The organism is Stenotrophomonas sp. WHRI 8082 (genome assembly GCF_040223995.2).
Taxonomy (GTDB): domain Bacteria; phylum Pseudomonadota; class Gammaproteobacteria; order Xanthomonadales; family Xanthomonadaceae; genus Stenotrophomonas.
In genome coordinates this window covers 567,911-624,004 of record NZ_CP167826.1, presented here as the reverse complement: position 1 = coordinate 624,004, position 56,094 = coordinate 567,911, and the positions used below count along the sequence as shown (strand labels likewise).

52 protein-coding genes and 2 tRNA genes (2 of these 54 only partly in view) are annotated in these 56,094 nt (G+C 65.5%); 38 read left to right on the top strand and 16 right to left on the bottom strand.

The features are described 5' to 3' along the window. The 7 genes from ABRP17_RS02820 to ABRP17_RS02790 all read left to right on the top strand — a co-directional run. Positions 1-940 carry the 3' portion of an HlyD family secretion protein gene (locus ABRP17_RS02820; protein ID WP_188324505.1) on the top strand. The gene continues 236 nt to the left of window position 1, outside the view, so the window shows 940 of its 1,176 coding nt (coding positions 237-1,176); its start codon lies off the left edge, out of view; its stop codon occupies positions 938-940. Next, positions 937-2,499, top strand: coding sequence for a DHA2 family efflux MFS transporter permease subunit (locus ABRP17_RS02815; RefSeq protein WP_349984803.1), 1,563 nt, complete (start codon positions 937-939; stop codon positions 2,497-2,499). The genes ABRP17_RS02820 and ABRP17_RS02815 overlap by 4 nt, the downstream gene beginning before the upstream one ends. 35 nt (positions 2,500-2,534) lie before the next feature. Continuing rightward, positions 2,535-4,046 carry an efflux transporter outer membrane subunit gene (locus ABRP17_RS02810; protein WP_349984802.1) on the top strand — a complete coding sequence of 504 codons (1,512 nt, stop codon included), beginning with the start codon at positions 2,535-2,537 and terminating at the stop codon, positions 4,044-4,046. Between the two features lie 174 nt (positions 4,047-4,220). Continuing rightward, positions 4,221-5,357, top strand: coding sequence for an ABC transporter ATP-binding protein (locus ABRP17_RS02805; protein ID WP_188324502.1), 1,137 nt, complete (start codon positions 4,221-4,223; stop codon positions 5,355-5,357). After that, entirely contained in the window at positions 5,354-6,265 is a 912-nt protein-coding gene (locus ABRP17_RS02800) for an ABC transporter permease subunit (protein WP_188324501.1), read from the top strand. The genes ABRP17_RS02805 and ABRP17_RS02800 overlap by 4 nt, the downstream gene beginning before the upstream one ends. Next, positions 6,262-7,107, top strand: a complete 846-nt coding sequence (locus ABRP17_RS02795; RefSeq protein ID WP_188324500.1) for an ABC transporter permease subunit — start codon at positions 6,262-6,264, stop codon at positions 7,105-7,107. The genes ABRP17_RS02800 and ABRP17_RS02795 overlap by 4 nt, the downstream gene beginning before the upstream one ends. 142 nt (positions 7,108-7,249) lie before the next feature. Further along, positions 7,250-8,614: an NAD-dependent succinate-semialdehyde dehydrogenase gene (locus ABRP17_RS02790; RefSeq protein ID WP_349984801.1), complete on the top strand. Its 1,365-nt coding sequence runs from the start codon at positions 7,250-7,252 to the stop codon at positions 8,612-8,614. Between the two features lie 71 nt (positions 8,615-8,685). Here ABRP17_RS02790 and ABRP17_RS02785 read toward each other — a convergent pair whose 3' ends face one another. From ABRP17_RS02785 to ABRP17_RS02745, 9 genes are all read right to left on the bottom strand, one after another. Beyond that, complete coding sequence (locus ABRP17_RS02785) at positions 8,686-9,702, bottom strand: magnesium and cobalt transport protein CorA (protein WP_192080452.1); 1,017 nt, start codon at positions 9,700-9,702, stop codon at positions 8,686-8,688. A gap of 15 nt (positions 9,703-9,717) precedes the next feature. Continuing rightward, the gene (locus ABRP17_RS02780) at positions 9,718-10,959 is read right to left on the bottom strand and encodes a DUF4105 domain-containing protein (RefSeq protein ID WP_372486946.1); all 1,242 of its coding nucleotides are present in this window, start codon (positions 10,957-10,959) and stop codon (positions 9,718-9,720) included. 17 nt (positions 10,960-10,976) lie between these two features. Further along, positions 10,977-11,858, bottom strand: a complete 882-nt coding sequence (locus ABRP17_RS02775; RefSeq protein ID WP_188324496.1) for an HlyC/CorC family transporter — start codon at positions 11,856-11,858, stop codon at positions 10,977-10,979. A 108-nt stretch (positions 11,859-11,966) separates the two neighbouring features. Next, positions 11,967-12,527, bottom strand: a complete 561-nt coding sequence (locus tag ABRP17_RS02770; protein WP_349984799.1) for a hypothetical protein — start codon at positions 12,525-12,527, stop codon at positions 11,967-11,969. A gap of 115 nt (positions 12,528-12,642) precedes the next feature. Further along, a complete protein-coding gene (locus ABRP17_RS02765; RefSeq protein ID WP_192093839.1) occupies positions 12,643-12,828 on the bottom strand; it encodes a hypothetical protein in 186 nt (61 codons plus the stop codon). 90 nt (positions 12,829-12,918) lie between these two features. Continuing rightward, positions 12,919-13,404 carry an rRNA maturation RNase YbeY gene (gene ybeY / locus ABRP17_RS02760; protein ID WP_349984798.1) on the bottom strand — a complete coding sequence of 162 codons (486 nt, stop codon included), beginning with the start codon at positions 13,402-13,404 and terminating at the stop codon, positions 12,919-12,921. Continuing rightward, positions 13,401-14,387 carry a PhoH family protein gene (locus tag ABRP17_RS02755; protein ID WP_349984797.1) on the bottom strand — a complete coding sequence of 329 codons (987 nt, stop codon included), beginning with the start codon at positions 14,385-14,387 and terminating at the stop codon, positions 13,401-13,403. Before ABRP17_RS02755 ends, ybeY begins: the two co-directional genes overlap by 4 nt. A 125-nt stretch (positions 14,388-14,512) precedes the next feature. After that, positions 14,513-15,931 (bottom strand): tRNA (N6-isopentenyl adenosine(37)-C2)-methylthiotransferase MiaB, encoded by a 1,419-nt coding sequence (gene miaB / locus ABRP17_RS02750; protein WP_349984796.1) that lies wholly within the window; start codon positions 15,929-15,931, stop codon positions 14,513-14,515. A 223-nt stretch (positions 15,932-16,154) separates the two neighbouring features. Next, on the bottom strand, positions 16,155-16,772 hold the full coding sequence (locus tag ABRP17_RS02745; protein WP_349984795.1) for a glutathione S-transferase: 618 nt from the start codon (positions 16,770-16,772) through the stop codon (positions 16,155-16,157). A gap of 74 nt (positions 16,773-16,846) precedes the next feature. On the opposite strand from ABRP17_RS02745, the gene ABRP17_RS02740 reads away from it, so the two are divergent. The 7 genes from ABRP17_RS02740 to ABRP17_RS02710 all read left to right on the top strand — a co-directional run bounded on the left by ABRP17_RS02740 (position 16,847) and on the right by ABRP17_RS02710 (position 23,668). Beyond that, the gene (locus ABRP17_RS02740; RefSeq protein ID WP_349984794.1) at positions 16,847-17,875 is read left to right on the top strand and encodes a WYL domain-containing protein; all 1,029 of its coding nucleotides are present in this window, start codon (positions 16,847-16,849) and stop codon (positions 17,873-17,875) included. A 79-nt stretch (positions 17,876-17,954) separates the two neighbouring features. Beyond that, a complete protein-coding gene (locus tag ABRP17_RS02735) occupies positions 17,955-18,914 on the top strand; it encodes a lytic transglycosylase domain-containing protein (RefSeq protein ID WP_349984793.1) in 960 nt (319 codons plus the stop codon). 110 nt (positions 18,915-19,024) lie between these two features. Continuing rightward, positions 19,025-19,645, top strand: coding sequence for a ubiquinol-cytochrome c reductase iron-sulfur subunit (petA, locus tag ABRP17_RS02730; protein WP_188324487.1), 621 nt, complete (start codon positions 19,025-19,027; stop codon positions 19,643-19,645). Further along, positions 19,645-20,904 carry a cytochrome bc complex cytochrome b subunit gene (locus tag ABRP17_RS02725; RefSeq protein ID WP_188324486.1) on the top strand — a complete coding sequence of 420 codons (1,260 nt, stop codon included), beginning with the start codon at positions 19,645-19,647 and terminating at the stop codon, positions 20,902-20,904. Before petA ends, ABRP17_RS02725 begins: the two co-directional genes overlap by 1 nt. After that, positions 20,897-21,646, top strand: coding sequence for a cytochrome c1 (locus tag ABRP17_RS02720; protein ID WP_192080464.1), 750 nt, complete (start codon positions 20,897-20,899; stop codon positions 21,644-21,646). Before ABRP17_RS02725 ends, ABRP17_RS02720 begins: the two co-directional genes overlap by 8 nt. A 164-nt stretch (positions 21,647-21,810) precedes the next feature. Then, on the top strand, positions 21,811-22,446 hold the full coding sequence (locus tag ABRP17_RS02715; protein WP_188324484.1) for a glutathione S-transferase N-terminal domain-containing protein: 636 nt from the start codon (positions 21,811-21,813) through the stop codon (positions 22,444-22,446). A 751-nt stretch (positions 22,447-23,197) separates the two neighbouring features. After that, positions 23,198-23,668 (top strand): ClpXP protease specificity-enhancing factor, encoded by a 471-nt coding sequence (locus ABRP17_RS02710; RefSeq protein WP_188324483.1) that lies wholly within the window; start codon positions 23,198-23,200, stop codon positions 23,666-23,668. Positions 23,669-23,709: 41 nt separating this feature from the next. Here ABRP17_RS02710 and ABRP17_RS02705 read toward each other — a convergent pair whose 3' ends face one another. From ABRP17_RS02705 to ABRP17_RS02690, 4 genes are all read right to left on the bottom strand, one after another. Then, positions 23,710-24,060: a DUF3301 domain-containing protein gene (locus tag ABRP17_RS02705; RefSeq protein WP_188324482.1), complete on the bottom strand. Its 351-nt coding sequence runs from the start codon at positions 24,058-24,060 to the stop codon at positions 23,710-23,712. 105 nt (positions 24,061-24,165) lie between these two features. Continuing rightward, entirely contained in the window at positions 24,166-25,068 is a 903-nt protein-coding gene (locus tag ABRP17_RS02700) for a DUF2272 domain-containing protein (RefSeq protein ID WP_192080467.1), read from the bottom strand. Positions 25,069-25,191: 123 nt separating this feature from the next. After that, positions 25,192-26,058, bottom strand: coding sequence for a carboxylating nicotinate-nucleotide diphosphorylase (gene nadC, locus ABRP17_RS02695; RefSeq protein WP_349984792.1), 867 nt, complete (start codon positions 26,056-26,058; stop codon positions 25,192-25,194). After that, entirely contained in the window at positions 26,055-26,324 is a 270-nt protein-coding gene (locus tag ABRP17_RS02690) for a Trm112 family protein (RefSeq protein ID WP_188324478.1), read from the bottom strand. Before ABRP17_RS02690 ends, nadC begins: the two co-directional genes overlap by 4 nt. Before the next feature lie 58 nt (positions 26,325-26,382). On the opposite strand from ABRP17_RS02690, the gene purE reads away from it, so the two are divergent. Beyond that, positions 26,383-26,886 carry a 5-(carboxyamino)imidazole ribonucleotide mutase gene (gene purE, locus ABRP17_RS02685; protein WP_188324477.1) on the top strand — a complete coding sequence of 168 codons (504 nt, stop codon included), beginning with the start codon at positions 26,383-26,385 and terminating at the stop codon, positions 26,884-26,886. Continuing rightward, entirely contained in the window at positions 26,883-28,031 is a 1,149-nt protein-coding gene (locus ABRP17_RS02680; RefSeq protein WP_349984791.1) for a 5-(carboxyamino)imidazole ribonucleotide synthase, read from the top strand. Before purE ends, ABRP17_RS02680 begins: the two co-directional genes overlap by 4 nt. 282 nt (positions 28,032-28,313) lie before the next feature. On the opposite strand, the gene ABRP17_RS02675 is transcribed toward ABRP17_RS02680, so the two are convergent. Further along, positions 28,314-28,895 (bottom strand): Fe-Mn family superoxide dismutase, encoded by a 582-nt coding sequence (locus ABRP17_RS02675; protein WP_349984790.1) that lies wholly within the window; start codon positions 28,893-28,895, stop codon positions 28,314-28,316. 121 nt (positions 28,896-29,016) lie between these two features. On the opposite strand from ABRP17_RS02675, the gene grxD reads away from it, so the two are divergent. From grxD to ABRP17_RS02620, 11 genes are all read left to right on the top strand, one after another. Next, a complete protein-coding gene (gene grxD / locus ABRP17_RS02670) occupies positions 29,017-29,337 on the top strand; it encodes a Grx4 family monothiol glutaredoxin (protein WP_188324474.1) in 321 nt (106 codons plus the stop codon). Further along, entirely contained in the window at positions 29,334-30,080 is a 747-nt protein-coding gene (locus tag ABRP17_RS02665; protein ID WP_349984789.1) for an SDR family NAD(P)-dependent oxidoreductase, read from the top strand. The genes grxD and ABRP17_RS02665 overlap by 4 nt, the downstream gene beginning before the upstream one ends. A gap of 245 nt (positions 30,081-30,325) precedes the next feature. After that, on the top strand, positions 30,326-33,541 hold the full coding sequence (locus ABRP17_RS02660; protein ID WP_349984788.1) for a TonB-dependent receptor: 3,216 nt from the start codon (positions 30,326-30,328) through the stop codon (positions 33,539-33,541). 245 nt (positions 33,542-33,786) lie between these two features. Next, positions 33,787-35,178: a nucleotide 5'-monophosphate nucleosidase PpnN gene (gene ppnN / locus ABRP17_RS02655; protein WP_372486869.1), complete on the top strand. Its 1,392-nt coding sequence runs from the start codon at positions 33,787-33,789 to the stop codon at positions 35,176-35,178. Positions 35,179-35,392: 214 nt separating this feature from the next. Next, on the top strand, positions 35,393-35,905 hold the full coding sequence (locus tag ABRP17_RS02650) for a GspH/FimT family pseudopilin (RefSeq protein ID WP_349984786.1): 513 nt from the start codon (positions 35,393-35,395) through the stop codon (positions 35,903-35,905). After that, the gene (pilV, locus tag ABRP17_RS02645) at positions 35,905-36,375 is read left to right on the top strand and encodes a type IV pilus modification protein PilV (RefSeq protein WP_349984785.1); all 471 of its coding nucleotides are present in this window, start codon (positions 35,905-35,907) and stop codon (positions 36,373-36,375) included. Before ABRP17_RS02650 ends, pilV begins: the two co-directional genes overlap by 1 nt. A gap of 56 nt (positions 36,376-36,431) precedes the next feature. Further along, positions 36,432-37,541 (top strand): PilW family protein, encoded by a 1,110-nt coding sequence (locus ABRP17_RS02640; RefSeq protein WP_372486945.1) that lies wholly within the window; start codon positions 36,432-36,434, stop codon positions 37,539-37,541. Between the two features lies 1 nt (position 37,542). Then, the gene (locus ABRP17_RS02635) at positions 37,543-38,061 is read left to right on the top strand and encodes a PilX N-terminal domain-containing pilus assembly protein (protein WP_349984784.1); all 519 of its coding nucleotides are present in this window, start codon (positions 37,543-37,545) and stop codon (positions 38,059-38,061) included. Between the two features lie 11 nt (positions 38,062-38,072). Further along, complete coding sequence (locus ABRP17_RS02630) at positions 38,073-41,873, top strand: PilC/PilY family type IV pilus protein (RefSeq protein ID WP_349984783.1); 3,801 nt, start codon at positions 38,073-38,075, stop codon at positions 41,871-41,873. 38 nt (positions 41,874-41,911) lie between these two features. Beyond that, positions 41,912-42,331 (top strand): type IV pilin protein, encoded by a 420-nt coding sequence (locus tag ABRP17_RS02625; RefSeq protein ID WP_349984782.1) that lies wholly within the window; start codon positions 41,912-41,914, stop codon positions 42,329-42,331. 88 nt (positions 42,332-42,419) lie between these two features. Next, a tRNA-Asn gene (locus ABRP17_RS02620) sits at positions 42,420-42,496 on the top strand. 36 nt (positions 42,497-42,532) lie between these two features. Here the strand turns inward: ABRP17_RS02620 and ABRP17_RS02615 are convergent. Then, on the bottom strand, positions 42,533-43,093 hold the full coding sequence (locus tag ABRP17_RS02615) for a GspH/FimT family pseudopilin (protein ID WP_349984781.1): 561 nt from the start codon (positions 43,091-43,093) through the stop codon (positions 42,533-42,535). Between the two features lie 155 nt (positions 43,094-43,248). On the opposite strand from ABRP17_RS02615, the gene uvrB reads away from it, so the two are divergent. Together uvrB and ABRP17_RS02605 are read left to right on the top strand one after the other, a co-directional pair. Then, positions 43,249-45,285, top strand: a complete 2,037-nt coding sequence (gene uvrB / locus ABRP17_RS02610) for an excinuclease ABC subunit UvrB (protein WP_188324467.1) — start codon at positions 43,249-43,251, stop codon at positions 45,283-45,285. Positions 45,286-45,448: 163 nt separating this feature from the next. After that, a tRNA-Val gene (locus ABRP17_RS02605) sits at positions 45,449-45,523 on the top strand. A gap of 225 nt (positions 45,524-45,748) precedes the next feature. Here the strand turns inward: ABRP17_RS02605 and ABRP17_RS02600 are convergent. Further along, positions 45,749-46,066 carry a hypothetical protein gene (locus tag ABRP17_RS02600; protein WP_349984780.1) on the bottom strand — a complete coding sequence of 106 codons (318 nt, stop codon included), beginning with the start codon at positions 46,064-46,066 and terminating at the stop codon, positions 45,749-45,751. A 123-nt stretch (positions 46,067-46,189) separates the two neighbouring features. On the opposite strand from ABRP17_RS02600, the gene ABRP17_RS02595 reads away from it, so the two are divergent. The 9 genes from ABRP17_RS02595 to ABRP17_RS02555 form a co-directional block, all read left to right on the top strand. Beyond that, positions 46,190-46,861 (top strand): response regulator transcription factor, encoded by a 672-nt coding sequence (locus ABRP17_RS02595; protein WP_192080481.1) that lies wholly within the window; start codon positions 46,190-46,192, stop codon positions 46,859-46,861. A gap of 2 nt (positions 46,862-46,863) precedes the next feature. Further along, on the top strand, positions 46,864-48,210 hold the full coding sequence (locus ABRP17_RS02590; RefSeq protein WP_349984779.1) for a HAMP domain-containing sensor histidine kinase: 1,347 nt from the start codon (positions 46,864-46,866) through the stop codon (positions 48,208-48,210). Positions 48,211-48,276: 66 nt separating this feature from the next. Further along, positions 48,277-50,718 carry a DNA internalization-related competence protein ComEC/Rec2 gene (locus ABRP17_RS02585; protein ID WP_349984778.1) on the top strand — a complete coding sequence of 814 codons (2,442 nt, stop codon included), beginning with the start codon at positions 48,277-48,279 and terminating at the stop codon, positions 50,716-50,718. Positions 50,719-50,721: 3 nt separating this feature from the next. Next, on the top strand, positions 50,722-51,399 hold the full coding sequence (locus ABRP17_RS02580) for a MotA/TolQ/ExbB proton channel family protein (protein WP_188324463.1): 678 nt from the start codon (positions 50,722-50,724) through the stop codon (positions 51,397-51,399). A 3-nt stretch (positions 51,400-51,402) separates the two neighbouring features. Next, positions 51,403-51,825, top strand: coding sequence for a biopolymer transporter ExbD (locus tag ABRP17_RS02575; protein ID WP_188324462.1), 423 nt, complete (start codon positions 51,403-51,405; stop codon positions 51,823-51,825). Beyond that, positions 51,822-53,570 carry a lipid A export permease/ATP-binding protein MsbA gene (msbA, locus tag ABRP17_RS02570; protein ID WP_192080489.1) on the top strand — a complete coding sequence of 583 codons (1,749 nt, stop codon included), beginning with the start codon at positions 51,822-51,824 and terminating at the stop codon, positions 53,568-53,570. Before ABRP17_RS02575 ends, msbA begins: the two co-directional genes overlap by 4 nt. Continuing rightward, positions 53,570-54,589, top strand: a complete 1,020-nt coding sequence (gene lpxK, locus ABRP17_RS02565; RefSeq protein WP_349984777.1) for a tetraacyldisaccharide 4'-kinase — start codon at positions 53,570-53,572, stop codon at positions 54,587-54,589. The genes msbA and lpxK overlap by 1 nt, the downstream gene beginning before the upstream one ends. 34 nt (positions 54,590-54,623) lie before the next feature. Continuing rightward, positions 54,624-55,394, top strand: a complete 771-nt coding sequence (gene kdsB, locus ABRP17_RS02560) for a 3-deoxy-manno-octulosonate cytidylyltransferase (RefSeq protein ID WP_349984776.1) — start codon at positions 54,624-54,626, stop codon at positions 55,392-55,394. Between the two features lie 64 nt (positions 55,395-55,458). Next, a protein-coding gene (locus ABRP17_RS02555; RefSeq protein WP_349984775.1) for a hypothetical protein crosses the window boundary here: on the top strand, positions 55,459-56,094 show its start. The gene runs 777 nt beyond the window's last position; the window shows 636 of its 1,413 coding nt (coding positions 1-636); its start codon is at positions 55,459-55,461; the stop codon falls past the right edge of the window.

Below are 56,094 nucleotides of genomic sequence, written 5' to 3'. Positions count from 1 at the left end.
GGCGCCGCGCATCAACGGGTATGTGACCGAAGTGCTGGTGCAGGACAACCAACAGGTGAAGGCCGGTGAGCCCCTGCTGCGCATCGACCCGCGTACCTATCGCGCCACGCTGGACCAGGCCGAAGCGGTCATCGCTGTGCGCCAGGCCGATATTGCGGCGGCGACCGCGGGTGTGCAGGGCCAGCAGGCCAGCTTGATACAGGCACGTACCCAGTCCGTCGCCGCCGCTGCCACGCTGCGTTTCGCCAAGGCCGAAGTGGCCCGGTTCGCGCCGTTGGCTGCCAGCGGTGCCGATACCCACGAACATGTGGAAAGCCTGCGCCATGACCTGCAGCGGGCGCAGGCGCAGTACGACGCGGCGCAGGCGCAGATCACCGGCGCGCAGAGCCAGATCCAGGCCAGTCAGGCGCAGCTGGAGCAGGCCCAGGCCGGGTTGAAGCAGGCGCAGGCCGATGCCGCGCAGGCCGCGGTCGCGTTTGAAGACACGGAGCTGCGCGCGCGCATCGACGGCCGCATCGGCAACAAGACGGTGCAGGTCGGCCAGTTCGTCGCCGCCGGCACCCGTACGATGACCGTGGTGCCGGTGGCATCGCTGTACATCGCGGCCAATTTCAAGGAAACCCAAGTGGGCCTGATGCGCCCCGGCCAGCCCGCGACCATCAAGGTCGACGCGCTGCCCGGCGTGGATCTGCACGGCACGGTGGAAAGCATCTCGCCGGGCACCGGATCGCAGTTCGCGCTGTTGCCACCGCAGAACGCGACCGGCAACTTCACCAAGGTGGTGCAGCGCGTGCCGGTGCGGATCAAAGTGGATGCAGGCACCGAGGCGCGCCAGGTGCTGGTGCCGGGCATGTCGGTGGATGTCACCGTGGATACGCGGGGCAACAAGGGCGCGCGTGAGCGCACCCGGGACGAAGCCGAGGCCGGCAAGGACCGATGAGCAGCAGCGCGGCCAGTGCAGGGCCGGCCGACGCGGCGCCGCAGAAGGCCGACGCGGGCGCGTGGCTGGCGGTGGCCGCTGGCACCATCGGCTCGTTCATGGCGACGTTGGACATTTCCATCGTCAACGCGGCGCTGCCGACCATCCAGGGCGAAGTCGGCGCCAGCGGCACCGAAGGCACGTGGATATCCACCGCCTTCCTGGTGTCGGAGATCGTGATGATCCCGCTGACCGGCTGGTTCGTGCGGACGCTGGGGCTGCGCACCTTCCTGCTGATCTGCGCCACCTTGTTCACCGCGTTTTCCGTGATGTGTGGCTTCGCCGATACCCTGCCCATGATGATCGTGGGCCGCATCGGCCAGGGCTTCGCCGGTGGTGCGCTGATCCCCACTGCGCTGACCATCGTCGGTACGCGCCTGCCTCCCAAACAGCAGCCGCTGGGCACCGCGTTGTTCGGCATGACGGTGATCCTCGGGCCGGTCATTGGTCCGCTGCTGGGCGGCTGGCTGACGGAAAACGTGAGTTGGCACTATGCCTTCTTCATCAACGTGCCGATCTGCGCCGGCCTGGTCGCGCTGCTGCTGCTTGGCCTGCCGCATGAAAAATCCAACTGGTGGGGCCTGCTGCGTGCCGACTGGCTGGGCATCATCGGGATGACGGCGGGGTTGTCCGCCTTGACGGTGGTACTGGAGGACGGGCAGCGCGAGCGGTGGTTCGAATCCACGCTGATCATCATCCTGAGCCTGGTTTCGCTGACCGGGTTCGCTTTGCTGGCGCTGTCCCAGTTCACCAGCAGAGAGCCGGTGATCCACCTGAAAATCCTGTTCACCCGCAGCTTCGGCGCGGTGTTCGTGATGGTGATGGCGGTGGGCATGATCCTGTTCGGGGTGATGTACATGATCCCGCAGTTCCTGGCGATCATTGCCGGCTACAACACCGAGCAGGCCGGCTACGTGCTGCTGTTGGCGGGCCTGCCGACCATCCTGCTGATGCCGCTGATGCCGAAGATGCTGGAGACGGTGGATGTACGGATCATGGTGTTCGGCGGCATGCTGTGCTTCGCCGCGGCGTGCTTCGTCAACCTGGGGCTGACGCCGGACAGCATCGGCCCGCACTTCGTACTGGGGCAGCTGCTGCAGGGCTGCGGCCTGGCGCTGGCCATGATGGCGCTCAACCAGGCGGCCATCACCTCGGTTCCCCGCGAGTTCACCAGCGATGCCTCCGGCCTGTTCAACGCCGCCCGCAACCTGGGCGGGTCGATCGGCCTGGCCATCATTTCGACGTTCCAGGACCGCCGGACCACCCTGCACGTGGATGCCATCGGCAGCAGTATCACGGCCAATTCGCAGGTAGCCCAGGATGCACTGGGTGCTTACGGCCAGCAGCTGGGTGACCCGATGCAGGGCATGGCCGTGCTGGCGCAGACCGTGCAGATGCAGGCGATGGTGATGGCCTACAACGACCTGTTCTGGATTTTTGGCCTGATCGTGGTGGCGACCCTGCCACTGGTCTTCCTGCTCAAGCCCTTGCCGAAGGGCGTTCCCTTGGCGATGCACTGATGACCCGATTGAACTCCTTCCCATCTGCTGCACGGATGCGCCCACTGTCTTTCGCGCTGCTGCCGTTGCTGCTCGCCGGCTGCATGTTGGGGCCGGATTACACGCGCCCGGACGTGGCCGGCACGGCGACCGCGCAGGCGGCGCTGCCGCGGGCCGACCAGGCTGGCGTGGTGGCGGCGGCCCCGCCCAGCCAGTGGTGGCGTGAGCTGCGCGATCCGTTGCTGGACGAACTGGTGGACGAGGCGTTGCGCAACAGCCCCAATCTGCGCGCGGCGCAGGCGAAGGTGGTGGCGTCGCGCGCGCTGCAGCGTCAGCGACGTGCCGAGCAGCTGCCGAGCGTGGGTGCTGCCGCTGGCTACGCGAACGTGCAGGCGCCGGATTCGCTGAACGACAGCGTGCGGGGCCTGGGCGAGAACGTGGCCCAGGTCGCCGAGGCCAACGGCCGGCCGCAGGAGGCCGCGCAGTTGCGCCAGCAGTTCGCCGATGTCGACCTGGACACCGAGCTGTACGTGGTCGGCTTCGATGCAAGCTGGGAGCTGGACCTGTTCGGCCGGCGCCGGCGCGCTGCCGAGCAGGCGGCCGCCGAGGCCGGCGCCGATGCGGCGGCGTTGGCCGATGCGCAGGTGCAGCTTGCCGCCGAACTTACCCAGGTCTATCTGAGCTACCGCAGCAGCCAGCAACGCATCGCGCTGGCGGAGGACAACCTGCGGGCAGCCGATGAGGCGTTGCAGCTGTCACGGCAACGGCGCGAGCGCGGCGCCGATTCCGACCTGCAGGTCGAGCGCGCGCAGGCGCAGCGCGAGCAGCAGCAGGCACGCATCCCGCCGTTGAGGGCGCAGGCCGATGAGGCCCGCGATGTGCTGGCCCTCATGGTGGGACGCGAGCCCGGCGCGCTGGACGGGCGGTTGGGGCAGGGCGCGGAACTGCCTGCGTTGCCTGCGCGGATTGCCGTGGACGATGCGGCGGCCCTGATCCGTCGGCGGCCGGACATCCGCAAGGCGGAGCGCGAGCTGGCCGCTTCGTCGGCGCAGATCGGCCAGGCGCTGACAGCGTATTTTCCGCAGGTGACCTTGCTGGGCACGGTCGGCGCCGGCGCGGGTTCGCTGTCCGATCTGGGCTCGGATTCGGCAGCCACGATCGTCGCCCCGTTCCTGCGCTGGTCTGTCTTCGATTTCGGCCGCAACAAGGCGCGTGTCGCGCAGGCGCGGGCAGGCAACGAGGCACGCATGGCGGCCTATGAAGGCACCGTGCTGGCCGCGCTGCAGGATGCCAACACCGCGCTGGCGCGATTCGGTGCTGCGCGCCAGCAGGTGCAGGCGACCACCCGTGCCGAAGCGTCGGCCACGCGTGCCGACCTGCTGATGCAGCAACGCAGGCAGGCCGGTGCCGCGTCGCAGATCGATCTGCTGGACGTGCAGCGGCAGCAGCTCGATGCGCAGGACGGGCTGGCCCAGGCGCAGCTGCAACTGCTGGTCCGCTACGTGGCGCTGCAGAAGAGCCTCGGATTGGGCTGGCAGGAAGCGCCGGAGGCGGCGGTGTCGCGATGAGCTGTGGCTGACGGCCTGCATCGCCCGCCGTACCGTGGCGCGGTGAACGCCCCCAGCACGCGCGACCGCAGTGCAGACGCGATCGGCGCAACGCGCCAGCTGCCGTCATGTCCCGTCGGCACCACCGCCGTTAGAATGGCGCCGCCATCCCCTTGACCGCCGTCGGAGCCCCCCATGTCCGTTGTTGCCCAGCCGGAAGCCGCCGCCGTCGATGCCCACGGTGAGCCCGGCTACCTGTCCGTCCGTGACCTGCGCAAGGAGTTCGACGGTTTCGTGGCCGTGGACGACGTCAACCTGGATGTGCGCAAGGGCGAAATCTTCGCGCTGCTCGGCGGGTCAGGCAGTGGCAAATCGACCCTGCTGCGCTGCCTGGGCGGCTTTGAAACCCCGACCAAGGGCAGCATCGTCGTCGATGGGCAGCGCCTGGACGCGCTGCCGCCGTACAAGCGGCCGGTCAACATGATGTTCCAGTCGTATGCGCTGTTTCCGCATATGAGCGTGGAGCAGAACATCGCCTTCGGCCTGAAGCAGGACGGCATGGCCAGCGATGCGATCCGCCGGCGGGTGGGCGAGATGCTGGAGCTGGTGCAGATGTCCCAGTTGGCCAAGCGCCGTCCCCATCAGTTGTCCGGTGGCCAGCAGCAGCGCGTTGCGTTGGCGCGGTCGTTGGCCAAGGGCCCGAAACTGCTGCTGCTGGACGAGCCGATGGGCGCGCTGGACAAGAAGCTGCGCTCGCAGATGCAGCTGGAGCTGGTGAACATCATCGAAACCTCCGGAGTGACCTGCGTGATGGTCACACATGATCAGGAAGAAGCCATGACCATGGCCACCCGCATTGCGGTCATGGATGCCGGCTGGATCCAGCAGGTGGGCAAGCCGGATGAGGTCTACGAACAGCCGGCCAATCGGTTCGTGGCCAGCTTCATCGGCTCGGTGAATTCGTTCGAAGGGGTGATCGACGAGGACCTGCCGGAACATGCCACCGTGCGCACCTCGGCGTTCCCGGCGCCGATCTACATTGGACACGGCATCACCGGTTACGAAGGCCAGTCCGTGGCCTACGCGGTGCGTCCAGAGAAAATCATGATCGGCAAGGAAGAGCCGGAGGGGCACGTCAACAAGGCGCAGGGCGTGATCGAAGATATTGCTTACTTCGGCAGCCACTCGGTCTATCACGTGCGCCTGCCGAGCGGCGCCACGGTCATGGCGAACTTCGCCAATTCGCAGCGCTGGGCCAGCGATGGCCTGACCTGGGGCGACGCCGTGTGGGTGCACTGGCGCGACAACGACGGCGTGGTGCTGAGCTCATGAGCGCGGCAGCCCCGAAGCGCTGGCTGCCCGGACTACGCAGTGCGGTGATCGGCGTGCCCTACCTGTGGCTGCTGCTGTTCTTCGCCGTGCCGTTCGCGCTGATCCTGATGATCTCCTTCGCCCACACGCAGGTCGGCTCGCCGCCCTACACGTGGTTGCTGCAGTACGTGGATGGCGCGTTCTCGCTCAAGCTCAACCTGGAAAACTACCTGCAACTGGTACGCGACCAGCAGTACGTGCTGGCCTATGCCAGCAGTTTCAAGATTGCGGCGATTTCCACGTTGCTGACGTTGATCATCGGCTATCCGATGGCCTACGCCATCGCACGTATGAAGCCCTCCACCCGCAACGTGATGATGATGCTGGTGGTGCTGCCCTCGTGGACGTCGTTCCTGATCCGCGTGTACGCCTGGATCGGCATCCTCGACCGCAATGGCCTGCTCAACCAGGTGCTGTTGAAGATCGGTCTGATCGACCAGCCGCTGCGCATCCTTTACACACCGGTGGCGGCTTACATCGGCATCGTTTACTGCTATCTGCCGTTCATGGTGCTGCCGCTGTATGCCAACCTGGTCAAGCACGACCAGCGTCTGCTGGAAGCGGCCTACGACCTGGGCGCCAAGCCGTGGCAGGCGTTCGTGCGCATCACCCTGCCGCTGTCCAAGGCAGGCATCATCGCCGGCTGCATGCTGGTGATGATCCCGGCGGTGGGCGAGTTCGTGATCCCGGAAATGCTGGGTGGGCCGGACACGCTGATGATCGGGCGGGTGCTGTGGGGTGAGTTCTTCAACAACCGTAACTGGCCGGTGGCTTCCTCGGTGGCGGTGGTGATGCTGTTGCTGCTGCTGGTGCCGATCTTCCTGTTCAACCGGTCCCAGCAGCGCGTGCTGGAAGGAAAGCAGGCATGAGCACGATGCGAGGTTACCGCTGGATGGGCTGGGGCGCGTTGGCGCTGGGGTTCGCCTTCCTGTACCTGCCGATCCTGTTGTTGATGGTGTTCTCCTTCAACAGCTCACGGCTGGCCACGGTGTGGGCGGGTTTCTCCACGCGCTGGTATGGCGAACTGTTCAACGACCGCGCGTTGATGGACGCGCTGTGGATGAGCCTGAAAGTGGCGTTCTGGACAGCCTGCGCCGCCACCGTGCTGGGGACCATGGCGGCGATGGTGATGACCCGTTTCCGACGCTTCCGTGGCAAGTCCGCGTTCAGTGCGCTGATCACCGCGCCGCTGGTGATGCCCGATGTCATCCTGGGCTTTTCGTTGATGACGCTGCTGGTGTCGATGGGCGGCATCCCGGGCTTCCCGGCCCGCGGCGCGATGACGATCTGGATCGCACACGTCACCTTTACCCTGTCCTTCGTCACCGTGGTGCTGTCCTCGCGCCTGCAGGAGCTGGACATCTCGTTGGAGGAAGCCGCGATGGACCTCGGTGCCAGCCGGCTCACCGTGTTCCTGAAGATCACCTTGCCGATCATCGCGCCGGCGCTGCTGGCGGGCTGGCTGCTGGCTTTCACCCTGTCACTGGATGATGTGGTGATCGCCAGCTTCGTCGCCGGGCCCAGTTCCACCACGCTGCCGATGAAGGTATTCGCCTCGGTGCGGATGGGCATCAGCCCGAAGATCAATGCACTGGCCACGTTGATGGTGTCGGCGGTGGCGGTGGCCGCGTTCATCGGTTGGTACTTCACCGCGCGGGCCGAGAAACGCCGCCAGCGTGACCTGCTGATGGCACGGCAGGACAACGGCTGACGGCCAGCGGGGCATCGCATCACCGCACCCGGTAACGGCGGGTGAAGGCCGCGACACTGTGTCGCGTGGGGTGGCCCGATCCGGCAACGTCTGGCTCACGGGGGCCGGCGCAGAATGGTCGCCTGATTCGAGGAGACCTGCGATGACTGTTGAAATCGTCAATCCCACCACCGGGCAGGTGGATTACCGCCATGAGCTGTTGGACAAGGCGGGTATCGAGCAGCGCCTGGCCGCGGCCGCTGCTGCGTTTCCAGAGTGGGCCGCACAATCGCTGGCGCAGCGCGCCGACGTGCTGCGGGCGATCGCCACGCAGCTGCGTACACGGCGCGATGAGATCCAGCAGGCGATGACGTCCGAGATGGGCAAGCTGAAAGGCGAAGCGCTGGCCGAGGTGGAAAAGTGCGCGCTGGCCTGCGAGTTCTATGCCGATCACGCGGGCGACTATCTGCAGCCGCAGCAGATCAAGACCGAAGCACAGCTCAGTTACGTGCGCTACGAGCCGATCGGCTGCGTGTTCGCGGTGATGCCGTGGAACTTCCCGATCTGGCAGGTGTTTCGTTTCCTGGCACCGGCGTTCATGGCCGGCAATGTGGCGCTGTTGAAGCACGCCAGCAACGTGCCGCAGTGCGCCGACCTGATCAATGCCGTGGTACGTGCCGGGGGCTTGCCGTCAGGCGTGTTCGACGTGCTGCACATCGACAACGACCAAGCCGCGGACGTACTGCGCGACCGCCGGGTGAGAGCAGTGACGCTGACCGGCAGTGAGCGTGCGGGACGATCCATCGCCGCCAACGCCGGCGATCAGCTGAAGAAGTGCGTGATGGAACTGGGCGGCAGCGATGCCTTCGTGGTGCTGGAAGACGCCGATCTTGAGACGACGGTGGATGCGGCGGTGAAGTCGCGCTTCGACAACAGCGGCCAGACCTGCATCGCGGCCAAGCGCTTCATCGTGGTCGATGCGGTGGCTGACGCCTTCACCGACCGTTTCGTGGCGGCGGCGGCCGAGCGTCGTTACGGTGATCCGTCCGACGAGAAAACGACATTGGCGCCGATGGCACGCGCGGACCTGCGTGATGAGCTGCACAAGCAGGTACAGGCCAGCGTGGCCAAGGGCGCACGCGTGTTGATCGGTGGCGAACCGGTAGCGGGCAGCCACGCGGGCTACGCCGCGACGGTGCTGGATGCGGTGGCGCCGGGCATGCCGGCCTATGACGAGGAGCTGTTCGGACCGGTGGCGGCGGTGATCCGGGTCAAGGACGAAGCCGAAGCGCTGCGTGTCGCCAATGACACTCGCTTTGGGCTGGGCGGCAGCGTGTGGACCACCGATGCGGCGCGCGGCGAAGCGTTTGCACAGCAGATGGAGTGCGGTGCGGCCTTCGTCAATTCCATCGTCAAGAGCGATGTGCGGCTGCCGTTCGGCGGCAGCAAGGAATCGGGTTTCGGCCGCGAACTGGCCGAACACGGCATCCATGAGTTCATGAACATCAAGACGATCTACGTGGCCTGAGCAGGCCCGACGGCGCCGAGCCGGGCTCGGCGCTGCGGGAGATCCGCCGAGCATGGCTCGGCGCTACCGCTTCACAGCCAGCGTGCGCGCTTGAACAGGCGGTACATCCCGACGCAGACCGCGGCGACCCCGATGATGATCGCCGGATAGGCCCATGGTTTGTCCAGCTCGGGCATGTGCGTGAAGTTCATGCCGTACCAGCTGGTGATCAGCGTAGGGGCTGCCAGCAGTGCGGCCCAGGCACCCAGCCGCTTTACCGTTTCACCTTGTGCGAGCGTCACCAGTGACAAATTCACACTGAGGGCGGTGCCCAGCATTTCGCGCAGGGTATCGATGACATCGCTGATGCGGACGGCATGGTCATGCACGTCGCGGATGTACAACTTCACCTCGTCGGGCACCAGGCCACTTTCGGCCGGATGCCGCTTCAGTGCCGACAGGACGTCCTGCAAAGGCGCCACCGCCATGCGCATCTTGTTGAGCTCGCGCTTCAACTCATACAGGCGCACGACGGTGCTGCGCTTGTAGTCGTCGGCGAAGATGTCTTTCTCCAGCAGTTCCAGCGTGTCGCGGAAGCGGTTGGTGATCGGCAGGTAGTTGTCGACCACGAAATCCAGCACGGCATACAGGCAGTAGGACGGACCCATCTTCAACAGGTGGGGCTCGCGCTCCACGCGCGCCCGCACCGGCGCGTAGGACAGGGAGGCGCCGTGGCGCACCGTCACCAGGAAGCGGGGGCCGACGAAGGCGTGGGTTTCACCGTACTGGATGCGCTCATCGACCATCTGCGCCGTGGTCACCACCGCGAACAGCGAGTTGCCATAGGTCTCCACCTTCGGACGCTGGTGGGCATTGCGCGCGTCTTCGATCGCCAGGTCGTGCAGGCCGAACTCTTCCTGCAGTTTAAGCAGGACGCTGTCCGCCGGGTCATACAGGCCTACCCAGACGAATCCGTTGCCACTGGCGATGACGTCGCTGATGGCATCCAGGGCGATGTCATGGCGCTTGCCATCATCATCGTAGTGAACGCAGTTGATGACGCAGGCAGGATTATGCGCTGCGGGGGCGGTGGTATCGGGCACGTGCATGCCGCTCATCCTGCGTCAGCGGGCGTGAAGCGGCCATCGCGATGCGCGACCGAGCACCCACGCCAGCGCGGCATGCAGCGGCAGCAGCAGCACGATCCACTGCACGTTGTACTGGGCCTGCAGGCTCAGCCAGTGCAGTACCAGTCCGGCCAGGGACAACCCGGCCACGGCCCACAGCACGATGCGGAACAGGCGACCCGGCCGGCGCCGGCGCAGCAGCGCGATGGCGCCGGGCAGCAGCAGCAGGCACAGCGGTGACAGCTGCAGCAGGTTGCGGTTGGCCCACGCGGCATGGTGGTCGCTGAAGCCCCACAGGAAGACCAGCAGGCTGCCGGCGATCGTGCTGACTATCCAGAACGGCAGCGCCAGCGCGGCCAGCAGACGGGGGCGGCGACGCAGTGCGAACACACCGGCAGCCAGCCCCAGCCCCACCACCAGCCATGGCCACCAGGCACGGGCCTGCTCGGTCGGTTCGGCGTCGATGCGGTGTGCGAGCAGCTGCTGTTCGGACTGCACCAGGGGCCGGCCTTCGCTGTTGCGCACCTGGCGCAGCGCATCGGCCAGGCGCATCGGCACGAAGGCTTCCTGCCAGCGCGACAGCGGCTGATCGGCGAACGGCCCCAGCCCCAGGTCGAAGCCCAGCCACATCCACGGTGCCGGCGAAGCCAGACGCACCGACTCGCTGCGGTAGGTGTTGCCCCGCGAACGGCCCGACAGCTGCGCATGCAGCCCGCCGCCCAACGCCTTGTCCAGCGTATCGCGAACCATCGTGGCGCAGTTCGCGGTGTAGTAATCGTAGCGGTAGCGCGCGTTCTCCGGCTTCGCGCGCTCGGCAAGGTCGGCGGCCAGCGCACGGGCCTGATCGGGTTGCAGATCCAGCCACTGGACGCTCGCGCCGCGACCGGATTCGTCGTAATACCCGAGATCCTGCTGCAAGGGCAGGGCGACCAGGTAATACATCATCTCGCCGCGGATGAAGCGGCTGATGAAGTCCGGCTCGCCCGGGTCGAAGTAGCCGAAGTTGTACGAGGTGGCGGCGCCGCTGAGCGGATCCACCACCACGATGGCATCGTGGCCGAAGCGCTCGAAAAAGATCGTGCCCGGCTGCATGGTGACCACGCCGATGCGCGGGACATCGGCCTGCGCGTCGCCAGAGGCGGCAGCATTGACGGCGGCAGGCGTCGACTGCGCCAGCACCGCCCCCGGCGCGACCAGCAACGCCGCCAGCATCAGCACGGCCAGCCAGCCGCTCAGCATGAGTCCGGCGGTACGCTTCAAGCGGATTCCTGTTCGTCCGTCGGCAGCACGGTCACGTGGAAGGCCTGCACGCGGCGCGCGTCGGCACGTGCCACGCGGAACATGAAGCGGTCCAGGGCCAGCTCATCACCGATTTCCGGCAAGTGTCCGATCGCTTCAGTGACCAGTCCGCCGATGGTGTCGTAGTCATCATCGGGGAAGTCGGCGCCGAAGCGTTCGTTGAAATCGCCGATGGCCGTCAGCGCATCCACGACATAGCGACCGTCGGCCTGGATGGCGATACCGGCCGCCGGGTCCTCGGCTTCGTCGTGCTCGTCGTCGATTTCGCCGACGATCTGCTCCAGCACGTCTTCGATGGTGACCAGTCCGGCGACACCGCCGTACTCGTCCACCACGATCGCCATGTGGTTGCGCGACAGGCGGAACTCCTTCAACAGTACGTTGAGCTTCTTCGCCTCGGGGATAAGCACCGCCGGACGCAGCAGTTCACGGATATTGGCGGGGCCATGGTCGGAAACCACGCCGCGCAGCAGATCCTTGGCCAACAGCACGCCCAGGATGTCGTCCTTGTTGTCGCCGTGCACCGGGAAGCGCGAATGGCCGGATTCGACCACCTGCTTCATCAGGTCGAGGAACGGCGCCTCCACCGGCAGCGATACCATCTGCGAACGCGAGATCATCACGTCGCCCACCGTCAGTTCGGCGACCGAAATGGCGCCTTCCATCATGCGTAGGGTATCGGCGGCGATCAGCCCGTCTTCCTGTGCGGTACGCAACAGGGCGATCAGCTGATCGCGGGTATGTGGTTCACCGGAAAACGCAGCACCCAGGCGTTCAAGCCAGCTGCGTCTTTTCTCACTGTGCTCCAGCGTGGAGCTGCTACTGTCGTCTTCAGACATCTCGGGAAAAAAGGCACCCGGCAGGCCGGGCGTTGGCTGCAGTCTAGCAGGATGTCAGGCCCTGTCGCGCGTCCCCGGCGCTTGCGTGGGGGGCGGCGGAAAGGCCGGTCAGCCCTTGTTGGCAGGCGGGGCCACCGCGGCGGGCGCCTCATCGTCAGCAGGCAGGTCCAAGCTGTAGGTGCAGCCGGCCAGGGTCTGGTCCGGATGGCTCTGGACCGTGGAAACACTGAGGATGATCGATTCGATCTGGGCTTCCCCCGTCACCGGATCGGTGACATCGCGGCTGACCAGCTCACGGCCGGCCATGAACTTCCCGTCGGCGTCGTAGGCGGTTTCCAGTTTCAGCTCCGTCGCCAGCGGCCGCGGATCCTCAAGGTCCAGGATCGCCATGATGCTGGCCCCGGCCAAGGCGATGCGGTCGGTGCGCTGGCCGAACACGGTCATCGGCGTAGCCAGACGGTATTCGGTCATGAATTGATTCTGCTGCGGTAGCGGCTGCAGTCCCTTCGCGACGGCCTGCAGCGGATCGGCCAGGGCGACTGCCAGCGCAGCGTGCGCGGCCACGCCTTGGCGGCATTCCACCAGGGCCGGCAGATCCAGCGGCTCGGCGGCGACGCTCGGCAGGGCGGAACACAGCAGCAGGGCGGCGATGCAGGCGGGCAGTTTCATCGGGGCGACGGGCAGGAGCTGGCGAAGGCGACGATGATAGCGTGCCAAGCCAAGGGTGTCGGGCCGTCGAGGGCGCGCGCGGTTGCCGGCTGAAGCCGGCACTACCGGATGCAGATCAACGGCGGGCGGCGAGGGTCCAGCGCCAGGCGGGGCCGGCGGCAAGTGCGGCGCCGACGATGCCCAGTGCGGTAATCACCATGCGGCCATTGGCCGCCATCGGCAGCCACGGCCCGGCAAGTACGCAGACCAGTCCGACCAGAAGCAGGACCGGAGCCATGAGGGTCGGGCGTTGTTCAAGCATGACGGCCATCCGTGGCAGATATGAGTGGCCGTATTGAAGCATGAAGCGCATCGGCTGCAACAGTGGGCGCGCGAGGATCCCGCACCGGTCTCAACGCTCGCCCGCGTACGGATCGGCGATGCCCAGCTCGGCCAGGATGTCACGCTCCAGCTGCTCCATTGCGTCGGCTTCCTTTTCGTCTTCGTGGTCCCAGCCCAGCAGGTGCAGCACGCCATGCACGGTCAAGTGCGCGTAGTGGGCGGTGAGCGGCTTGCCTTGTTCGTCGGCTTCGCGCGCCACGACCGGTGCGCAGATCACCAGATCGCCCAGCAGCGGGAACTTCACGCCCTTGGGCAGGCCCTCCGGCACATCGGCGGGAAAGCTCAGCACGTTTGTCGCGTAGTCCTTGCCGCGGTAATGGCGATTGAGCGACTGGCCTTCCTTGGCGTCGACCATGCGAATAGCCAGATCCGCTTCGCGGATGCGGCCTTTCAGCGCGGCGGCCACCCATTTGCGGAAGCTCACCGCAGCCGGCAGGCCGGCACGGGGCAGGGCATAGCTGACCGCGACATCCAAGCGGACGGGGCCGCGGGTCATGGGGTTTTCTCCGGCAGGGCCTGCTGCTGTTCACGACGGTCGTAGGCGTTGACGATGCGTGCCACCAGCGGATGGCGGACCACGTCGCGTGCCTCCAGGAAGGTGAAGCTCACGCCTTCCACGTCGTGCAGCACGTCCACGGCATCGCGCAGACCCGATTTCACATGCTTGGGCAGATCGGTCTGGGTGAGGTCGCCGGTCACCACGGCGGTCGAGCCGTAGCCCAGGCGGGTCAGGAACATCTTCATCTGCTCGATGGTGGTGTTCTGTGCCTCGTCGAGGATCACGAACGCATCATTGAGCGTGCGCCCGCGCATGTACGCCAGCGGCGCGATCTCGATGACGTTCTTTTCCAGCAGCTTGACCACCTTTTCCACGCCCAGCATTTCATACAGGGCGTCGTACAACGGGCGCAGATAGGGGTCGACCTTCTGGGTCAGGTCGCCAGGCAGGAAGCCGAGTTTTTCGCCGGCCTCCACCGCGGGGCGCACCAGGATCAGCCGCTGCACGCGTGACTCGTTCAAGGCTTCCACGGCGCTGGCAACGGCCAGGAAGGTCTTGCCGGTGCCGGCGGGACCGATACCGAAATTGATGTCATGGCTGGCGATCTGGTGCAGGTAGCGCGCCTGGTTGGCGCCGCGGCCCCGCACGGTGCCTCGCTTGACCTTGATCGCCACGTCCTGTGCCTCGTAGGAGCGCTCAGCGATGTGCTCGATGTTGGCTTCGTTCAACCGAAGGTGGATCGCCTGGCTGTCGAAAGTGACCTCGGCGGCTTCCTCGTACAGGGCTTCGATCAGCTTCTGCGCTTCGACGGCAGCCTCGGTTGGCCCACTGATGCGGAAGACGTGGCCGCGGTTGGCGATCTCCACACCCAGCTTCAGCTCGATCTGGCGCAGATGACCGTCGAAGGGCCCGCTCAGGTTGGCGAGTCGTGTGTTGTCTTCCGGCGACAGGGTGAAATCTCGGTGCTCGATATTCTTCATGGATCCAGAATTGGGTGCGGGTTCTTTCCACACAAGGTGTGGGTGGTCACGCGGTAAAGTTGTGGATAAGCCTTCTCAGCGCTTGTGCCACAAGCCGCATTATGAGGTGGTGAAAAACCTGCCAGTCAGGCGCCGCTGACCCGGCCACGCAGAGAATTGCTGTAGGCCTCGGTGATCAGTACATCCACGAACTGGCCGACCAGACGCGCAGGTGCGGCGAAGTTCACCGTCCGCATGTTCTCGGTCTTGCCGCTCAACTCGTTCGGATCACGACGCGACGGGCCTTCCACCAGGACGCGCTGCACTGTGCCGACCATGGCAGCGGAAATCTCGCCGGCGTGCTGGTTGATCCGTGCCTGGAGGCGCGACAGCCGTGCGTGCTTTTCGGCATCGGTGATGGTGTCTTCGAGGTCGGCGGCTGGGGTGCCGGGGCGACGCGAATAGATGAAGGAGAAACTCTGGTCGAACCCGATGTCTTCGATCAGCTTCATCGTCTTCTCAAAGTCGGCATCGGTTTCACCGGGGAAGCCGACGATGAAATCCGAGCTGATGGAGATGTCCGGACGTACCGCGCGCAGCTTGCGGATCTTCGACTTGAATTCCAGCGACGTGTAGCCCCGCTTCATCGCCGACAGGATGCGGTCGCTGCCCGCCTGGACCGGCAGATGCAGGAAGTTGGCCAGCTTCGGTACGTCGCGGAAGGCATCCACCAACGAGTCGCTGAACTCCAACGGGTGCGAGGTGGTGAAGCGGATGCGGCCGACCCCGTCGATTTCGGCGATGGTGCGGATCAGCAGGCCCAGGTCGGCATGCTCGCCCTCGCCATACAGTCCACGGTACGCATTGACGTTCTGGCCGAGCAGGTTGATCTCCCGCACGCCCTGAGCAGCCAGTTGCGCCACCTCCACCACGACGTCTTCGAACGGACGGCTGACTTCGGTACCACGCGTATAGGGCACGACGCAGAACGAGCAGTACTTCGAGCAGCCTTCCATGATCGACACGAAAGCGGAGGCCCCGTCTGCACGTGGCTCGGGCAGGCGGTCGAATTTCTCGATCTCCGGGAAGCTGATATCGACCTGCGGCCGGTTCTGCTCACGTCGCGCACGGATCAGTTCCGGCAGGCGGTGCAGGGTCTGCGGGCCGAACACCAGGTCCACATACGGCGCGCGCTTGACGATGGCCTCGCCTTCCTGCGAAGCCACGCAGCCGCCGACGCCGATGATGACGTCGCGTCCGTTGTTCTTCAGCGCCTTCCAGCGACCGAGTTGGCTGAACACCTTCTCCTGCGCTTTCTCGCGGATGGAGCAGGTGTTGACCAGGATAACGTCGGCTTCGTCCGGGTTATCGGTCAGCTCCAGGCCATCGCTGGCTGCCAGCACGTCCGCCATCTTGGCCGAGTCGTACTCGTTCATCTGGCAACCGTGGGTCTTGATGTAAAGCTTGCCACGCACCTGGTCGGGCTTGCGCGGACCGGTGGGCAGGGCGAACAGAGGGGTGTCGTCAACAGCGACGGATGGAAAGACGTCTGGCGTCCCGGTCATGGTGATTAATCCAGGCGGGTGGCGGGTAAGCGGTCCAGTTTACTCCCTTGCGTTGCCGGAACGGGGTAGATGCGCGCGCCGCTGCGCTCGCCGACCATGGGTCGGCGCTACCGGTGCGGGTGGATCGCGCGGGGTGCTGCGCACGCCGACCATGGGTCGGCGCTACCGGTGCGGGTGGATCGCGCGGGGTGGCCGGGCGCGCGCGGGGCGCCCGGCGATGGGGTCAACCGCCTGCCAAACGCGCGTCGATGTCCTTGGCGCGGGCGGCCGCGGGGTGTGCGGCCATCCGTGCGATGTACGCCATGGTTGCCGGTCCCGGCTGCAGCAAGCCGAACGCACTCAACCAGCCCAGCGCGCTGCCCCATAAGAAGTCGGCCGCCGACACCTGCGAGCCCAACAGGTAATCGCCCTGCGACAGCTGCTCTTCCACCACGCGCAACACCGTTTCCGCATCGACATAGGGCGACATGCCGCGCGGGGCAGGGTCTCGTTTCATCGCCTTTTCGACCATCGCCGGTTCGAAGCACGATCCGTGAAACGCCAGCCAGCGCAGGAACGGGCCGCGCTGCGGATCCCCAATGTGCGGTGCCAGTCCGGCTTCGGGATACAGCTCGGCCAGGTATTGATAAATCGCAACCTGTTCTGTCACCAGCGCGCCGTCATGCACGATGGCCGGAACTTTACCCATCGGGTTCACGGCGAGATAGGCCGGTGCCACGTTGTCGCCTGCTTTCAGGTCGAGCACCTCAAGGGCGTAATCCGCACCCAGTGCTTCGAGCAGCACCAGCACGCCGGCCGAGCGCGAGGGGATGGCGTGATACAGGGTGATATGACGTGTCATGTGCGTTTCCCGTTGGAATGTGCCGTCATCGTGGCGCACTATTGCGGACACCTTCTGTCCTCGATGATTTCCTCATGGCGTACACCGCCCAGCGGCTGCTCAGGCTGATCGCCTTGCTGCAGACCCGGCGGCACTGGTCGGGTGCCGAGCTTGCCGAGCGCATGCAGGTGGATCGGCGCAGCATTCGGCGCGACATCGAGCGGCTGCGTGAGCTGGGCTATCCGATCAGTGCATCGTCCGGGGTCGGGGGCGGTTATCGCCTGGGTGGGGGCGCACCGGTGCTGCCCCTGCTGCTGGATGAGGAGGAGGCCACCGCCATTGCGCTGGCGCTGCGGGTCGTCACGGCCAGCGTGTCGGGCTTGGATGACACCGCGCAGTCGGTGTTGACCAAGCTGGATCCGCTGGTGCCCCTCCGCCGTCGGCAGCAGGCGGGTGAGATCCATGCGGCCACTGCCACGATGAGTGGCATGCCCAGCGTCGACGGCCGCCTGCTGGGACAACTCGCCATGGCCTGCCGCGAGCATGCCGTGCTGTCTTTCATGTATTGCACCCATGATGGGGTAAGCGGACCGCGCGAAGCGGAAGCGCAGCACCTGGTGAACTATGGCCAGCGGTGGTATCTGCTGGGCTGGGATCGCAATCGCGACGATTGGCGCACGCTCCGGGTAGACCGCATCAGCGAGGTGCGCTGCCTGCCTGTCCAAGGAACACGTCGCGCATTGCCTGCACCGCCCGAGGTCGTGGTGCGCCAGGCAGTCAGCCAGTCGCCCTTCACCCTTCGCGCCGAGGTGACCTTGTGTGGAAGCATCGACACGTTGGCGCTGCAGGTGCCGCCCTGGTTCGGCGTGCTGCGCGCCGACGGGCCCGACCACTGCCGGTTGCTGATGGGCGCAGACAGTGCCGCGATGCTCGCCGGGCAGATCCTCAGCCTGGGATTGCCACCCGTGGCGATACGTACCACGCCGCCGTCCTTGCATGCAGAACTGCAGGCGCAGGTGGCCGGTCTCGCGAGTGTGCTTGCCGGGGGTGGCGTCCCCTGCCACGACGCGGACGGAGGGCGCGCAGTGGGATCCGATCCGCCCCGCGCGGGGAAAGGGGCCTGACCCCGGAGCGTATGACCCTGACGGGCGTCGTCTGGCCCGGCCCTTGGCAACCGTCGCGCAAGCTGGGACACTCGCGCCCATGAAGGGGACCTTAAGGATCGTGGCGATCAGCATCGCTGCACTGGCGGCCGTGCCGGCCAGTGCCGGCACGCTGTACAAGTGTGTCGGCGCCGATGGCGTTCCCAGTTACGTCAGCAAACGGGTCAGCGGTGCGCAGTGCAGTGGCATCAGCTACAGCCGCGACAGCCGACCGGCCCGCCCCGCAACCAGCGGGCCCGTCCCGCCGGCGGCCCCTGTCACGGCCGTCCCGGCCCGCGAAGCGCCTTCATCCTCTGCGGTTGCTGCAGGCGCGGCCGTTGCCGCCGCCGTGGTGCCTGCGTCTGCTGCCGTGGCCTCGGTAATCGCCGCACCTGCCCCAAAACCCGTTCCGGCCCCGGCCAGCAAGGCGGGCCGCGTCGTCAGCGGGCAGGTCTATTCGTACATGAAGGACGGTGTGCGCCATTACACCAGTGCCCGGCCCGCGGGGCAGGTGGCCAGCCTGTCCCAGGTGCGCACCATCCGCTACAGCTTCATCGAGCGCTGCTTCGCGTGTGGCAGCAATCCGGCAGTCAATTTCGGCTCGGTCCGGCTCAATACCACCGCCTTCCAGAGCGAGATCGCCGCCGCCGCGCGCCAATACGGTGTGGAGGAGGCGATCGTGCGGGCGATCATCCATGCGGAATCGGCCTACAACCCGACAGCACTCAGCCGCGCCGGGGCGCAGGGACTGATGCAGTTGATGCCGCCGACCGCGGCGCGCTTTGGCGTAACCGATTCGTACGACGCTGCGCAGAACATCCGCGGTGGCGTGCAGTATCTTTCATGGCTGTTGAAACGCTTCAATGGCGACCTCACGCTTGCCGCGGCTGGCTACAACGCAGGGGAGGGCGCCGTTGCCCGCCACGGTGGCGTGCCGCCGTATAGTGAGACGCGGTACTACGTACAGCGGGTAGGCCAGTTGGCCGAGCGCTATCGCGGTGCGCTGGCCTCCCATCAGTGATGATTGACCGCAACGCGCGTTTAGATACACTCGCTTCAGATTCAAAGCAGCCTGGCCCCCACCAGGTTGCCGGCAGCCTTAAAGCTACCTAATCAATATCGGAGTGCCGGATGGCCAACGATGGGGTATACGATCCAGTCGATCATGGACGTCGCCGATTCCTCTCAGCCACTACTGCAGTGGTGGGGGCGGTAGGCGTCGGTTTCGTCGCAGTTCCTTTCATCAAGTCCTGGAATCCCAGTGCACGTGCCAAGTTGGCCGGTGCACCGGTGACCGCTGACATCAGTGCCTTGCAGGAAGGCCAGCGGCTGATACTGGAATGGCGCGGTCAGCCCATCTGGATCGTCAAGCGCTCCAAGGCCATCCTCGACGCGCTGCCCAGTCTGGATGACCGCCTGAAGGATCCCGGGTCAGGTGTGAAAGACCAGCAGCCGGAGTACGTGCTCAAGGGCAATCCGGAGCTGCGGTCGATCAAGCCGGCCGTCTCGGTGCTTGTCGGCCTGTGCACCCATCTAGGCTGCTCGCCGGAAATGGTGGCCGAAATCCGCCCGGAACCCTATGACGCGCAGTGGAAAGGGGGCTATTTCTGCCCGTGCCACAAGTCGCGCTTCGACATGTCCGGCCGGGTCTTCAATGACGTCCCCGCCCCGATCAACCTGCTGGTGCCGCCGCATCACTACCAGGACGACAATACGATCATCATCGGCGTCGATCCGGAGGGTACCGCCTGATGGCCAACATCCTTGCCCGTACCGCCAGCGGCCTGGCCGACTGGGTCAACGCGCGCGCGCCGGGCCTGATGCCGGTGTACCGCAAGCACGTCAGCGAGTATTACGCGCCGAAAAACTTCAACATCTGGTACTACTTCGGTTCGCTGGCGCTGCTGATCCTGGTCAACCAGATCGTCACCGGCATCTTCCTGACGATGCACTACAAGACCAGCGCGGCCGAAGCCTTCGCCTCGGTCGAGTACATCATGCGCGACGTCGAGTGGGGCTGGCTGATCCGCTACATGCACTCCACCGGTGCATCGCTCTTCTTCATCGTGGTCTATCTGCACATGTTCCGCGGGCTGCTGTACGGCAGTTACCAGAAGCCGCGCGAGCTGGTGTGGATACTGGGCATGCTGATCTACCTGGTGCTGATGGCCGAAGCCTTCATGGGCTACGTGCTGCCGTGGGGCCAGATGTCGTTCTGGGGCGCGAAGGTGATCATTTCGCTGTTCGGTGCGATCCCGGTGATCGGCAACGGGCTGACCGAATGGATCATGGGCGATTACCTGCCCGGCGATGCCACGCTCAACCGCTTCTTCGCCCTGCACGTGATCGCCCTGCCGCTGGTGCTGCTGCTGCTGGTGGTGCTGCACCTGGGTGCGCTGCATGAGGTGGGCTCGAACAATCCCGACGGCGTGGAAATCAAGAAGGGGCCGAAGGGCAACCGCTGGTCGCCGACCGCGCCGACCGATGGCATTCCGTTCCATCCCTATTACACGATGAAAGACGCCGTTGGCGCCGGCTTCCTGCTGATCATCGCCGCCTTCATCATCTTCTTCGCGCCGGCCTTCGGCGGGCAGTTCCTGGAACACGACAACTTCACCGAGGCCAACCGCCTCGTGACTCCGGAACACATCAAGCCGGTCTGGTACTACACGCCTTACTACGCGATGTTGCGGGTCATTCCAAACAAGCTGGGCGGGGTGATCGTGATGTTCTCGGCGATCGCGATCCTGTTCCTGGTGCCGTGGCTGGACAAGTGCAAGGTCAAGTCGGTGCGCTACCGCGGCTGGATATCCAAGGTGATGCTGGGCGTGCTGGTGGTGTGCTTCATCTGGCTGGGGGTTATCGGTTCCGGCCCGGGCACGGCGGTGTGGGAAACCTGGGTGGGTCGCGTACTGACCTTCCTGTACTTCGCTTTCTTCCTCACCATGCCGATATGGACGCGACTGGACAAGACCAAGCCGGTACCGGAAAGGGTGACCACGCATGAGTAAGCGCTGGATGGTCCGCATGGCCCTGATGGCCACGATGCTGCTCGCAGGCGGCGCGGCGCTGGCTGCCGAAGGCAGCGCCAAGATGCTGCAGGCCGGCAATGATCTGGGCGATCGTGCCTCGTTGCAGCGCGGCGCACAGTTGTACATGAACTACTGTTCCAGCTGCCATGCGCTGAAATACCTGCGCTACTCGCGCATGGCGGCCGACCTGGGGCTGACCGAAGAAGAGGTGATGAACAACCTCAATTTCACCGGGTCCGCGATTGGCGACCAGGTGCCGGTCTCGATGCCCAAGGCCGACGCGGAGAAGTGGTTCGGCAAGATGCCACCGGACCTCAGCCTGATTTCGCGCGTGCGCGGACCGGACTGGGTCTACACGTACCTCAAGTCGTTCTACCTGGACAGCAACCGTCCGCTGGGCTGGAACAACACTGTCTTCCCGAACGCCTCCATGCCCAACCCGCTGTGGCAGATGCAGGGCCTGCAGCACGCCGTGCACGGCAAGCCGGAGGCGCCTGGACTGGATCCGCCCGTGCTGGCTCTGGAAGTGCGTACGCCCGGCAACGTCGATGCCGGACAGTACGACCAGACAGTGCGCGACATCACCAACTTCCTGGCCTATGCCGGCGAGCCGGCGGCATTGAAGCGGCAGCAACTGGGCGTATGGGTGATCCTGTTCCTGGCGCTGCTGACCTTCCTGTTGTATCTGCTGAAGAAAGATTACTGGAAGGATGTACATTGACGGTTCGACCCCGGGACGCGGTGCACGCGTCAATGTGTGACCCGATACCCATGGCCTATTGGCTTTTGTGATCGCCGGTTGCACACTCGGGAACGAGCTGACTGTCGGAAATGGTCCGACAGCGCCGATTCGGCAGGCGGACTCCTGTCGTTGGAGAGCCTTTGATGGCGGCGAGCGTACGCATGCGTAATACCCTGACGCTGTTTTCCTCGAACGACGATGTGCTCTGTCATCGGGTGCGTCTGGTCCTTGCGGCCAAGGGCGTCACCTATGACTTCGTGGCAGTGGATCCGCAGAATCCGCCCGAAGATCTGATCGACCTCAATCCGTACCACTCGGTGCCCACGCTGGTGGAGCGCGAGCTGGTGCTGTACGCCGCCTCGGTGGTCAGCGAGTACCTGGACGAGCGCTATCCGCATCCGCCGCTGATGCCGGTGGACCCGCTGTCACGCGCCCGCATCCGTTTGGCGATGCTGCGCATCGAGCACGACTGGGTGCCGCAGGTACAGGCCATTCAACTGGGCAACAAAGCGCAGGCCGAGGCCGGGCGTAAACGCCTGAAGGAACTGCTGACCTCGTCGGTGCCGTTGTTCAAGGCGAGCAAGTTCTTCCTCAACCAGGAAATGAGCCTGGCCGACTGCGCGATCGCACCGATCATCTGGCGCCTGCAGGCACTGGATATTCCGTTGCCGAAGGATGGCAAGGCGATCGAGGACTACGGCAATCGCATTTTCCGCCATCCCGGTTTCATCCGCAGCCTGACCGATCAGGAAAAGAAGCTGCGCGATCTGCCGAGCTGATCGATACCGCGCGTCCCCCTGTAGCGCCAAGCCACGCTCGGCGGATTGCTGGACCGCGCGCGGCCGCTGCGCTCGCCGACCGTGGGTCGGCGCTACCGATGTGCTGCGGTTCCTGTAGCGCCAAGCCACGCTCGGCGGATTGCCGGACCGCGCGCGGCCGCTGCGCTCGCCGACCGTGGGTCGGCGCTACCGATGTGCTGCGGTTCCTGTAGCGCCGAGCCACGCTCGGCGGACTGCCGGACCGCGCGCGGCCGCTGCGCTCGCCGACGACGGGTCGGCGCTACCGATGTGCTGCAGTTCCTGTAGCGCCAAGCTACGCTCGGCGCATTGCCGGACCGAGCGCTGCCGCTGCGCTCGCCGACCACGGGTCGGCGCTACCGATGTGCTGCGGTTCCTGTAGCGCCAAGCCACGCTCGGCGGATTGCTGGACCGCGCGCGGCCGCTGCGCTCGCCGACCGTGGGTCGGCGCTACCGATGTGCTGCGGTTCCTGTAGCGCCGAGCCACGCTCGGCGGACTGCCGGACCGCGCGCGGCCGCTGCGCTCGCCGACGACGGGTCGGCGCTACCGATGTGCTGCGGTTCCTGTAGCGCCAAGCTACGCTCGGCGCATTGCCGGACCGAGCGCTGCCGCTGCGCTCGCCGACCGTGGGTCGGCGCTACCGGTTTCCGGCGTTCCGCGTTTTCGACTGGCAGCCGAACGCTCTGTCGGCCCCCGGTGCCAAGCAGGGGGGCGGGCGCGTACACTTCGCACATGACTGACGAATTCTTCCGGATGACCAGCCACCGTCCGTACCTGCTACGGGCCTTGGTGGAGTGGATCAACGACAACGCGCTGACGCCGCACATCCTGGTGGATGCGGGGGTGGCAGGCGTACAAGTGCCGCCGTCGAGCATCAAAGACGGTCGCGTAGTGCTCAACATCGCCGAACGCGCCGTCGTGAAGCTGTTGATCGACAACGAGGCCGTGAGCTTCTCTGCGCGCTTTTCCGGCGTGAGCTACGCGGTGCTGGTGCCCATCAGTGCGGTGCTTGCCGTATATGCCCGGGAAACAGGGCAGGGCATGGCGCTGCCTGACGACGTGATCGGCGCGGACGCGGCCGAGGACGATGTGCCGCTCCACGAGGTGTCGGATGAGGCCGATGGTTCGTCGGATGACGATACGCCGCCCGATGCGCCGCCGCCGCGCCCGAGTGGTCGTCCGCAGTTGCGCGTGGTCAAATAACGCCACGCACTGCCAGATGACGACCCTGGGTCGTCATCCCATCAGACATCTTCGGCGTCGTCCACATCCGGCCGGATCGCACTGATCCGCGCCGCACCGGGGCCGCTGAAGGACACCAGATCGTCCCCGCGCAGCACCATCCGCCCGACGTGGCGATCGATCCCATCGTAGGAATACTCGAACTTGAAGGTGCGCTCGAAGCAGAGCTTGCCATCGTCACCGCGCGCCACTTTCAGGCCGATCGCATGCACGCTCTGGTCCAGCCATTGCACGTCGGCGGCCTTGCACGCGTTTCGACCCAGCACGCCGGCGCGCTCGGCGGCCGCGCGCGATGAGTTCCAGAACGCATAACCTGCGGCGCCGACAATCATCAACAGGATCAAGGTAGGCATGTCGCTCGCGCACTGCAGGAAAGGTGCCTACAAGATGGCGGTCCGCGCGCCGCAGTTCAAGGTGGCGTCGTCGGGTGGGGCCGCCACAGAGCGCGGATCCAGGGTCTAGGGCTGCATCTGCAGTGGTGCCGCTGCGGTCAGCTTCAACAGCGCTGCCCAGTCCTGGCGGTTGAAGCTGCACTCCTCCTCACGGCCGGGCGTGCACGTCGGTGCGATGCCGTCCGGGTCCGCTTCCCGCTTGCCAGGCAGCTCGACGCGGCCGGTGCGGTCCAGCATCAACATACGCATGGCCACCGTGTTCATGACGTTGCCGCCGATCAGGTACAGCGTCCGATCGCCGCCCATGTTGGCCGACACCACGACCTCGCAATGCGATTTCCAGTGGCCGACCGAACCATTGCCCAGTGCCTGCACCAGCCCGCTGTAGCTCAGGGTCTGGCTGCGATCACGCAGGAAGCAGAGCATGTCGCCGACTGCCGGTTTCTCGGCCGCCGGATCGGCCAGGCGGTACGGGGCAGACCCGTTGTATGCGGCGCGGATGTAATCAATGTGGCGAGGGGACGCGTTGAAGCCGGGCACGCCCGCGCGCACCATGACCCACGAGATGAAGGCAGCCGACCACGGGTTGTCGAGCAGGAAGGCACGGCAATCGCTGTCGGTATAGCGCGACCCGAGGGGCGCAATGCAGCTGCTGGCACCGGGCTGGGCGCCCATCGCATTCAACGTGCCGCTGTCGCGCCAGTAACCCGCCACGCGCTGCCATGCAATCAGGCCGTTGTCGGCCAGGTGCTCGTTCTCCGCCTCGGTCACCGCCAGGCTGGCGGCGCGGCCCTCCCGATCGATGAAGGGGCGGAACCATAAGCGGTGTTCGTTGCAGGCGGTCTGGCGGATGGCCAGCGCCAACGGACTCTGGCCGAACGGAGGCGGCACATCGCAGGCTTCCGCCGCCGCCACATCGAATGAAACAGCTGACAAGGGCAGTAGACAGGCAAGCAGCAACCGGCGCATGCGGTGCTCCGCAACAAGGGGGATGGCGCAAGCGTCGCAGCGTGCTCGTGAACGAAGGGTAGAGCGGGCGCTCAGATCGCTCGCACGCAGCAGACCGGATTTGATTCCGGTCTACCGCACACATCAAGCCGGCGGGGGGCCCAGCTTCAACGACAGGTCGATGGCTTGCACGTGCTTGGTCAGACCACCGATGGAAATGCAGTCCACGCCGTCCTCGGCGATGGCCCGCAGGCCGTCCAGTCCGACGCTGCCTGACACCTCCAGCGGAGTTCGCCCGGCGGTCAGGCGGACCGCATCGCGACGCAGTGCGGCCGGGAAGTCATCGAGCAGGATCCGCTCGCAGCCTGCCTGCAGGGCCTGCTGCAGCTGGTCCAGGTCTTCCACTTCCACGATCAGCGGCAGCTGCGGCCACATCGCGCGCGCAGCGGCGACCGCAGCGGGCAGCGAGCCGGCGGCGCGGATGTGGTTCTCCTTCAGCATCACCGTGTCGTACAGGCCGATGCGGTGATTGGCTCCGCCTCCGCAACGCACCGCGTATTTCTGCGCCAGGCGCAGGCCGGGGAGGGTCTTGCGGGTGTCGAGGATGCGCGTGGCAGTGCCGGCCACCGCAGCCACATGCCGCGCCGTGATGGTGGCCGTGCCTGACAGGGTCTGCAGGAAGTTCAGCGAGGTGCGTTCGGCACTTACCAGGCTGCGGCTGCGACCCTGCAGCAGGGCCAGCACCGTACCGGCGTGGACCTGCTGTCCTTCATCGACCTTCCAGTCAATGCGTACGTCGGGGTCCAGCGCGCGGTGGGTGGCATCGAACCAGGGCCGGCCGGCGATCACCGCATCCTGCTTGCAGAGCAGGTACGCCGTGTCGGCCTGGTCGGGCAACAGCGCGGCCGTGACATCCCCGCTGCCGAGGTCTTCGGCAAGCGCGCGGGCCACGTCGGCGGCGACCAGCGCCGGATCCGGCGCATCAAAGACGCCAGCGCCGGCGGTGCTCATGCGGCGGGGAAGTCGGCGATCTGGTCGGTGGCGATGGCTTCTTCGGCCAGCAGCACCGGGATGCCGTCATCCAGGCGGAACACCTGCTTGCGGTCGCGGGTGACCAGGGCCTGGCGCAATGGCTGCGCCAGCGGATTGCCGTCGGCCTTGGTGACAGAACCGCTGCCGATGGCGCGGTTGAGGGCGTCCAACCCCTTGGCATCCAGCAGGGAAAGGGGCTGGCGGGTGTCCGGTGAGACCAGCAGGTCAAGCAGCTTGCGATCCATGGTTCTTCGTCTTGCGTGGAAGATGGCTAGAATACGTCTTTAAGGCAGGTGACGGCCAATGACCCCCAACCACCCCTCGCCGCTCGTCGGCATCGTCATGGGCTCCCGCTCCGATTGGGAAACCATGCAGCACGCGGCCCAGAAGCTTGAAGCACTGGGCGTTCCGTTCGAAGTGAAAGTCGTATCCGCACACCGCACCCCGGACGTGTTGTTCGACTATGCCGAACAGGCCGGTCCGCGCGGTCTGCGCGCGATCATCGCCGGCGCCGGTGGCGCGGCGCACCTGCCGGGCATGATCGCGGCCAAGACCGCGGTGCCGGTGCTGGGCGTGCCGGTGCAGTCCAAGGCCCTCAACGGCATGGATTCACTGCTGTCGATCGTGCAGATGCCGGCCGGTATCCCGGTCGCGACCTTCGCCATCGGCAACGCCGGTGCGTCCAATGCGGCGCTGTTCGCTGCGGCAATGCTGGCCAGCGATCAGCCCGCCATCGGCGAGGCGCTGGATGCCTTCCGCGCACGCCAGACCGAAGATGTCATGGCCCACGATGATCCGCGTCAATGAGTACGAAGACCGTTGGCATCCTGGGCGGCGGCCAGCTGGCCCGCATGATGGTCCTGGCCGGCGCGCCGATGGGCCTGCGCTTCGAGCTGTTCGATCCTGCCGCTGATGCGTGCGGCGGACCGCTGGCACCGTTGACCGTGGCGGCGTTCGACGACCGCGATGCGCTGGCGGCGTTCGCAGCGAAGGTCGATGTGATCACCTTCGATTTCGAGAACGTACCCGCCGACAGTGCGCAGTGGCTGGCCGAACGCGTGCCGGTGTATCCGCCGCCGTCGGCTTTGGCCGTCGCGCAGGACCGCCTCAGTGAGAAGACGCTGTTCCAGCAGTTGGGCATCCCGCTGCCGCCGTTCGCCGATATCCGCAGTCGTGATGAGCTTGCTGCCAGAGCAGCGGAGTTCGGCCTGCCGTGCATTCTGAAGACGCGTCGCCTGGGCTATGACGGCAAGGGACAGTTCCGTCTGCGCAGCGAGGCCGATATCGATGCCGCGTGGGACGCGCTGGGCGCACAGGTGGATCGCACGGGATTGATCCTGGAGGGCTTCGTCGCCTTCCAGCGCGAAGTGAGCGTGGTCGCCGTGCGCGCTGTCGATGGCAGCTTCCGCGCTTATCCCGTGACGAGTAACTGGCATGTGGACGGCGTGCTCTCCGCCAGCGTCGCGCCCGCGCAGCTGAGCGCAGCCGAGCACGATGCGGCGATCGGGTATGCGCGCACGCTGGCTGACCATCTGCAGTATGTCGGTGTGTTCGCGCTGGAGCTGTTCTGCCGCGATGGCGAGCTGCTGGCCAACGAGATGGCGCCGCGCGTGCACAACTCCGGCCACTGGACGATTGAAGGCAGCGAGACCTCCCAGTTCGAGAACCACCTGCGCGCCGTACTGGGCCTGCCGCTGGGCGACACGCGCATGCTGGGCCACGCGTGCATGTTGAACTGGATCGGTGCCATGCCCGACCCGCTGCCGGTGCTGGCGCAGGCCAGTGGTCATTGGCATGACTATGGCAAGCAGGCACGCGACGGGCGCAAGGTGGGCCACGCCACGCTGCGTGACGACGACGCGGATGCACTCGCAAGCGCCTTGCAGCAGGTAGGTGAAGCGCTGGGCCGGCAGGCGCAGGTGGAGCCTGCCGTGCGCATACTGCTTCGCTGATCGAGGTAGTGACGGCGGCCGGACTTCAGGTCGGGTAATCAGCCTTTCCGCTGCGCTCGCCGAGCGTGGCTCGGCGCTACCGGGTTCCTATGGGACTCGGGTAGTGACGGCGGCCGGACTTCAGGTCGGGTAGTCAGCGCTTGCCGCTGCGCTCGCCGAGCGTGGCTCGGCGCTACCGGGTTCCTATGGGACTCGGGTAGTGACGGCCGCTGGCCGTCTGTCGGGTAATCAGCCTTTCCGCTGCGCTCGCCGAGCGTGGCTCGGCGCTACCGGTCGCCGACCTCAGTCGGGCATCTGCTCGCTGGCGAACTCCCAGTTCGCCGCTTTCCACCAAGCCTCCAGGTAGCGCGCGCGATCATTCTGGTAATCCAGGTAATAGGCGTGTTCCCACAGGTTGCACCCCAGCAGTGGGGTGCTGTGGCTGGTCAATGGCGTGCCCGCGTTGCGGGTCACCTGGATCGCCAAGCTGCCATCCGGATGCAGCACCAGCCACGCCCAGCCAGCGCCGAACAGGCCCAGCGCGGCATCATTGAAAGCATGGCGCAGACCGGCCACATCGCCGAAACGACGCTTCACCCGGTCGGCCAGCCGCCCTTGCGGGTCGCCACTGCCGCGTGGGCGCAGGCACTGCCACTGGAACTGCAGGTTCCAGGCCTGGGCGGCCGCCTCGAACAGCGCACCCTGGCTTTCACGGACGATCCGCTCCAGCGGGGCGTCTTCCCATTCGGTGCCGATGATCCGCTGGTTGACCGCGTCCACGCAGGCTCGCTGGTGCTGCCCGTGCTGCAGGGCAACCGCCCGTTCGGACAGGTGCGGCTGCAGGGCGCCGGGGGAGTAGGGCAGGGGGGTGAGTTCTATGGGCATGCGATCTGCGATGGGAAAGGGGATGCCGGTGGCCGGTTCCATCGGCTTACAATGGTGGCTACTGTGGGAAGTCTAGCCGACCGTCGCGGTCGGATTCGCCCATCCAGGAGGCAGTGTGGTTGTGGCAGTGATGCAACAGATCCAGGCCGAAGTTGATCGGTACCCCCTCGTGCTGTTCATGAAGGGTACCCCGCAATACCCGACGTGCGGGTTCTCCAGCCGTGCCGTGCAGGCCCTGATGGCCGCCGGTGCCGTGTCACTGCGTACCGTCAATGTGCTGGAAGAGCCCGAGATCCGCGCCAACCTGCCGCGTTTCTCCAACCTGCCGACTTTTCCGCAGCTGTTCATGCACGGGGAGCTGATCGGCGGCTGCGACATCGTCATGGAGCTGTTCGAGGCCGGTGAGCTCAAGCGCATCGTCGAAGAAGCCTCGGTTGCATGAGTGCCGCGCCTTCGCCTGCTGCTGACGGCGGGCCGCTCGAGGGCCGGGTGATTCTGGTCGTCGGGGCTGGCGGCGGTCTGGGCAGCACGGCCGCAGTGGCCTGCGCGCGCGCCGGTGCGACGGTGGTGTTGTGCGGGCGCAAGCCGCGTCGCCTGGATAGAGTGTATGCGCAGGTGCAGCAGGCCGGACCGGAGCCCCTGTTGTATCCGCTGGATCTGGAAGGCGCCAGCCCGGATGACTACGCCGAACTGGCGGCCCGCCTGCACAGTGAGCTGGGTCGACTGGATGGCATTCTGGTATGTGCAGCAGATTTTCCCGGCCTCACCCCTTTTGGACTGGCCGATCCGGCCAGCTTCGCGCGCTCGTTGCACGTCACCCTGACCGCACCGGCGTGGCTGGTGCAGGCCTGCCTGCCTCTTCTGCGTCAGCGCGAGGATGCCGCCGTGGTGTTCTGCGTGGATGATCCCGCGCGGGTGGGGGCAGCCTATTGGGGCGGATACGGCGCAGCCCAGCATGGCCTGAGGGGGCTGATCGCAACCCTGCACGATGAACTCAAGAGTGGCCCGGTAAGAGTGTCCGGCCTGCAGCCCGGCCCGATGCGCACCGCCTTGCGGGCTCGCGCCTGGTCGCTGGACCAGGATGACGCCGCACAGTCCCCGGACCTCGCGGCCGCTGCTGCCGTGCACCTGCTGTCGCCTTCGGCCTTGACGCAGCGCGGTCTTGTCATGGACGTAAACGGGTAAGAACGACGCGAATTCGTACATATCTTCACGGGGAGTGAAGAAAACGTCACGTTTGGGTTGCGTTGGCGCGCCGTTTGTCGCACTACCGTCACATTCAGATCGTACCGTGTTAATCTATTGTTAACCGTTGCGGCAGCTGCCGTTCACGGTTGGGAACCCCAGATAAATGTCCTTACAGCCTCCCGCAAGGCTGTCTGGATGCGCTTTTTTTCCGCCATCGCCAACTCGCATCGAGGCTACCCTAGATGAACCACCCGCTCCGGATGTCCAAGCTCACCCTTGGCCTCATGGCCGTGCTCGCCGCCGCCCCCGCCTTTGCCCAGAGCACCTCTGCCGGTGTCGGCGGTCAGGTTGTCTCCTCGGCCGGCGCGCCCGTTGCAGGCGCAGAAGTCACCATCACCCACACCGAGTCCGGCACCGTTTCGCGTGCTACGACCGATGCGGCTGGTCGCTACAACGCACGCGGTCTGCGCGTGGGTGGTCCTTACACGATCTCGATCACCAAGCCCGGTGAAGGCACCAAGACTGAAGATGGCGTCTATCTGGGCGTGAACCAGACCGGCACCATCAACGCCACGCTGGCCGGCGACCTCGCCGCCACCAACCTGGACGCTGTCCAGGTCATGGCTGTGGGCGGTGGCTCGGAAGTCTTCAGCACCACCAAGATGGGCTCGAGCACCAACATCAGTCAGGAACAGATCGAGATGGCGCCGTCGATCGGCGGCAACATCCAGGACCTGATGCGCCTTGACCCGCGCGTGACCTTCATTGACCGCGCCTCGGGTTCGATCTCGGCCGGCGGCCAGAATCCGCGCTTCAACTCGATCAACATCGACGGCGTGTCGGCAAGCGACACCTTCGGCCTGGAAGGCAACAACATGCCGACCCGTCGCCAGCCGGTCGCGATGGAAGCCATCGAAGCCCTGGACATCAACCTGTCCAACTACGACGTCAGCATCGCCGCTGCCGCCGGCGCCACCGTCAATGCGGTGACCAAGTCCGGTACCAACGAAGTGCATGGTTCGGTCTACGGCACCTATCGTGACGGCGACTGGTTCGGCGACAACCCGGAGGGTCAGCCCTTCAAGGGCTTCACCAAGGAAGAAACCTACGGCGTGACCGTCGGTGGTCCGATCGTCAAAGACAAGCTGTTCTTCTTCGCCAACTACGAGAAGTTCAAGCAGGCTGCCCCGGGCGCCGATCTGTCCGGCACCGCGCTGGGCAAGGCGGGCGCAAACTACTCGATGGCCGACGTGACGCGTGCGCAGCAGATCGCGCAGGACGTCTATGGCTTCGACGCCGGTGGCATCGAAAGCAATGCCGATACCGAGCTCGAAGAGTACGCAATCAAGCTCGATTGGAACATCAACGACAACCACCGCGCCAACTTCCGCTACAGCAAGCTGGAGCAGGACAAGCTGCGTATCAACGGGATGAACTCGACGTCCACCGCGTCGTTGAGCTCGTACTGGTACCAGCACGTCAAGACCAACGAAAGCTACGTCGCCCAGCTGTTCAGCGACTGGAGCGATAACTTCTCGACCGAACTGAAGGCCTCGTACCGCGAGTACTCGGCTGTGCGTGAAGTGTCGACCAACGCGCCGAGCATCCGCATCTATTTCCCGCGCAACGCCACCACCCCGGAAGGCGATTCGCTGTACCTGGGTACGGAAGTGAACTCGCAGGACAACATCCTGGAGACCAAGGCGTGGAACTACTACGCTGCCGGTACCCTGACGATGGGCGACCACGACCTGAAGTTCGGTGCGTCGTATGACACCAACGACATCTACAACTACTACGGCGCCAACTCGTGGGGCACCTACACGTTCTACGGCCTGGACAACTTCGCCGCCGGCCGTTGGCAGACCTACAATCTGGCCAAGGAAACCGCGCCGGGTTCGATCGCTGCTGACTACGAGTACAGCAACCTTGCGCTGTTCGTGCAGGACACCTGGTACGTCAACAACAACCTGACCCTGACCATGGGCGTGCGCGCCGATCGTCCGGACACCAGCCCGTCGCCGCAGTTCAACCAGGCCGCCCTGAACACCTTCGGTCTGGACAACAGCAAGGTCTTCGAAAGCAAGTTCCTGATCCAGCCGCGCCTGGGCTTCAACTACACCTTCGACAGCGAGCGTCCGACGCAGCTGCGTGGCGGCGTGGGCCTGTTCCAGGGTGATTCGCCGCAGGTGTGGATCAGCAACAGCTATTCCACCACCGGCTTCAACTACACCTCGTACAACCTGACCGGCGGCTTCAATCCGGCCCTGCCGTTCAGTGCGGACAAGAACAACCAGCCTGTCCCGACCACCCCGGGCTCGGCGCGCCAGAACGTCAACTTCGTCGGCCAGGACTTCAAGCTGCCGTCGATCTACAAGGCCAACCTGGCGTTGGATCACGAGCTGCCGTGGAACGGTCTGGTCGCCTCGGCCGAGCTGCTGGTCACCAAGGTCAAGGATGGCCTGTATTACCAGCATCTGAACCTGGGCAGTGGCAACCTGGTCGGCCCGGATGGTCGCACGCTGTACTACAACCCGGCCCGTGTCGGCCTGCCGTGGAACACCGGCAGCGCCCGCTTCGGCACCGCCGCTGGCTTCGACAACGTGTACCTGATCGACAACACCGACCAGGGCCGTACCTCGCAGTTCACCGTGTCGCTGAGCAAGCCGTGGGCGCCGGACAGCGATTGGTCCTACAGCCTGGCCTACACCTACACCGACGCAGAAGAAGTCGGCAGCCTGACCAGCTCCACCGCGAGCTCGGGCTGGGGTTACCAGTACGCCACCAACGCAAACGAAGAGCTGCTGAACACCTCGCGTTACCAGATCCGTGACCGCTTCTCGGGCAGCCTGAACTGGAAGCACAAGTTCTTCGGCGACTACGAAACCAAGGTCGGCCTGGTGTATGAAGGTCGCAGCGGTCGTCCGTTCAGCTACATCTATGCGAACGACGCCAATGGCGATGGCCGCAACGGTAACGACCTGTTCTACGTGCCGAATCGTGGCGACGTGCTGTTCGGCGCGCTCAATGCCAACGGCACGTTCACGCCGGATGCGGCCATGGAGAAGAGCTTCTTCGACTGGCTGGCAGCGAACCCGGACCTAGCCAAGTACGCAGGTGGCTCGGCCCCGGCAAACAAGTTCCGCAGTGGCTGGATCAATACCTTCGACATCCGTATCAGCCAGCAGCTGCCGGGCTTCATGAAGGGCCACAAGTCGGAAATCTGGCTTGACGTGCAGAACGTGGGCAACCTGCTGAACAAGGATTGGGGCAACATCTACGACTACGGCTTCTTCGCCAACAGCCGTGTTGCCACCCTGCAGGGCATCTATAACGACAAGTACGTCTACAACTACACCGGCGCTGACAAGCCGAGCGTGGCCAACCAGGATGCCGACGGCTTCGACGCCGGTGTCTCGCAGTGGTCGCTGCAGTTGGGCTTCCGTTACCAGTTCTAAGCGGTAGCGTGTACCTGCTGTAACGGAGAACGGCCGGGGCAACCCGGCCGTTTTCTTTTGTCGGCGGCAGGGCTTGTGGAGCCCACCGCGCAGGCGTAGCATCGACCCACGTATGCGGTGAAAGCCGCTGCCGCGACCTCCGGGGACGCTGGCGACGCCTATCCAACGGTCGGGTTTCCCGGCCGTTTTGCTTTTTAAGGGGGCAGCGCTAAAGTCGGAAACCTTGAGGAAGCGAAACGTTGGACATGACCACGAAGATTGAAACGCCGGCACGTACGTTGCCGGTGCAGGACGCGCGGATCTACCCGCGCGGTGGGCTGGATGTGCTGTCGCGCGCCGAAGTGGCGCGCCTGCGCGATGCCTCCATCGGTGGCATGCATGAGCTGTTGCGCCGTTGCGCGCTGGCCGTGCTGACCAGTGGCAGCGCCTCGGACGATCCGCGCGCGGCGCGTGATCTGTACCCGGATTTCGATATCCAGGTGGCGCAGCAGGACCGCGGCGTCCGCATCGACCTGGCCAATGCGCCGGCGATGGCCTTCGTCGATGGCGAGATCATCCGCGGCGTCGCCGAGCTGCTGTTCGCCGTTGTGCGGGACCTGGCGTACATGGCCATCGAGATGGGCCCGGCCTACGCGGCCGAGCTGGAATCGTCCGATGGCATCACCAATGCGGTGTTCGGGCTGCTGCGCAATGCGCGCATCCTCAATCCGGGCGACCCGAACCTGGTGGTCTGCTGGGGCGGCCACTCGATCGGCCGCGACGAGTACCTGTACACCAAGCAGGTCGGCTATGAGCTGGGCCTGCGTGGCCTGGACATCTGCACCGGCTGTGGCCCGGGCGCGATGAAGGGGCCGATGAAGGGCGCCACCATCGCCCACGCCAAGCAGCGCCGCAGCGTGACGCGCTACATCGGCCTGACCGAGCCGGGCATCATCGCCGCCGAGTCGCCGAATCCGATCGTCAACCATCTGGTGATCATGCCGGATATCGAAAAGCGGCTGGAAGCGTTCGTCCGCATCGGCCACGGCATCATCGTGTTTGCCGGCGGCGTCGGCACGGCCGAAGAGATCCTGTACCTGCTGGGCATCCTGCTGCGTGAGGAAAACAAGGATCTGCCGTTCCCGCTGATCCTGACCGGCCCGGCGATGGCCGCGCCGTATTTCGAGCAGATCGATCGCTTCATCCGCCTGACCCTGGGCGATGCGGCGGCGGAGCGCTACGAGATCATCATCGGCGACCCATCGGCGGTGGCACGGCGCATGTGGGCCGGCATCAAGCAGGTGCGTGAGCACCGTCTGGCGCAGAAGGATTCGTTCTTCTTCAACTGGTCCATCGAGATTCCGTGGGACTACCAGCAGCCGTTCGTGCCCACGCACGAGGCGATGGCCGGCCTGGACCTGCACCACGGCCGGGCCCCGCATGCGCTGGCGGCCGACCTGCGGCGCGCGTTCTCCGGCATCGTTGCCGGCAACGTGAAAGAAGACGGCATGCGCCGCATCGAGGAGTTCGGCCCGTTCCAGATCCATGGCGACGCCGACATGATGCAGGCCCTGGACGCGCTGCTGCGCGCTTTCGTCGACCAGCGCCGGATGAAGATCTCCGGTGAGTACAAGCCCTGCTACCAGGTCGTGACCTGAGGGCAGGGGAAGGGGCGGATCCCGTCCGTGATGCGGATGGGTTCCGGCCCCGCGGAGGTTGCCGCTGCGCTCGCCGAGCGTGGCTCGGCGCTACCGGGGGTCCGTGGTGCCGAACTTTTGACGCCCATCGCCCGGAATGACCGTTCGTCCTGCCGCCGCTTGCGCGCGGCAGGCGCGGGGCCCATCGTGCAGCCATCACGCTGGGGAGCGTTCCATGTCTTTACGCCGCATCAAGGGCTTCACGCTGCTGGAATTGATGGTGACCGTTGCCGTGGTTGCGATCCTCGCGGGGATTGCTTTCCCGAGCTTCGAAAGCACGATCCGCTCAAGCCGGGTCGCTGCTGCGCACAACGAATTGATCGGCCTGCTTAATCTGGCCCGCAGCGAGGCTATCCGCAGCGGACGAGGGGGCGGGGTATGCGCCAGCACCGACGGCGCCACCTGCAGTGGTAGCTGGGGCAGCGGTGCGTTGGCGTATGCCGATACCAACGGTGACGGATCAAAGGGTGCCAGCGAAGTCGCGCTGCGGTTCGTGACCAGCAATGACAAGCTGGTCGTTACCGGGCCCGATGCGGGCATTTCCTTTGACGGCCGGGGGCGTCGGCGTGCCAGCACCGATCAGCAGATCACCATGAAGCCGTCCACCTGCAGCCCTAATGTGCAACAGCAACGCGTGTTCACGGTAAACGCCTCTGGCCAAGTGAGCAGCGTCAAGGAGGAGTGCTGATGAAAGCGTTCAGATCACCGCGGCGACAGAGCGGTTTCAGCCTGCTTGAGGTGTTGATCGCCGTGTTGGTACTCGGCTTCGGTCTGCTTGGCTTCGCGCTGCTGCAGACCATGAATGTCCGCTTCGTCCAGAGTGCCAATTACCGTACTCAGGCCACGAATCTGGCCTACGACCTGACAGAGCAGATGCGGGCCAACCGCTATCAGGCAGCCTGGTACGCCAACGCGAGCTTCACGCCCGGCAGCAAGCAGGCCGCGAAGATCTGCGCACCTGACGTCGGTGTGGTGACCGTTGCGCAGAAGATCACCGCTTGGCAGTGCCAGGTGGTCAAGGCGCTCGGTGACGATGCAGGCGCGACGGTGACCTACGCCAACGGCGCAGTCAGCGTGGCCGTTACCTGGGGTGACCAGCGCTGGAATCGGGATGCGCCGGACACGGCTACGACGTTCGCACTGGAGACCCACCTGTGAGCAGCCGTCTGTCCAAAGGCCTGCGCCATCAGCAGGGCGTGTCGCTGGTCGAGCTGATGATCGCGATGGTGATCGGCCTGATCCTCATGCTGGGCGTGATCCAGATATTTGCCGCCTCGCAGACCGCCTCCAGGCTGTCGGAGGGCGTGTCACGTACCCAGGAAAATGCGCGGTTCGCGCTCGATTTCCTGGAGCGAGACATCCGGATGGCGGGCCACATGGGCTGCGTGAACGACCAGGCACATATCGTCAAAGGGATGGGGGATCCGGTCAGCCATCTTGGCGTTGCGGCGGGCAGCGGGTCACCGCTTGATTTCGGCGTCTCCATCCAGGGCTATGAAGCCCCCGGCAGCAAGCCTGGAAACAAACTGAAGCTGGGTGATGCCTGGCAGCCGCCGGCCAACCTGCCCGCTGGCCTGGCTGGGCTTGGCCCGGCCCCGGTCGGTGGCAGTGACATCCTGGTGCTCCGTTATCTTTCCGCTGAAGGCGTGCCCGTCAATCAGATTTCTCTCAGCTCCGGGAATTCGACACTGACGATGGAGGCGACCCGTCTCGCCAGGGTCACCGCCGGCGGTGTCACCTCGCCCAAGCTGTTCGGTATCGCCGACTGCAGCCATGCAGACATTTTCCAAGGCACGCTCGGTACCGGGACAGTCACTGCGACGGGGGTGGATCTCACGCGGTACACCTCGCAGCCGACGGGACAAACCATGCTGTACCGAGCCGAGTCGCTGGTCTACTACGTGGGCAACAACCCCGAGACCGGCCTGCCCGGACTGCGGCGTGCGCGCGCTAGGGAGACCGGGACCTACGGCACCAACGAAGAAGTGGTGGAAGGCATCCAGAGCCTTCAGCTGCTGTACGGACTTGATACCACGACGGCAATTTCCACCGCCACCCCCCCGGCCGGCAATATTACGGACGTGGCGGATGCCAGCACCATCGGCACGGGAACAGGGCCGACAGTCGCAGCGCAGTGGCTGCGCGTGGGGCAGGTAAAGGTGGGGCTGCTTGCTGTCAGCCCCATGCCGTCGTCTTCGGAGCAGCCGGTCGACCCGGTCAGCGCACTGGGTGTTTCGTTCGACAACGCAACCAACAACGACGGCCGTTATCGCACCAGCTATGAAGTGACCATCGCATTGCGCAATCGCCTGTTCGGGAACTGACATGAGCCCTTCGCCCATCCGCCAACCCCGTTTCCGCTCCGCTGCCGCCCAGCGTGGCGCGGTGCTGTATGTCGCTCTGATCATGTTGATCCTGATGGCGCTACTGGGCATTGCCGGCATGCAGGTGGCTAGCATGCAGGAAAAAATGGCGTCCAATTACCGTGCCGCCAACCGTGCGTTCCAGAACAGTGAAGGGGTGGTGCGCGCGGCCGAACAAACCGCCGAAGCGATTTCAAACCGGCAACCGGTTGCCAGCGGCAGTCTGCTGCAAGCGGCAGATATCGCGCGCAATTGCGACGACGGATTCGATCCGATGGTGTGGGCAGCCGCGCGGGTGGACGAAACCTCGCCTGCAGTGAAAGTGCGTCAGATCGACTCATGCATCGTCGGTGAAGCTGCGCTGGACATGGGCACGCCGCTGGACGAAGCCACGCCGGTTTTCCAGATCACTGGATTTGCCACCGACGACAAAGACGCGGCCACATCGGCCGTGGTCATCGACACTGTATTCAAACTCTGAGGACGCGGGCCATGGCTTTGCGCAGGAAACGTTGGTTGGCCGCGGCCTCGGTAGGCGTGGTGGTGGCAGGCAGTTGGGTGACTTACAGCCTCATGGCGCGACAGGGCCAAGGCACGCTGACGCAGGCCCCGCTGAACATCCAGGTAGCGGTGCCGCCGGCGTTCCTCATGGCGCTGGATGACTCCGGCTCGATGCTCTGGGAAATGCTGAACAATACCCGCGACGGCGTGTTCCGCTGGGTGGATGATCCGGGGACCAATACCTATGCCACCGGCTTCTACAATACGCGGACCGGCAGGCCGCACGGCTTCGGCGACAACGGCAACAACGGCGAAAACTACTACTACAACTTTCCCGGTTTCGGGCGTGGCAACGATTCCGCACTCCCGCCGCTGGACAGCTATGGCTTTGCCCGCTCGGCGGATGTGAACACCGGATACTTCGATCCACGCGATACGTATCCCGCTTGGAAGAATGGCTCGGCCGATCCGACCAAAGCCGATTTCCTCACCATCAATCCGATTGACGCACCGGTTGACCCCCGCCCAGCGGGTAGCCCCTCGTTGATCACAACCCGGGTAAACCTGACGCAGAACATCTCGGTGACGGGTACAGGGCGGCGCTTCACGTTCCGTCGCGGGATGGTCGTGCCGGTCAACACCGTGATCGAAACGGGTCGGTGCGGCGCGAAGAGCTCCAACAGCGTGGCCAGTGCGATCGATGGCTTCAGCATCGTCACCACGGCATTCACGGTCTCCGCCAACGACGTTTCAGCCAATGTGCCGCGCAGCTGCGAAGCGGGCGTTTCCTTCTTCCCGGCGACGTTCTACCTGACCGACAGCAGGACGCTCCCGGCGGACTACGGCTACAAGTCGTCGGCCGTGCTCAGCCTGAACAACCCCACGCACGGACGCCCAGGGACGATCTACAAGTACGAGATCAAGCCTGGGAATTTCGACACGACTGCACAGTACAACGCGGCGATGCAGAACTTCGCCAACTGGTTCAGTTTCTATCGCACCCGCCGTGAAGCGTTGATCGGTGGCGCGAGCAATGCCTTGCAGGAAAGTACGAATCTGCGTGCTGGATGGTTCCGCATCAATGGCCGCAACACGGCGAAGATGTATGACATGAGCGTGGAGACCGAGAAGAAGGCGCTCATCTACGACATCCAGCGGAACATGACGGCGAGCGGCAGTACGCCCAATCGATCAGCCGCCGCACATCTGGGCGCACAGTTCCAGCGCGTGAGAAGTGGGTCTGACCCGAATCCACCAATCCTGCTGTCATGCCAGAAGAACGCCGGCATGCTCTTTACCGATGGCTACATCAATGAGGGCACTAACGCACAGACACCGCGCATGCGGGGCAGCGTTGCGCCGTTCTACGACAATTCCCTGGTGCCCAGCATCGACAGCTACTCCGTGCCTGTGCCGCAGGAGTGCAAGGGTGCGAACCCCAGCCCCTCGCTTGACTGCAAGACCAACCTGCACATGAACTTCTACGGTGTGGTGTTGGGGACGCTGGGCGAACAGTTCGGCGTGACTTACCTGCCCAACGCGACCAAGCCGTGGATCCTCAGTCCGGACCCCTACGTCAATCGGCCCACGTTCGACAGTGGCCCGCAGAATCTCGTGCCGGCCGCGGTGGATGAACTCTGGGAGGCAGTGCTGTACACGCGCGGTGAGATGGTCAACGCCACCAAGGCGGGTGACATCACCCAAGCCATGCGCCGCATCATCAGCAATGTATCCCAGGGCGCGACGCCATCGGGCACCCGGTCGTTGACCGGTGCGCGTGTCGGTGTTGGCTCACTGGCTGTCGAGCCGTTCTATGAGGCCACCAACAACGGTACCGACTGGTACAGCCGATTGTCTGCGTACACGCTGAGCGTGGATGAACAGACCCGCGGCATCACTTCGACCTTGGCATGGGAAGCTTCCACGAAGATGCCCGCGCCCGGCGCGCGTAACGTGTGGTTCTGGAGAAATGGCGCCGCGCTGCGCTTCGACAGCACCAATGTCGAGCTGGATAATCTCTGCAGCAAGCCTGCTGGGCTGTATCCCGGCATGGCCATCTGCAGCGTGGATGAGATCAGGGGGCTTGCAGGCGACAAGGCGACCGCTGTGTCGTACTTGCTGGGCAATACGAGTACGGAGCTGCGCAACGGCGGCACGTTGCGTGATCGCACCACGGTACTGGGCGACATCATCAACTCCACCCCGGTGATGACCGCTCCGACCGATGATTTCGGTTATCGGGCGCTGCCGTCGACGATGGGAACGAGCTATGCGACCTACCTGACGAACAAGCGTGCAAACCGCCGCTTCATGGTCTATGCAGGTGGTAACGACGGCATGCTGCATGCCTTCGATGGTGGCATGGGCGCCAACGGGCGGATGGACGCCAATGGCGGCAAGGAGCTGTTCGGTTATGTCCCCTCGACCGCACTGGGGCACATGGGCAACCTGCTGCTTCCGTATGACGCACAGAGTGGCAACAACCAGCGCTTCGATCATCGCTATTTCGTCGATGGTCCGGTCGTGGTGGGTGATACGTATACGGGTACCAACTGGAATACCGCCCTGGTAGGCACGTCGGGCGCCGGTGGGCGCAGCGTCTTCGCCCTGGATGTCACCGATCCCGGTACCTTCAACGAGACCAAGCTGCTCTGGGAGCTCAACGATTTCGATGCCAGGCTGGACCAGGTTGTCCGTGACAACATCGGCCATGTGCTGGGCAAGCCAGTGATCGTGCCGGTCAAGGCGGCCAACGGGGACATCAGCTTCAAGGCCATCTTCGGCAACGGGTTTGAAAGCAAGAGTGGCAAGGCCGCTCTGTTCATCGTGGACATGGCCAAGAACCGCACACCCACCGTCAGCGTGCGCATTGCCGAAGAAACCGGGCAGAACCTGCCCGCCGGTAACAACGGGCTCGGCAACATCGTCGTGGTAGATCGCTGGGGTGGCACCGATCAAACCGGTCGTGCGCGCGATGGATTTGCCGACACGGTGTACGCCGCCGATCAGAAGGGCGCGATCTGGAAGTTCGACCTGCGTAACACCACCGCGCCGGCACGTCCCTTGTTCACTACCCGAACCAGTGTTGATACCGACACGAAGACCTACCGTCAGCCGATAACCGGGGGCCTGACCGCCACGGCGGGTGCATCCGGGGGCGTGATGCTGTTCTTCGGTACGGGCAGCTTCTCCTACAAAGAAGATGGCCAGGACAGGAGCGTGCAGGGACTGTACGGGGTGAACGACATTTCAACGGGCCAGCCGGCGACCACGCTGACGGCAGCGAACCTTACGGCCATCACCCTGACCACGTCGGACGGTGTACGCCGACTGTCCACCGGCACTCCACCGCAGAACAGTCGGGGCTGGACGGTCGCATTGCCGGCAGGTGAGCGTGCGGTAGGTAATCCAGCAGTGACGTCCGGTACTGTGTTCATTCCCACCTATGTACCCAATCAGACCGTGGGCTGCTCCGTGGATGGTTCGAACTGGCTGTTCGGCCTGAACACACGCACCGGTGCAGGCGCGCTGGACCAGGTCAGGTTGGGCACGCCAGATGGTAAGAGCCCAGGTGCCGGAACGGCCGCCGTCCCATTGGCAACAGGCGGCAACGCACCGGTTCGCGATGTGACAACGGCCGTTGTTCCGCGCCTCACGCCGCCGGAGAAGGATGCAAACGCCGCACCGCCGCCTCCGGGCTCGGCGTGTACGATGCAGATCAGCGTCGCGGGTGCGCCGCCGATGTATCTTCCCTATCCGTGCGGCCGTCAGTCGTGGAGGCAGGTCCAGTGACTTACCGTGATCATTCATCCACCCTTAGCGGGAGCATCATGCCTTTCCCATCCAAGGCCCGCTCGATACGCGGCTTCACCCTTATCGAATTGATGATCGTGGTCGCTGTTGTTGCCATCCTGGCGGTGATCGCATTGCCCAGCTACAACGAGTACGTCCGCAAGTCACGGCGTGCCCAGGCAAAGGCCGATCTGGTCGAGTACGCCGCGTTGGCCGAGCGTTTCCATACGGTCAACAACACGTATGTCGGTTTCAAGTTCCCCGGCGGCAGCGCGACGGTCAACTCGCCCCGGGAAGGAGGGACGGCGGCCTACAACCTCAGCATGGACACCGCACGGTCCACCTTCAAATTGACGGCTACCGCTGCCAATGAGCAGGCCAACGACAAGTGCGGCAACCTGTCGGTCAACCAAGCGAACGTGAAGACAGCGAAGATCGCGCTGTCCGAATGCTGGTAAGCACGTCGGCAGAAGGAAGTGGCGCCTCGACGCCGGCCACTGATCGGTATTGCAACGGCGGAAACAGGTGTTTAGAATACGCCTCCCCGCCCGAATAGCTCAGCCGGTTAGAGCACTTGACTGTTAATCAGGGGGTCGTTGGTTCGAGTCCAACTTCGGGCGCCAGTTTCACGAAAAGCCGCGAGAAATCGCGGCTTTTTGCTATTCTTTCGGCTCCTTCATGCCGCACGGCAGGGGCCAGCGTGTACGCACCCGATGGCCGCGCAAGCGCCCGGGGATGCTGACTACGATCTTGCTGGTAGTGCGGTCGCCGACGCAGATGCTCAGTGTCTGGTTAAGCCCGGCGCTTCTTCCGTCCGGCCTGAATCTGAATGCAGGACGCGAGTTGTCGTGATGGACCTGCAGGGCACTGCGCGGACGTTGCTCCACCAGCAGGATCGGCACGCTGGGCCGGCGCCGTGGCGTTTTAGATGATTCGACGACATACAGCAGCCAGCCGTGCGCCCATTGCGCTCCGCAGGTCACCCCGTCGCTGCTGGGGCACACTTCGACATAACGTCGACGCGTGATCGCGGTGTTTCGTGCGCTGGCCAGCACGGACATCAACTGCATGCGCAGGGCGTCGGCACGTTGGTTGTCCAGCATCTTGATGAACCCGGGTACTGCAAAGAAACAACTGATCGCCAACAGGGCGACAACGATCAGCATTTCCAGCAGCGTGAGTCCGGAGGCCGATCCTGCGGTGCGTCGGGGCCGGGGCATCGGAGGGTCTCCGGTTGGGGTGGGGCTGGGCCCAGCATCGCCCCCCTGCGCGGCACAGGCCGTCGGCTGACCCGGGCCAAAGGCCTCCGGCATCCCCTCAACCGGCCGTCACCAACCCCCCCGCTATACTGGTCCCCCCCTGACCCGGCAGCCCCATGAGCGACCGTTTCCAACTCGTATCGCCGTATTCGCCGGCTGGCGACCAGCCGAATGCGATCGAGAAGCTGACCAGCAACTTCGAAGCCGGCGTGGCCAAGCAGACCCTGCTGGGCGTGACCGGCTCGGGCAAGACGTACACCATCGCCAACGTCATCGACCGCATCCAGAAGCCGACGCTGATCATGGCGCCGAACAAGACGCTGGCCGCGCAGTTGTACGGTGAGTTCAAGGCGTTCTTCCCGCACAACGCGGTGGAATACTTCGTCAGCTACTACGACTACTACCAGCCCGAGGCCTACGTGCCCTCGTCGGACACCTTCATCGAGAAGGACAGTTCGATCAACGAGCACATCGAGCAGATGCGCCTGGCCGCGACCAAGACCCTGCTGTCGCGCCCGGATGCGCTGGTGGTGGCGACCGTGTCGGCCATCTACGGCCTCGGTGCGCCCGAAGATTACCTGTCGCTGCGCTTGATCCTGTCCAAGGGCGAGCGGATCGACCAGCGCGACCTGATCAACCACCTGACCCAGTTGCAGTACACGCGCAACGAGTACGAGCTGCATCGCGGTACGTTCCGTGTACGCGGCGAAGTGATCGACGTGTTCCCGGCCGAGTCGGACAGCGAGGCCCTGCGCATCGAGCTGTTTGACGGGGAAGTGGAAAAGATCACGCTGTTCGACCCGCTGACCGGCGAAACACTGCGCAACATGATGCGCTTCACCGTGTACCCGAAGACCCACTACGCCACCACGCGCGAACGGGTGCTGGGCGCTGTAGAGACGATCAAGGTAGAGCTGAAGGAACGGCTGGACCAGTTGTACGCAGAGAACAAGCTGGTGGAAGCGCAGCGACTGGCGCAGCGCACCCAGTTCGACATCGAGATGATGGCCGAGGTCGGGTTCTGCAACGGCATCGAAAACTACTCGCGTCACCTGACCGGCAAGCCTGCCGGCTCGCCGCCGCCGACCCTGTTTGATTACCTGCCGCCGGACGCGCTGCTGGTGATCGACGAATCGCACGTGACGATTCCGCAGATCGGCGCGATGTACAAGGGCGACCGTTCGCGCAAGGAGACGCTGGTCGAATTCGGTTTCCGCCTGCCCTCGGCGCTGGACAATCGGCCGCTGCGTTTCGAAGAATGGGAACAGCGTTGCCCGCGTGCGATCTACGTGTCGGCCACGCCTGGTCCGTATGAATACCGCGAAGCAGGCGAGGACATGGCGGAACTGGTGGTGCGCCCCACCGGCCTGATCGATCCGATCGTGGAAATCCGCCCGGTCGGCACGCAGGTGGACGACCTGATGAGCGAGGCCAACGAACGGATCAAGATGGGCGACCGCGTGCTGGTCACCACCCTGACCAAACGCATGGCCGAGAACCTCACCGAGTACCTGAGCGAGCACGGCATCCGCGTGCGTTACCTGCATTCGGACATCGAGACCGTGGAGCGGGTGGAGATCATCCGCGACCTGCGGCTGGGCAAGTTCGACGTGCTGGTGGGCATCAACCTGCTGCGCGAAGGCCTGGACATGCCGGAGGTGTCGTTGGTGGCGATCCTGGATGCGGACAAGGAAGGTTTCCTGCGTTCAACCGGTTCGCTGATCCAGACCATCGGCCGCGCGGCACGCAACGTGCGCGGCAAAGCGATCCTGTATGCGGACCGGATGACGCGGTCGATGCAGGCGGCGATCGATGAGACCGACCGGCGCCGGGCCAAGCAGGTCGAGTACAACGAAGAGCACGGCATCGTGCCCAAGTCAGTCGCCCGCCCGATCGTGGACGTGCTGGAGGGCGCGCGCTCTGACCCCTACGACAAGGGATCGCGGAAGGGGAAGGGCAAGGCCGGCAAGATCGGTGCGGTGGAACTGGCAGAAGAGGGGGCCGATTACGCCACGCTGTCGCCCTCCCAGGTGGCAACGCGGATGAAGGCACTGGAACAGCGGATGTACCAGCACGCCAAGGACCTGGAGTTCGAGGAGGCCGGCCGCGTGCGCGACCTCATCAAGCGCCTGAAAGAAGCCAGCCTGGCCTGAAGCGGGCACGCGTAGCGCCGAGCCACGCTCGGCGGAATCCCCGAAAGCGCGCGCAATCCCCTCTTTCGAAGATTCTTCACAAAAGTGTTGCACAACCCCGGTCTCCTCCGTAATATACGCGGCCTGCCCCGACGCAATCGCAACGGGTCAGGACGCAACAAACGGGCGGTTAGCTCAGCGGTAGAGCACTACCTTGACATGGTAGGGGTCACAGGTTCGAACCCTGTACCGCCCACCACTTCCAACGAAGTGGATAACGAAAAAAGCCAGCCATCGCGCTGGCTTTTTTGTGTGCGTGGATTCCTGGAGTGAGTCCCGACAGGTCGCCCGCATCCGGTAGTGACGGCCGCTGGCCGTCAAGCTTCGGAACTTCCACGCGACCCGCGCGATGTGCGCGCATGAGGCAGCTCGCACTTGGATCAAAGCGTCTTCGCTTCGCGAAAACCCTCCGACCGCATGGACCTCACCCCGCAGCAAACGCCTGGCGCAAGCTGTGCAGTGAATCCTGCCGACAGGTTGTCGCGCACGCTTCGCCCATCTTGAATTCCTGCAGGCGCATGCCGACCAACGTCAGCGACAACGCATAGCCGCTACCGGGTGTGTTGCGCGCATGGCTGATGGCATGGCGGGCAAGCGCATCCACGTGATCGCGATCCGGCAGCAGGCCCAGGTACGCGCGTTCGGCGCTGTCCAGGTCCGGAGCCATCAGCACGACCCGCGGATCGTGAGAAGGGGAGAGCAGGGCGGGCGCAGGGCTGGCCGGGGAGGGGGAGGCATCCATGGCGTCGTTCGGCTCGATACAGAAGCGGTCCGTGCACGATGCGACATCAACATTGTCGGAACATTGCGCGGCGGCCGGGGGGCTTATCATCCACGCTGTTCCTCCCTGGCCTACCGGTTCCCCATGCGCATCCTGCTGGTTGAAGACGACCCTGATCTGTCCCGTGCGCTGCAGTCAGGGCTGGAACGGCAGGGCGTGGTCGCCGATGCCGTGGATACGTTGGCCGCCGCGACGGCCGCGCTGCGCGAGCCGGTGCACCAACTGGTGCTGCTGGACCGCCAGTTGCCCGACGGCGACGGTGCGGATTTCGTCGCGGTGGCGCGCGCCCTGCGTCCCAACATCCCGGTCATCATGCTCACCGCGAAAGGCAGTCTCAGCGACAAGGTGGAAGGCCTGGACGTGGGCGCGGACGATTACCTGGTCAAACCGGTTGCCATCGAGGAGCTGATGGCGCGCATACGCGCTGTTGCGCGGCGACCGAGCGAGATGGTGGCGCCGGTGCTGAGGCTGGCCAACCTGACCTTCGATTTCGAATCCCTGCAGGCCGACGTGGAAGGCCATGCGCTTCCCTTGCCGCGCAGGCAGGTGCTGGTGCTGCAGGCACTGGCCCTGCGCCAGGGGCGCACGGTCACGCGCAGCGCGCTGGAAGAGGCGGTGTACGGTTTTGACGATGACATCCAGTCCAACGCACTGGACGCGCATATCTCCAAGTTGCGCAAGGCGCTGCAGCAGGCGGGGGCGCGCGTGGAAATCCATGTGATCCGCGGCGTGGGTTACCTGTTGGCCGAGGTATGAGGATGAACACCGATATCCGCTCTATTTCCCTGGGCCTGGCGTGGCGCGTGTGCCTGGCGCAGGTGTTCACCGTGCTCATCGCGGTGATGGCGTTGATCCTGACCTGGGGTGATCAGGATTCGGTGCAGATGGACATGTTCATCTCCGACGATGTGGTGGAAGCGCTGCACGGGGATGGCACGGCGATCACCTTGGACCGTGCGCGCTGGGACGCGCTCAATGCACGCGCTGGCGGCAACCTGTGGTTCGTGGCGGTGGACGAACGTGGCAACCGCCTGTCCGAGGGCGCGGTGCCGGAGATCCATCGCGAACTGCTTTCCCGCCTGGAGCGGGTGGGCTACAGCGAGCTGGGATCGCTGACGCCGCCCTACCTGGATGCGGCCCGCATCATGATCAGCAAGGAGAACGGCCGACGGCTGACGGTCATGGTCGGCGGGCAGCCCAAGGGCGGCATGTGGGAGGGCGCGCTGCTCGTGCTGCGGCTGATCGGACCGTGGTTTTTCCTGCCGCTCATCGTGGTGACTCTGCTGGTCATGCCGCTGGTGATCCACCGTGCGATGCGCGGTGTGCGCCGTCTCGCCCAGCAGGCCAAGCAGCTGGATATCGGCAAGGCAGGCGCACGGCTGGATACGCAGATGGTCAGCAGCGAGATCGCGCCGCTGGTCAGTGCGTTCAACGATGCCATCGGCAAAGTCCAGCAGGGCTATGCCGCCCGTGACAAGTTCCTGGCAGATGCGGCCCATGAGCTGCGGGTGCCGATCGCCGTGGTGCAGGCGCGCCTGTCGCAGCTGCCGCAAGGCGCACTGAAGGCGCAACTGCTCAACGACGTGGCGCGGCTGGGCAATGTGGCTGAGCATCTGCTCGATCTGCAGCGCCTGGACCGCAGCGTGGAAAAACTGCAGCCACTCGATCTGGCGATGCTGGCGCGCACGGCCGCGGCGGAACTGGCGCCGTTGGTGATCGGTGCGGGCTACAGCTTCGAGGTGGATGCACCGGAACAGCCGGTGTGGATCGTCGGTGATGGCATCGCGCTGGGGCGTGTGCTCGCCAACCTGGTGCACAACGCCATCGTGCACGGCGGGGGGCGCGGCGCCATCAGCGTGAGCCTGGACAGCCGTGGGACGCTGGAAGTATCGGACCAGGGTGCCGGTGTGCCGGAGAATGATCGCCAGGCTATTTTCGAGCCGTTCCATCGGCTGCGTGCCGCTGGCGGTGGCAGTGGGCTGGGCCTGCATCTGGTGAAGGAAATCGTCCAGCACCATGAGGGAACCGTCTCGGTGGGCGAGGCGCCGGGAGGCGGTGCCAGTTTCCGCATCGCCTTCCACCGCACAGTGCGCCGACCCGACTGATCCCCCGACAGGCGATCGGGCACTGCGCCGATATGAGCCGGCGACCGGCCGCGCGATGCTGGCGGCATGGGGGGACAGGTCCGCGATCATCTCGTCGTGCCGCCGGGCCTGTTGGGCACGTCCAGCGCGGCGGCACTGGTGGCCGGCGCCACGGCATGCTGCCAGCTGCCGGCGCTGCCTCCCGTCGCCGCCGCCTGGACGGGATGCGCGGTGGGCCTGCTGCTCTGGCTGCTGCGCTGGCGCGGTCGATGGTTGGGCATGCTGCTGATCGGCTGCGGCTGGGCGGCCGTTCATGGCCACTGGGCCTTGACCGCGCAGCTGCCGCCACTGGATCCGCCCCGTGACCAGCTGCTGACCGGCACCGTCATCGATCTGCCTGAGCACCACCCCACGTACAGCCGCTTTCTGCTTCGCATCGCAGACAACCCTGAGCTGCCGGTCGCATTGCGCGGGCGGCGGGTGCAGGTCTACTGGAGCGCGCCGTTCGCGCGGCCTTCGGCACGTCCCTCCACGCAACCGGCAGCGGAGGAAAAACGCCGCAGCGTGCAGGCAGGATCGCGCTGGCAGCTGCCGTTGCGCCTGCGTGCACCTCGCAGCCGGATCAACCCCGGCGGGTTCGATGGCGAACGACATGCCTTGCTGCTGGGCATCACCGCAACCGGGTCCGTGCGCGATGGCGGCAATGCGCGCGAGATCGCGCCGTCCACAGGGCTGGGTGCCTGGCGCGAGCGGATGTCCGCGCGCATCAGCGCGGCATTGCAGCGGCCGACATCGCGCTTCATCGCTGCCTTGGCGCTTGGCGATACACGCGGCTTGTCCGACACAGACTGGGAGCAGCTGCGGGCGCTGGGCCTGACCCATCTGATCGCCATCTCCGGCTTCCACGTGGGCCTGGTGGCGGGCGGCGTCGCGCTGATGGCCAGCCTGCTGTGGCGATGTACCCGCCTGCTGCCGATGCTGTTGCCGCGGCCTATCGCGGTGGCGCTGGCTGCGGCAGTCGGGGCAGCGTGCTATGCGCTGGTGGCGGGGCTGGCGCTGCCCACGGTACGCACGGCCTTGATGATCGTGGTGGTGGCGTTGGCGCGATGCGGCCGACGGCGCATGGCCTGGGGCCAGTCGCTGGCACTGGCCGCATTCGCCACCCTGCTGGTCGCACCGCTGTCGGTGCTGGTGGCTGGCTTCTGGCTCAGCTTCGGTGGCGTGCTGTGGTTGCTGTGGTGCTTGCCCGGTGGTGGACGGCCGGAGGGAGGCTTGCGCGGCATCCTCAAGCCTTTCTTCGCTGCACAGGGCGTTGCCACTCTTGCGCTGCTGCCGTTGGGGATCAGTCTGTTCGGCCAGGCCTCGCGGATCGGGCCGCTGGTCAATCTGCCGGTGGTGCCTTGGTGGAGCCTGGTGGTGGTGCCGCTGGCCCTGCTCGGCACGGCGCTTGAGGCCCTCCACGCTGGGCTGGGGCAGTGGTTGTGGCAGCTGGCCGACTGGAGTTTCGCCCTGAGCTGGCGCTGGCTGCAGCCCCTGACTGAATGGAGTGGGGCAGTGTGGTGGCTGCCGGAAGCACCGCGCTGGACCTTGCCGATGGCGCTGGTGGGCGTGTTCTGGTGGCTGCTGCCACGGGGGCGGGGGGGCGTGCTGGCGGCGCCCTTGTTGTGCTTGCCGCTGCTGTGGCCATCGCGGGGCGTGCCGGCCGTGGGCGAGGTGGAGCTGCTGGTGATGGACGTCGGCCAAGGCACGGCGGTGCTGGTGCGCACGGCCACCCACGTGCTGCTGTACGACCTCGGGCCACCGGGTGCAGGCAGCGATGCCGGTGAACGCGTGGTGGTGCCAACCCTGCGCGCCTTGGGCACCGGGCCGCCGCAGCGGGTGATGCTCAGCCACGGTGACGCTGACCACGCGGGCGGATTGCCTGGCGTTCGTGCGGCGTTCCCCGAAGTTCCCGTATCGGCACCGCTGGGGGCCGGCATCGCAGTGGCCACGCTCTGCCACCGTGGCCAGCGCTGGAACTGGGACGGCGTGGACCTGCAGGTGCTTCATCCCGCACCTGGCCATGCCGAGCGCGGGAACGAGAGCAGTTGCGTGCTGCGTATCGCCACCGCGCACGGGGCCGTACTGCTTGCCGGTGACATCGGTACGTCCAGCGAAGCGGCCCTGCTGCGCGGCGACCGCGCGGCGTTGGCCGCGCAGGTGGTGCTGGTGCCGCACCATGGCAGTGCCGGGTCGTCCAGCGCCGCCTGGGTGGCGGCGGTGTCGCCGCGGCTTGCGCTGGTGTCGGCCGGTCATCGCAACCGCTTCCGCCATCCGCGGGCAGAGGTGGTGGCGCGTTGGCACGCGGTAGGGGCCGAAGTGCTGAACACCGCCGAATCGGGCGCCGTGCGCGTGTGGCTGGGCGGGCAGGGCCTGCAGGTGCGCGAACAACGTGCGCATGCTGGCCGCTGGTGGGATGCTGCGGGGCGGACGCGGGCGGCTGCTATCCTATCGGTGGACAAACAGGCGGCCGCTGGGCCGGAGGGTTGAAACGTGTGGGAACTGGTCAAGGCCGGTGGCTGGCCAATGGTGCCGCTGCTGCTGTTGGGTGTGTTGGCTTTGGCGATCGTCCTGGAGCGTTTCTGGTCCCTGCGCCGTAACGAGGTCCTGCCGCCGGGACTGGGCCAGGATGTGCGCAACTGGGCCGCGCGCGGCAAGCTGGATCCAGCGCACCTGCAGACCCTGCGGGCGAATTCGCCGCTGGGCGCTCTGCTGGCTGCCGCGCTGGATGCGCGCAACCGCCCGCGCGACCAGATCCGCGAGCGCATCGAAGACACCGGGCGCTTCCTCGTCCATCGCATGGAGCGCTTTCTCAACACGCTGGGCACCATCGCCTCGGCCGGCCCGCTGCTGGGTCTGCTGGGCACGGTGGTCGGCATGATCCAGATGTTCATGGGCATCCTCGACCACGGCGTGGGTGATGTGAACCAGCTGGCCGGTGGCATCGGCAAGGCGCTGGTGTGCACGGCGACCGGCATGATCGTGGCCATCCCGGCGCTGATGTTCCACCGTTACTTCAAGGGCCGCATCAACGGCTACGTGATCGAAATGGAGCAGGAAGCCAGCGCCCTGCTGGATGCGCTCGATGGGCGTCCCAGCGTACTGGCGACGGCTGCCCGCGCGGCCGGCCAGGCGACCGCGCCCACTGCGCCGTCCCCGGCCAAGGTCTGACGGATGCGCATCCGCAACGACCGTGCCGCCGATGAGCCGCACATCGACCTGGTGCCGCTGATCGACGTGATCCTGGTGCTGATCATCTTCTTCGTGGTCACCACCACCTTCGATGCGCGGTCCACGCTGCAGGTGCAGCTGCCGCATGCCAGCCAGCAGGCCAACAGCGAGCCGCCGCGCGCACTGAGCATTCTCATCAACGCCGACGGCCGTTACTTCGTCAATGATCAGGAAGTGCTGCGCACCGACGTGGAGTCGGTCAAGCAGACCATCGCCAGCGTTGCCGGTGAAGACCGCACGCAGTCGGTGCTGCTGCGCGCCGATGCACGTACTCCCTACCAGGCCGTGGTCACCGCGCAGGATGCGCTGGGCCAGCTTGGCTTCCGCAGGATTTCCATCGCGACCGCTCCCGAGGTGCGTCAATGAGTTCCAAACACGCGCCCGTCTGGCCGATCTACAAACGCCTGCTGGGCTACACACGCGCCTATTGGGTGTTCATGGTGGCTGCCGTGGTGGCCATGGTGGTTGAAGCCCTGGCCGGCTATCACTTCACCAAGCTGATGGAGCCGCTGGTCAATCGGGGCTTCGTCAACCCGGAACCGCGCATGGCGGTGATCCTGCCGCTGACCATCCTGGGCCTGTTCATGATGCGCAGCCTGGCCACGCTGGTCAGCGATTACACGCTGGCTCGCACCGGACGCAGCGTGGTGCGCGACCTGCGCGAGCAGGTGTTGGACAAGTACCTGCACCTGCCGTCGTCGCACTTCGATACCGAAGCAACGCCGGTGATGGTCAGTCGCCTGAACTTCGACACCGAGCAGGTCACCCAGGCCAGTGCGGATGCGCTGAAGACGCTGGTGGCCGACACCCTGACCATCATCGCGATGCTGGTGGTGATGCTGCAGATGAGTGTCAAGGTGACCGTGGCGATGCTGGTGGTGGTGCCACTGATCGGGGTCATCGTGTCCTTCGTGGGCAAGCGCTACCGGCGCATCAGTCGCGGCATCCAGGACGGCATGGGCACCATGGCGGCCACGGCCGAACAGTCCCTGGCCGCACAGCAGGAAGTGAAGGTGCATGGCACGCAGCAACTGGAGATCAGCCGCTATGCGCGGCTGGCCAACCGCATGCTCGGCTTGAACATGAAGGTGGAGACCACGCGCGCGTTCGCCTCCAGCACCGTGCAGTTCCTGGCGGCGCTGGCGCTGGCGGTGATCGTCTGGGTCGCCACGCGCGAGGCGCTGGTGGGCAAGCTCAATGCCGGCCAGTTCATGGGGCTGATGACCTCGATGATGGCCATCATTCCGTCGCTGCGGCGCTTGACCAGCGTGCAGACGTCGATTTCGCGCGGCGTGGCCGCTGCCGAACGTCTGTTCTCCATCCTCGATATGCCGGTGGAGCGCGACAAGGGCAACCAGCGCATCGGCCGAGCGCGCGGCGAGCTTGCGTTCGAGCACGTGATGCTGCGTTATCGCGAAGATGCCGGCACGGCGCTGGATGACATCAGCTTCGTCGCGGCGCCCGGTACGGTGACCGCCGTGGTCGGCCGCTCGGGCAGTGGCAAGACCAGCCTGATCCGCCTGGTGCCACGCTTCTACGAGCCCAGTGGCGGACGCATCACGCTGGACGGCGTATCGCTGGACGACTACCCGCTGGCCGACCTGCGTCGGCAGGTGGCGATGGTGGGGCAGAAGGTGATGCTGTTCGATGACACCATCGGGGCCAACATCGCCTACGGCATGGATGCCAGCGAAGAACAGATCCGCAGCGCCGCAGAGGCAGCCAACGCCTGGGAGTTCATCGCCCGCCTGCCGCAGCAGTTGCAGACGCCGGTCGGCGAAAACGGTGCACTGCTGTCGGGTGGCCAGCGCCAGCGCCTGGCGATCGCCCGCGCGATCCTGCGTGATGCGCCGATCCTGATCCTGGACGAGGCCACTGCGGCACTGGACAACGAATCCGAGCGGCTGGTGCAGGACGCCCTGCAGCGCCTGATGCCGGACCGCACTACGCTGGTGATCGCGCACCGCCTGTCCACCATCGAGCACGCAGACCAGGTGCTGGTGATGGACCAGGGACGCATCGTCGAACGGGGTACCCACGTCGAACTGTTGGCGATGGGTGGCCTGTACGAGCACCTGTACAAGATGCAGTTCCGCGAAAGGCAGGCCTGATGTCCGGCAAAGGTACGCAGACACCGGTTTACTGGTACGACGGCTCGACGATTCCGTTCGGCATGCGCCTGCTCAGCCCCGTGTATGCGGCGGTGACCGGGCTGCGTCGACGGCTGTTCCGGCGCGGCTGGCTGAAGCAGCACAGCCTGCCGGTGCCGGTGATCGTGGTGGGCAATATTACCGCCGGTGGCACCGGCAAGACGCCCCTGACCATCGCGCTGGTACAGCGCCTGCGCGATGCGGGATGGAAGCCGGGCGTGGCGAGTCGTGGCTATGGCCGCGACGCCGCCGACACCGCGCGCTGGGTGGACGCCGATACGCCCACCGATCTGGGCGGTGACGAGCCAGTGCTGATTGCTTGGAAAACCGGCGCGCCGGTCCGCGTGGACCGTGATCGGGTGGCTGCCGGCAAAGCCCTGGTAGATGCGGGCTGCGATGTCATCGTCTGCGATGACGGCCTGCAGCATTACCGCCTGGCGCGCGACATCGAGATCGAAGTCATTGACGCCCAGCGTCGCTATGGCAACGGCCGCCTGCTGCCTGCCGGCCCCTTGCGCGAGCCGGTGGCCCGCGCGTCGGAATGCGATTTCCGCGTCGTCAATCTCGGCTCAAGCAGTGGTGAAGCAGCGGAAAGCGCCTGCGGTTTCGGCCAATGGGCCATGAGCCTGCGCATCGACAGCGCCCAGCCGTTGGTGGGGGGGCGCCTGCGTGCACTTTCTCATTTCGCCGGACAGCGCGTACATGCGGTGGCCGGCATCGCCAATCCGCAGCGCTTCTTCGACATGCTGCGTGCCGCGCGCATCGGTGTGGTGCCGCATGCCTTCGCCGATCATCACGCCTACCAGGCCGCTGATCTGCGCTTCGGCAGTGAGCTGCCGATCCTGATGACCGAAAAAGACGCGGTGAAGTGCCGCGCGTTCGCCAACGACTGGCATTTCGCGGTGCCGCTGCAGGCCGACCTGCCTGCTGCCTTCTGGGTGGCATTGACCGATCGCCTCGAGAAACTGCGTGCGGGCTGATGTGCCGCATGAACTGCCTGAAAGGACTGCTCCCATGACTGACTTCGTCGTCGCCATTCCCGCCCGCTATGCGGCATCGCGCCTGCCCGGCAAGCCGCTGCGGCTGCTGGGTGGCGAGCCCCTGGTGCTGCACGTGGCGCGACGCGCGCTGCTGGCCGGTGCGCGCGAAGTCTGGGTCGCCACAGATGACACGCGCATCGCCGAGGCGCTGGGCGGGCTGGCCGACGTCAACGTGGCCATGACTGACGCCGCGCATGCATCGGGCACCGACCGGTTGGCCGAGTGCGCGCGGATCGCCGGCTGGGCCGATGACACGGTGGTGGTCAACCTGCAGGGCGATGAGCCCTTCGCGCCGGCAGCCGGCATCCGCGCCGTGGCCGAGGCGCTGGGCGATGGCCAGGCACCGATGTCTACCCTGGCGACACTTGTGGAGGACGCCGAAACCCTGTTCGACCCCAACGTGGTCAAGCTGGTACGCAACGTGCGCAACGAGGCGATGTACTTCAGCCGCGCGCCGATCGCCTGGCACCGCGATGGCTTTGCGCGCAGCCGCGAGGTGCTGCCGGACGGTCACCGCTGGCTGCGTCATATCGGCATCTACGGGTATCGCGCCCGCTTCCTGCAGCAGTTCGCGGCGATGCCGCCGGGAACGCTGGAGCAGGTCGAGAATCTGGAGCAGCTGCGCGTACTGGAGGCCGGTTTTCCGATCAGCGTGGCGTTGTCACCCGCCCCGTTCCCACCGGGCATCGATACGCCCGAAGACCTGGCGCGGGCCGAAGCGCTGCTGGCCACCGGCCAGGCGTAAGGCTTGGCCGGCAGGGTCTGGGGGCACAACGATTGCATGACACGGTCTCCGGCATAATCAGCGCATGAATGCCCAACCCGTCCAGGATCTCCCCGAATTCGCTACGTGGCTGAATGCTGCGCCGGCCACCTTGAGCGAACTGCGTGGCCGACCGCTGGCGCTGCTGTTCGTCAACGCGGCCTCGGTCTGGTGCGCACAGCGTCTGGCCGAAGTGGCCAACTGGCAGTCGCGCAACCCGGGCCGCCTGCAGGTGCTGGTACTGCAGGTGCCGCGCTTCGATTTCGAACGCGACCAGGCGGCCTCGCTGAAGCTGCTGCGGCGGCAAGGGCTGAGCTCGATCGCACTGCTCGACAGCGATTGGGATGGCTGGCGCCGGTTCGGCGTGACCGCGTGGCCGACGATGGTGATGATGGATGTGTATGGCCGCGAGAGTGGCCGACTGGTCGGACTGGGGCAGCCCGGCGAGCTGGATCGCAGCCTGAACGAGCTGTGTGCCGGCGCGCAGGCTGCCGATATCGCGCCGCTGCGTGAGCTGAATCCAGAGCCCCGCGTGCCGCTGTGCTTTCCCACCGGCCTGGCGGTGACCACCGAGCGGCTGTACATCGCCGACACGGGACATCACCGCATCCTCGAATGCAGCCATGGCGGCCGTGTGCTGCGCCAGTTCGGCCAGGGCACCGCCGACCTGATGGATGGCGGC

What these genes read in the sequence shown, in the direction of transcription:
- ABRP17_RS02660 (WP_349984788.1), top strand. Translation starts at nt 30,326, where the DNA reads ATGAACCACCCGCTCCGGATGTCCAAGCTCACCCTTGGCCTCATGGCC.
- ABRP17_RS02595 (WP_192080481.1), top strand. Translation starts at nt 46,190, where the DNA reads ATGCGCATCCTGCTGGTTGAAGACGACCCTGATCTGTCCCGTGCGCTG.
- ABRP17_RS02790 (WP_349984801.1), top strand. Translation starts at nt 7,250, where the DNA reads ATGACTGTTGAAATCGTCAATCCCACCACCGGGCAGGTGGATTACCGC.
- ABRP17_RS02665 (WP_349984789.1), top strand. Translation starts at nt 29,334, where the DNA reads ATGAGTGCCGCGCCTTCGCCTGCTGCTGACGGCGGGCCGCTCGAGGGC.
- ABRP17_RS02630 (WP_349984783.1), top strand. Translation starts at nt 38,073, where the DNA reads ATGGCTTTGCGCAGGAAACGTTGGTTGGCCGCGGCCTCGGTAGGCGTG.
- ABRP17_RS02800 (WP_188324501.1), top strand. Translation starts at nt 5,354, where the DNA reads ATGAGCGCGGCAGCCCCGAAGCGCTGGCTGCCCGGACTACGCAGTGCG.
- ABRP17_RS02615 (WP_349984781.1), bottom strand. Translation starts at nt 43,093, where the DNA reads ATGCCCCGGCCCCGACGCACCGCAGGATCGGCCTCCGGACTCACGCTG.
- ABRP17_RS02725 (WP_188324486.1), top strand. Translation starts at nt 19,645, where the DNA reads ATGGCCAACATCCTTGCCCGTACCGCCAGCGGCCTGGCCGACTGGGTC.
- ABRP17_RS02745 (WP_349984795.1), bottom strand. Translation starts at nt 16,772, where the DNA reads ATGACACGTCATATCACCCTGTATCACGCCATCCCCTCGCGCTCGGCC.
- ABRP17_RS02585 (WP_349984778.1), top strand. Translation starts at nt 48,277, where the DNA reads ATGGGGGGACAGGTCCGCGATCATCTCGTCGTGCCGCCGGGCCTGTTG.
- ABRP17_RS02680 (WP_349984791.1), top strand. Translation starts at nt 26,883, where the DNA reads ATGAGTACGAAGACCGTTGGCATCCTGGGCGGCGGCCAGCTGGCCCGC.
- kdsB (WP_349984776.1), top strand. Translation starts at nt 54,624, where the DNA reads ATGACTGACTTCGTCGTCGCCATTCCCGCCCGCTATGCGGCATCGCGC.
- ABRP17_RS02805 (WP_188324502.1), top strand. Translation starts at nt 4,221, where the DNA reads ATGTCCGTTGTTGCCCAGCCGGAAGCCGCCGCCGTCGATGCCCACGGT.
- ABRP17_RS02740 (WP_349984794.1), top strand. Translation starts at nt 16,847, where the DNA reads ATGGCGTACACCGCCCAGCGGCTGCTCAGGCTGATCGCCTTGCTGCAG.
- ABRP17_RS02765 (WP_192093839.1), bottom strand. Translation starts at nt 12,828, where the DNA reads ATGCTTGAACAACGCCCGACCCTCATGGCTCCGGTCCTGCTTCTGGTC.
- ABRP17_RS02700 (WP_192080467.1), bottom strand. Translation starts at nt 25,068, where the DNA reads ATGCGCCGGTTGCTGCTTGCCTGTCTACTGCCCTTGTCAGCTGTTTCA.
- ABRP17_RS02635 (WP_349984784.1), top strand. Translation starts at nt 37,543, where the DNA reads ATGAGCCCTTCGCCCATCCGCCAACCCCGTTTCCGCTCCGCTGCCGCC.
- ABRP17_RS02690 (WP_188324478.1), bottom strand. Translation starts at nt 26,324, where the DNA reads ATGGATCGCAAGCTGCTTGACCTGCTGGTCTCACCGGACACCCGCCAG.
- ABRP17_RS02675 (WP_349984790.1), bottom strand. Translation starts at nt 28,895, where the DNA reads ATGCCCATAGAACTCACCCCCCTGCCCTACTCCCCCGGCGCCCTGCAG.
- miaB (WP_349984796.1), bottom strand. Translation starts at nt 15,931, where the DNA reads ATGACCGGGACGCCAGACGTCTTTCCATCCGTCGCTGTTGACGACACC.
- ABRP17_RS02735 (WP_349984793.1), top strand. Translation starts at nt 17,955, where the DNA reads ATGAAGGGGACCTTAAGGATCGTGGCGATCAGCATCGCTGCACTGGCG.
- ABRP17_RS02720 (WP_192080464.1), top strand. Translation starts at nt 20,897, where the DNA reads ATGAGTAAGCGCTGGATGGTCCGCATGGCCCTGATGGCCACGATGCTG.
- ABRP17_RS02755 (WP_349984797.1), bottom strand. Translation starts at nt 14,387, where the DNA reads ATGAAGAATATCGAGCACCGAGATTTCACCCTGTCGCCGGAAGACAAC.
- ABRP17_RS02640 (WP_372486945.1), top strand. Translation starts at nt 36,432, where the DNA reads ATGATCGCGATGGTGATCGGCCTGATCCTCATGCTGGGCGTGATCCAG.
- petA (WP_188324487.1), top strand. Translation starts at nt 19,025, where the DNA reads ATGGCCAACGATGGGGTATACGATCCAGTCGATCATGGACGTCGCCGA.
- ABRP17_RS02785 (WP_192080452.1), bottom strand. Translation starts at nt 9,702, where the DNA reads ATGCACGTGCCCGATACCACCGCCCCCGCAGCGCATAATCCTGCCTGC.
- ABRP17_RS02600 (WP_349984780.1), bottom strand. Translation starts at nt 46,066, where the DNA reads ATGGATGCCTCCCCCTCCCCGGCCAGCCCTGCGCCCGCCCTGCTCTCC.
- ABRP17_RS02795 (WP_188324500.1), top strand. Translation starts at nt 6,262, where the DNA reads ATGAGCACGATGCGAGGTTACCGCTGGATGGGCTGGGGCGCGTTGGCG.
- uvrB (WP_188324467.1), top strand. Translation starts at nt 43,249, where the DNA reads ATGAGCGACCGTTTCCAACTCGTATCGCCGTATTCGCCGGCTGGCGAC.
- ABRP17_RS02815 (WP_349984803.1), top strand. Translation starts at nt 937, where the DNA reads ATGAGCAGCAGCGCGGCCAGTGCAGGGCCGGCCGACGCGGCGCCGCAG.
- pilV (WP_349984785.1), top strand. Translation starts at nt 35,905, where the DNA reads ATGAAAGCGTTCAGATCACCGCGGCGACAGAGCGGTTTCAGCCTGCTT.
- ABRP17_RS02705 (WP_188324482.1), bottom strand. Translation starts at nt 24,060, where the DNA reads ATGCCTACCTTGATCCTGTTGATGATTGTCGGCGCCGCAGGTTATGCG.
- ABRP17_RS02775 (WP_188324496.1), bottom strand. Translation starts at nt 11,858, where the DNA reads ATGTCTGAAGACGACAGTAGCAGCTCCACGCTGGAGCACAGTGAGAAA.
- ABRP17_RS02650 (WP_349984786.1), top strand. Translation starts at nt 35,393, where the DNA reads ATGTCTTTACGCCGCATCAAGGGCTTCACGCTGCTGGAATTGATGGTG.
- ABRP17_RS02590 (WP_349984779.1), top strand. Translation starts at nt 46,864, where the DNA reads ATGAACACCGATATCCGCTCTATTTCCCTGGGCCTGGCGTGGCGCGTG.
- purE (WP_188324477.1), top strand. Translation starts at nt 26,383, where the DNA reads ATGACCCCCAACCACCCCTCGCCGCTCGTCGGCATCGTCATGGGCTCC.
- nadC (WP_349984792.1), bottom strand. Translation starts at nt 26,058, where the DNA reads ATGAGCACCGCCGGCGCTGGCGTCTTTGATGCGCCGGATCCGGCGCTG.
- ABRP17_RS02710 (WP_188324483.1), top strand. Translation starts at nt 23,198, where the DNA reads ATGACTGACGAATTCTTCCGGATGACCAGCCACCGTCCGTACCTGCTA.
- ABRP17_RS02715 (WP_188324484.1), top strand. Translation starts at nt 21,811, where the DNA reads ATGGCGGCGAGCGTACGCATGCGTAATACCCTGACGCTGTTTTCCTCG.
- ABRP17_RS02780 (WP_372486946.1), bottom strand. Translation starts at nt 10,959, where the DNA reads ATGCTGAGCGGCTGGCTGGCCGTGCTGATGCTGGCGGCGTTGCTGGTC.
- ABRP17_RS02625 (WP_349984782.1), top strand. Translation starts at nt 41,912, where the DNA reads ATGCCTTTCCCATCCAAGGCCCGCTCGATACGCGGCTTCACCCTTATC.
- ABRP17_RS02810 (WP_349984802.1), top strand. Translation starts at nt 2,535, where the DNA reads ATGCGCCCACTGTCTTTCGCGCTGCTGCCGTTGCTGCTCGCCGGCTGC.
- ybeY (WP_349984798.1), bottom strand. Translation starts at nt 13,404, where the DNA reads ATGACCCGCGGCCCCGTCCGCTTGGATGTCGCGGTCAGCTATGCCCTG.
- ppnN (WP_372486869.1), top strand. Translation starts at nt 33,787, where the DNA reads ATGACCACGAAGATTGAAACGCCGGCACGTACGTTGCCGGTGCAGGAC.
- ABRP17_RS02575 (WP_188324462.1), top strand. Translation starts at nt 51,403, where the DNA reads ATGCGCATCCGCAACGACCGTGCCGCCGATGAGCCGCACATCGACCTG.
- lpxK (WP_349984777.1), top strand. Translation starts at nt 53,570, where the DNA reads ATGTCCGGCAAAGGTACGCAGACACCGGTTTACTGGTACGACGGCTCG.
- msbA (WP_192080489.1), top strand. Translation starts at nt 51,822, where the DNA reads ATGAGTTCCAAACACGCGCCCGTCTGGCCGATCTACAAACGCCTGCTG.
- ABRP17_RS02770 (WP_349984799.1), bottom strand. Translation starts at nt 12,527, where the DNA reads ATGAAACTGCCCGCCTGCATCGCCGCCCTGCTGCTGTGTTCCGCCCTG.